Origin of the sequence: Actinophytocola sp., from assembly GCF_035634895.1 — a bacterium.
Taxonomy (GTDB): domain Bacteria; phylum Actinomycetota; class Actinomycetes; order Mycobacteriales; family Pseudonocardiaceae; genus Actinophytocola.
In genome coordinates, this window is sequence record NZ_DASQCC010000006.1 from 1 (window position 1) to 57671 (window position 57671).

Sequence of the window (57671 nt, forward strand, 5' to 3'; positions counted from 1 at the left end):
AGTCCGGGGAACACGGCCTTGTCGATGGCCTTCGCGTGCCGCTCGTCGCACATGAGCATCGCGCCGCGCGGGCCGCGGAGGGTCTTGTGCGTGGTGGTGGAGACGATCTGGGCGTGCCCGACGGGTGAGGGGTGCGCGCCACCGGCGATGAGCCCGGCGATGTGCGCGACGTCCGCGACGAGCACGGCGCCGACCTCCTTGGCGATCTCCGCGAACCCGGGGAAGTCGATCGTGCGCGGGATGGCCGTACCACCACAGAAGATCAGCTTCGGCTGCTCCTTGAGAGCCAGGTCACGGACCTCGTCGAGGTCGATGCGACCGGTGTCCTTGCGCACGCCGTACTGGACGGCGCGGAACAGCTTGCCGGTGGCGGACACGGACCAGCCGTGGGTGAGGTGACCGCCGGCCGGGAGGGCCATGCCCATGATGGTGTCGCCGGGCTGCGCGAGCGCCAGGTAGACGGCGAGGTTGGCCGGCGACCCGGAGTAGGTCTGGACGTTGACGTGGTCGACACCGAACAACGCCTTCGCCCGCTCGATGGCGAGGTTCTCGATCTGGTCGATGAACTGCTGGCCCTCGTAGTAGCGCTTGCCGGGGTACCCCTCGGAGTACTTGTTGGTCAGCACGGAGCCTGTCGCCTCGAGCACGGCCGTCGAGACGTAGTTCTCGGACGCGATGAGCCGCACCTTCTCGAACTGGCGCTGAGCCTCGCTCTCGACGAGCTGCGCGAGCTCGGGATCGGCGGCGGCAAGGTGGGGAATCGCCGGCTGGTGCATCGGGGTGGCCTCCATCGTCTTCGGTGCAGCCCCGACAGTATCGAGGGGGCGCGGCCCCATCGAGTCGCGGCCCTTGTCAAGTCCACCATGCGGGTGACTCGAACCCTGCCTTGCCGACTCACCTACTCACGGGTAACCCGCAAACGCGCGCTAACACCATCGCCCACGAAGCCCGTCGCCACACCCCTGACCTGCGAAAACGAAATTTCACCGAAATCGCCCCAGAATGGAGACCAGGCAGCCCCCACCCGATCCCGGGGGCACCCCGCTAGCCAGTCTACCGGTATCACCCGACGGATACCCTGAAGATGATCTTGCCTGTGGACAACTGGAGCGGTTGTGGACAACTCCGTTTCAGTCCATTATGGACACTCCCATCGACCGTGCCGTACCTGCGATTGTCCGGGCGGCCTTGTCCAGGTCCGAGGTGTTCAGGTCGGGGAGCTTCCGCTCGGCGATCTCCCTCAGCTGCAGGCGCGTCAGCGTGCCGGCGCTGATGTGCCCCGGACGCGCGGATCCCTTGCCGCCCAACGCCTTTCTGATGAGGAACGCCGTCGGCGGGGTCTTCAGGCGCAGCGTGAACGTGCGGTCATCGAAAACCGTCACCACCGCCGGCACCACCTCGCCGCGTTGGCCGGCCGTCGCGGCGTCGTAGGAACGCTTGACCTCGACCAGGTTCACGCCGGTCTGCCCGAGCATCTTGCCGAGGTCGACCATCGGCGCCTCGCCCGCCGGCAGTTCGAGCGTCACCTGGAACTTCTGTTTCTGTGCCATAACGACGAACGCTAGAAACTGACGTTACGTGAAACTCAAGTGCGTTTTTCCGACCACCCCGGCTACCGTCCCCGCATGGACGCCGACATCCGCGAGTACTACGACCGGGGCGGCGAGGAGACCCGGCTGACCGACTCACTAGAACTGTTACGCACCAAGGTTTTGCTACGCCGCTGCCTGCCGCCGGACGCCAGTGTCCTTGACGTGGGCGGCGCTTCCGGGGTCTACGCGACCTGGCTCGCCGGCGAAGGCCACCACGTGAAGCTCGTCGATCCGGTGCCGCGGCATGTGGACTCCGCGCGTGCCAAGGGAATCGAGGCCGTTCTCGGTGACGCGCGGGAGCTTCGCGAGTCCGACGGCAGCCGGGACGCCGTGCTGCTCCTCGGGCCGCTCTACCACCTGGTGGACCGCGCGGACCGGGTCCAGGCCCTCGCCGAAGCCCGGCGCGTCACGCGTGACCTCGTCGTCGCGGCCGTCATCAGCCGGTGGGCGTCGATGTACGACTGGATGCTGCGCGACCTGCTCGACGCCCCGGCCGTTCTCCCCATGCTCCGCGATGACCTGGCCACCGGCACCCGCCGCGGCACGCAGCACCTCCGCTACGGCTTCACGACCTGCTATTTCCACCGACCGTCCGAGATAGCGGCCGAGGTCGCCGATGCCGGGCTCACGCTCGTGGACCTGCTGGCGGTCGAAGGCATGGCCCAGTGGGTACCGGACCTCGCGGACCGCCTCGCCGAGGCGGACAGCCGCACCGTACTGCTCGAACTGATCGAACGCACCGAGCGGGAGCCGGACGTCCTCGGCGCCACCTCGCACCTGCTTGTCGTGGCACGTAAGTAACTCACTTGACACCGATGCTGCGATGGTGGGCATGGACCACGCAGCCACCCTCGCGGCGTTCGACCGCCAGCTCCGCAACGTCGTGCGGCCCACTCTGGACGGTGGCACGTTCGAGCGCGTCGGGCCGGTGATCCGCTGCGTCAGCCCGAACCCGGACGGCTGGTCCGGCATCGAGTGGTCCGATCTGAACGAGTCCGACGCGGACGAGGTGATCGCCGAGCAGCTGCGGTACTTCGCCGAGCGGAACCGTGCCGTCGAATGGAAGTACTACGCCTACGACGAGCCCGCCGACCTGCCGGACCGCCTGCGTGCCGCCGGTCTGGCGCCGGGCGAGGAGGAGGCGCTGATGGTCGCCGACGTCGATGACGTGCCGGATTTCCCGTCCCCAGAAGGAATTCGGATCGTCGATGTGTCCGATGAGGACGATCTGCTCAGGGTGAAGGCCGTGCACGACGCGGTGTTCGGCGGCGACCACACCCCGATGATCGACAGCATGCGACAGCGCCTGCACACCGGCGCGGTCGGTCCGGTGCTCGCGCTGGCGGGCGACGAGCCGGTGTGCGCGGCTCGGGTGGACTTCCACGTCGGCACGGACTTCGCGAGCCTCTGGGGTGGCGGCACGCTGCCGGAGTGGCGCGGCAAGGGCATCTACCGTGCCATGGTCAGCCACCGGGCCCGACTCGCGCGCGCCCGCGGCCACCGCTACCTGCGTACCGACGCGCTGCCGACCAGCCGGCCGATCCTCGAGAAGATGGGCTTCGTCCGCCTCACCACGACCGTGCCGTACACGCGTCCCTAGACAGGCTCGATGCCGTCCCGGTGCCGGCGCGCGAGTTGCTGGTAGATCTCCGGGTTGTGGTCGACCCACTTCTTCGCCTGGCCCGCGAGCGGCACGAACCTCTTGGCCGGCGATCCGAACGCGACGGTTTCCCCCGGCACCTCGGTCCCCGGCGTGACCACCGATCCGGCGGCGACCATCGCGCGCGGCCCGATCACGGCGCCGTCGAGCACGGTCGCGCCGTTGCCGATCAACGCCTCGGCGCCGATCGTGCAGTCGTGCACGACGCACAGGTGCCCGATCGTGGCGCCCGGCCCGACCTCGCACCTGCTCATCCCGACGTGGATGACCGAGTTGTCCTGCACGTTCGCGCCCTCGCGGATCACGATGGCACCGAAGTCCGCGCGGATGACCACGCCGTACCAGACCGAGGCGTTGGCCTCGACCGTCACGTCACCGATGAGCGTCGCGGTTGGCGCGATCCACGCGTCCGGGTGAACGTCGGGCGTCTTACCTTCGAAGGAGAACAGGGGCACCGGGCTACGGTAAGGCCCGCCGGGTGAGTTCGTCGATCAACTCGGCCACCTCGGCAGGGGTGAAATCCATCGCGTTCTCGCCGACCGTGAGCTCGAACCGGCACCGCCCGGGCACCGACTCGGGACTCGCGTGGCTGAACACCTGCACACCCCGCTCGGCGATCAGCTCGTCCCGCGCCCGGGTGGCGGCCGCCACGTCGACCGGCAGGAGCACGTGGAACATGGGCGTCTGCGGCGGCGCGGGCACGACGGTCACCCCGTTCGCGACGAGTGCTCCGGCGATCGCGACGGCGTGGTCACGAAACGCGGCCATCCGCGGCAGCACGTCCTCCAACCCGATCAGGGCGGCGACGGCCAGCGGCCACGCGTCCGGGATCTCACCGCCGAGGCGCTTCCGCCAGACCTCGGCGTGCCCGATGGTGTCGGCGTCCCCGACGAGGACCGCGCCACGCACGCCTTCGAGGCCTTTGTAGAGGGAGACGTAGACGGTGTCGAAGAGGGCGGCGATCTCGGCGTGCGGGCGGTCGTAGAAGGGCTGGGACTCCCAGAGCCGAGCGCCGTCGAGGTGCACGGCGGCACCGCGGTCCCGGGCCCACTGGACCTGGGCGTTGAGGTCGTCCCAACTGGGGAGGGGCCCGCCGATCTCCCGCTGCGGCAGCTCGATCAGCAGGGTCGAGACCGGCTCGGCGACCTGCCGGAGGTCGTCGAGGGTGAGCGGCCGCTCGGCGTCACCGGCGGGCTGGTAGCGCAGGCCGTGCACCGCCGCGTACCCACGCTGCTCCCACATGTCGAGGTGGTTGGTGGGATGCGCGGTGAAGGTGAGGCGCCCGGTCCGCTCGGCATGGATGCGGAGGGCGACCTGCTGAGCCATGGTCCCGGTCGGGAAGAAGAGGGCGCGTGGCTCGCCGAGCAACTCGGCCAGTCGTGTCTCGAGTTGGGTCATGGGCGCGTCGGCCCCGACGAGCGGTGTGTCGGGCGCGACCCGGTCGAGCATCCGTCGCAACATGATGTGCGGCCGTCGACGCAGGTGCGCGTGCGCCACCAACGACCGGCGAATGTCCTGTTCAGCCACCTGGTGATCGTAGGGCCAAGCGCCTGTTCGTACGTGCCGTCAGTCCGGGTTGACCCCGGTTGCCCAGATGGAGGACGCCCAGGGCACGCCTTCGGGAAGAACACCCGAGGCCAGATTCCACGCGCGGGTCACAAACCGGTAGGCGGTCCCTACCGGTCCCGGACGTGGCCTGGAATTCGGTATGACGGCGTAGCCGGACCGCCCCGAGACGACGTCGACGAAACCCGCCGCACGCGACGCCTCGCGGATGTTCTCGACGGACATGATGGCCAGGTTGTGTGTTGCGAGCGTTTCCGGACTGAACCTCCGCAGAAGCCGGACGATCAACGGATTCGCGTAGTTCGGCACGGTGACCGCCACCATCCCGCCCGGTTTCACGAAACGCCGGTGGTATCGCATCGCCGCGGCCGGGTCAGCGAAATGCTCCGCGAGACCGAACGAGACGACGAGATCCGCGCCGGGAAGGTCGGCGTCTCGCACGTCCCCTTCGAGTAGCTCGGCATCGATACCTGCCTCACGCAGCCGCGAACGGGCCACCCTCAGGCCCGCAGCACTGATGTCGAGGCCGCGATAACGGTGCTGCGGCCGGAGCGCGTGCAACTGCGTGATCATGGCACCCGGCGCGCACCCCAGTTCGAGCACGTCGAGGCTGCCGTTCGACTGCGGAGCGTCGAGCAGACTCTCGAGAAGACGGTTCCAAGCGCGCCCCGAGGCCAACCGCGTCCTGAGGCGAGGACTGTCGCTGCCGTCATGGACCGACCAGATCTGATCCCACAACTCGGCGGTGGTCAGGGCATCCTTCTCCTGCATGTCCAAGCCTCACGTCGTCGATAGCCGTGCCGGCGGTGTGGTCGAGCATCATCAAACCTGATCACGTACGCCTGGCAACACGGAAAAACCGGCTAACAGCCATCCGGGTGACACGACCTAAAGCCAACGGGTGATTCGCCGATGGTTCCGCGCGCGACTCGTGGCTCTCAACGGGTTCGCGCCGCCACTCATTGATATCAACAAAACCGACTCGCGCAGATGGTTGCCACAGCCACAGGAAGAGCGCATACTCCGAAAAGGACTAGTCCTTGCACGACTATTTCGGATCAAGGGCGCTCCTCGGAGAAAGTTCCCATATGCATTTTCCACGCTTTCGCGTTTTTTACCTGGATTATCCTCGTCATCAACGCGCTTTTCCTGATTTGGATTATCACTGGCATTGCCAGCAACAACTCCACGGCCGACTGCGGAAGCCTCGACCGCGCCGCATGCGAGGCAGCCGAGAACGTGGGCACGGCGATAGGCGTCGGGCTGGTTGTCGGGCTGTGGGTCGCCGCTGACGTCATCCTCGGCGTCCTCTGGCTGATCACGAGACGCAAGACCCGTGACTGTCCGGCATGCGGTCGCACCGTCAAGCGCGGGCAACTGCAGTGCAAGAGCTGTGGGTACGACTTCGGACAGGCAGCGCGGGCCGCGCAACAGCCACCGGTCAGCCCGGTCGCCTGATCGCACACGCACCCACTCGATTAGTCACCCAATTAGTCCCTCAGACGCAGGTCAGACCCCGTCCGACATGTTGTGGACGGGGCCTGACCTGCGCTTCGCCTGGAGCCGCCTAAGGGAATCGAACCCTTGACCTGCTCATTACGAGTGAGCCGCTCTGGCCGACTGAGCTAAGGCGGCGAGACGGGTCATAGTGTAGCTGGCGCGTTCGGCGTCACTTGCGGGGACTGGGGTCGTTAACAGAGGACGGGTGCTGTCGAGGAGGGAAGCATGCGCGGACGGTTGTTGGTCGCGACGGCGGTGGGGCTCGCGGGGCTGGTCGTGGGCTTCTCGGCGGTCCCGGCGAGTGCGCAGCCGCCGACTACGCCGATCCCAACTCCCACCAACCCGGCCTCGCCGGGGATGTCTTCGCCTACCGGGCCGGTGCCATCCGGGCATGCCGTCGGTGATGCCGGGACCGGGCTGGGGATCGTGCGGATCCTGCCCAACTCGGTGCCGACGAAGACCATCCAGCCGGGGCTCGAGGACAAGCTCCCCAGGCAGTCGGCCGCTGAGCTGGGGTTCGGGCTTGCTTCGGCGCAGGTCAACTCCGAGGCCTACCTCTCGTTCGAGCACTCGATCGCGCAGGCGGCGCCCGGTGGGATCGCCGTGCAGGGTGGCAGTCCGCAGGCGCCTGGGGCGCTGTCGCAGACCGCGTCGCCCGACAATCCGGAGCCGGTGCACGGTGGGTTGTCGTTGCCGGCTACTCCGCTTGACTCGCTGGTGCGGGCGACCGCTCTCCAGGGGCAGGTGCACGCCCGGTGGAGCGACACGGCCGGGCCGTGTGTCGGCACGATCAGTGACGCGACCACCGAGGTCGCGAGCCTTTCGCTGCTCAACGCGATTCCGACCCTGCCGTCGACGAACGACCTGACCGGGGTGTTCGACTCGCCGCTCGACCCGAACGCCGACCAGGCGATCGTCAACGGGTTGAAGAAGTTCGCCGGCCCGTTGAGCACGCTGGGCGGGGCACTGTCGGGCGGCGCGAAGCCGGCCGCGAACGGCACGGGGTCGCTGGTCAGCCTGCAGAACACGCTGTCCGCGCGGTCGGTGGTGCGGCTGGTGGACATCCCGGGCTCCGCGAACAAGGCGGTGCAGTCGACGTCGACCATGCAGGTCGCGAACCTGAAGCTGCTCGCGGGGACGCCGTTCGAGATCCAGATCAGGGTGGTCAGCCAGCCGACGCTGCAGGTGACGTCGACCGGCGACCAGGCGACGTCGTCCGTGCGGTACACGGCGCCGGTGCTGGCCGTCGAACAAGGCGGAAAGCCTCTGGGGCAGCTGGACGCGGCCAACCCGAAGATCGACATCCCGGTCGGGATCCCGCTCGCGACGGGTGCGCCGAACCTGCCGATCATCGGCGGACTGCTGGCGAACGGTCAGCCTGCCACGGCGGCCCTCCAACGGCTGGACCTCGGCGTGATCCGGCTGGGGGTGGCACAGCTCGACCAGCGCGGGGCACCGATGACGTCGCCGTTCAAGGGCTACCAGCTTGGCGCGACGGCGCGGATGCTGGACCTGCAGGTGCTGCCGACGCAGGCGCTGGGACTGCCGAACCTGCCGTCGGCGCTGGCACAGGTGGCGTTGGGCGAGCAGGTGGCGCGGGCGTACGCGCCGGCCGGCGGGGTGGTGTGCCGGACTTCGGAGCAGCCGGCCGCGCCGCCGACGCCTCAGCCGCAGGGCAAGGCACCGATCCAACTCGCGTACACGACGATGGCCTACAAGACGATCCCGCTGTTCTGGGCCGGGACGGCGATGCTGTTGATCGGTGTCGTGCTGGTGGCGGCAATGCCTGGACTGCGGACGTTGGCGCCGCTGGGTCCTGGCGATGTGGACGACGAGCCTGAGCCGGACTTGGACGAGCGCGCTGATGACGCGGCGGACGAACCTGGCGAAGTGCCTGCTGACGGTTCCAACTCCGAAGCCGAAGCGACCGATGCGCCGGCCGAGGAAGTGGCGCCGGCCGAGGCCCAGGAAACCGACATGCCGGAGCAGCCGGAGGCCGAGAAGGACGCGGCCGAGTCGAACGCGGAGACCGCTGACGACACGGAAAGCCCCGACACCGAGCGGAGCTAGGGACCTTCGCGAGGCCGGCGCACGCAGGACCTGTGGAGCATTCGTTCACGGTCACGCCGTCCGCGAGTCGGTTCCGCGCACCGCGCGAGGCCAGTTGACGAAGAACACGCACGAGTGTCCCTTTCGTTCGCACTCACCGGGTGAACGTTATCCACAGCCGCCGGCGACCAGGGGTTTCGTCAGTGCCAGCCGGTAGAATGGGCATCGGGGCCGCCCCCGGGTTCGGGTGGGGGCTGCCTACGCAACCATCTGTGTTGGCGTTGATCAAGAAAATGGGTCAGCCGTAGTGCAGGGTTGTCAGCATTGCTTCTATGGCGATTCTTGGCTTGACGTTCAGCTCCATGGCTTCTCGGCAGGCCAGGACTGCTTCCAGGCGGCGCAACGTCGAGTCCTGGGCCCACATGGTCGCCGCCTGCCGGGAGTCGCGTTCGCGGTCCGGGTGGGTCAGGGTCGCCGTGCTGCCGCTGGCGATGACCAGGACGTCTCGGTAGAAGCCGGCGAGGTCCACCAGTGCCAGGTCGATCGCGTCGCGTTGGGTTCTGGTGGCTCGGCTTTTCTGGCGGCGTTCCAGTTCCTTTATCGCCGCTGCGCTTCCTCTTGTCGCCGAGGCCGTGCCTTTTCCCGTTCCGCCATGGCCCATGGCGGTTTTCAGCGCTTCTTTTTCCGCCTCGTCGCGAGTGCCGCTTACTTCGTTCGCGTCCGCTTCCGCTGCTCTTACCAGATCGTCCGCGCAGTCGAAGACATCTGACAGGCGGCGTAGGTTCAGCGGGATTCTCAACACCTGCTCCCGGCGGGTCCTGGCTGCCTCGTCCGTTGCCAGGCGCCGGGCCCTCCCCACGTGACCACCGCATACCGACGCCGCCCACGTTGCCATTGACGGCTCTATGCCATCGCGTCCCCGCAGGACCTCGGCGATGGCCGGGGCCGCCGGAGTGCGTAGCCCCAGGTGCCGGCAGCGGGAGCGGATCGTCAGCGGGACGTCTTCCGGGTGGTCCGACGGGGCCGCCAGCAGGAACACCGTGCGGTCCGGGGGTTCCTCCACCGCTTTCAGGAGTGCGTTGGCCGCGCCCTCCGTCAGGCGGTCGGCGTCGGTGATGATGACCACCTGCCAGCGCGCGCCGGTCGGGCGGCGCGCGGAGATCTGCACCAGCGCGCGCATCTCCGCCACCGAGATCGACAGGCCCTCCGGGACGACCACATGCACGTCCGCATGTGTGCCCGCCATCGCGGTCCTGCAGCCCGCGCACGAACCGCACCCCGCACCCGTCTCACACTGCAACGACGCGGCGAATGCCCTCGCGGCCACCGAGCGGCCGGAGCCCGGCGGGCCGGTGAACAGCCACGCATGCGCGACGGCCGACGACGAGCCGCCCGCGAACGTGCCGTCGACCATCGACGCCGCCACCGCCGCCGAGGCCTTGAGCACCTCCACGGCCTCCGGCTGCCCGACGACCTGCGACCACACGGTGCTCAAACCAACTGCCTCCGAACCTAGGTCGCCCGGACCTCTACCGGTGCGAGGCTATCGCTCGGCAGCAGGCTGCTCTCCCTGCGGCCGGCCAACGCGGTCTGCACGGCTATCCGCACGCGCACCGCCACCTGTTCCGGCGTGCCGTCCGCGTCGACCACCACGTAGCGGTCCGGGTCGGCCGCGGCCAACTCCGCCAGCACCTTCTGCACGTGCCAGTGGTGCTCCGGTGGGCGGGACCGCTCGCTGTCCAGTGTGCTCGGGTCGCGGTCCAGCAGAATCGTCACGTCGGGGCGCAGGCGGGCGGTCGCCCAGTCCGCCAGGCCCTCCAGCTCCGCCGGGTCCAGGCCCGCCGCGGCGGACAGGTGGGCCAGGGGGCTGTCCACGAACCGCTCCATCACGACCAGCGCGCCACGCTCCAGCGCCGGCCTGATCTGCCGTTCCACGATGTCCGCCCGGACCGCCGCCGCGACCAGCGCGTGGGCCCGGGCGCCGGCGAGTTGGGCACCCGACAGCACGGACTGCAACCGCTCGTCGTCCAGGGTCGGGTCGGTCGCGAGCACGACCTCCTTCTGCCCCGGCCGCTTCAGCCAGTCGGTCAGCAGGCTTGCCTGTACGGACGTGTCCGCGACCGTGTCGCCCTCGACCGCGATCAGCAGGCCGGTCAGCCGGCGCGGCTTGCGGCGGATGGCGTTCAGCAGGTCGGCCAGGATCGGCTCGGTGCGGCGGTCGTCCATCTGCCGGTAGGCGACCACGCCGACGAGCGCGGCGATCAGCCCGGCCACCAGCAGGACCGGGCGGGTGCCGTCGATCGTCATCTCCCGGCCCCACACGGTGACCTTGTGTGCCTTCACCAGTCCGACCAGCACGGGCGTCAGCGCCATCGCACCGGCGAGGATGATCTTCAGCAGCGACTGGTAGATCGCGTTGATGCGCCCGCGGATGGCGTCCTCGACCTGCGTGCCGATGATCGTCACCCCGGTCAGGAACGCCGCGCCCGCGCACGCGCCGACCATCACCACGGTGATCAGCGACACGATCAGGTGGGGGGAAAGCGCCACGAGCACCAGAATTATGCCGGCCAGCACGATCGCGATGCCGAACATCCGGTTGTGCGGCAGCCGCTGTGCCAGCTTCGGCGAGCCGGCCATGCCGGTGGCCAGCCCGATGAACATGGCGACGAACAGCAGGCCGAACGTCGACTCGCCACCACGCAGGCTGTCCGCGTACATCCGCGCGGAGCCGATCAGCGCGCCGGCCGCCGCGAACGCGCCGACCATGCCGATCAGCAGCCCCCGGACGAGCGGCGTGGTCCGGACGAACCGGGCCGCGTCGCGGACCATCGCCACGAAGCCCTGCTTCTCGCCGGCGCTCTTCTTGGCCTCCTCGTCGGCCCTGCGTGCCTTGGCGAGTGGGGTGTTCCGCAGCGACAGCTCGGGGATCCTGGTCGCGACCAGGATCGCGCTGGTCAGGTACAGCAGGCCGTTGATGACCAGGATGATCTTGGCGATGCCGAGGCCGTCCGAGTCGGGCTGGATGTTCAGGTTCGTGGTGATGCCGGTGATCGCCGCGTACAGGCCGGCGCCGCTGATCACCGCGAGGCCGTAGGTCATCACCAGGCTGAGCTGGTTCGCGGTCTCGACCTGGTCCGCGCGGCGCAGCAGGTTCGGCACCGCCGCGTCCTTGGACGGGATCCACACCAGTGCGCAGCAGCCGACGAGGAAGTTGCCGATGAACAACCACAGCGGCGAGCCGACGATCGCGATCGAGACGAACAGCCCGCAGCGCAGCACGTCACAGATCACCATGATCTTGCGGCGGTCGAACCGGTCGGCGAGGATGCCGCCGATGGGGGCGAAGAGCAGGCCGGGAAGCAGCTGCGTGAGGACGACACCGGCGAAGGCGAAGCTCCGCAGCTGGTAGTCCTCGTTCATCAGCTTCGTGACGAGACCGGCCAACGCGAGCAGTGACAACCAGTCACCAACGCTACACAGATAGGTGACGCCCCAGAGCCGACGGAAGGCACGAATCGCCAGCACACTCCGCGCCCGGTGTGTGATGGAAGCGTTCGTCGCACCCCCGCTTATGCCCGCCACCCCGTCCTCCCCACGAATCCCCGCGCCCTCAGGGTAACCAGAACGCGCGGGTAACGTAGCGCGGCCAACCTGAGAGTGCTGAGGGTTCAGCTGAAGATTGACGAGATCGCGTCGATCAGGCTGGCCAGCATCACGATCACGAGCACGGCCATCACCAGCAGTAACGACCCGACCGCCACCAGACCAGGGGACCACCGCTTTCGGGGCGGCCGGGGAACACCGCGCTGCGCGGGGATCTCGAGCGGCGCGGATCCCGTGCGGGCCGCGCGCACCGGGATGCCGGCGGGCGGCGTCGGCGGCGGGGTCTTACCGGCCGGCGCGGGCACCGGCGCGGGCGCCGAGGCGGGAAGGCCGGGCAGGTTGACCCGCAGTTCGGAGTTCTCGTCGAGCATGGACTCCATGGCCGTGCGGACCGCCTCGATGTCCGGTTTGGCGGGCTCGACGACGCGGATGCGCACCGCCTCGCCGTCGTACCTGCCGCCGGTGACCAGGCCGGACAGCGGGTCGTTCATCAGCGGCGGCGGGCCCGGGTCCTGGGTACCGTCGTGGTTCCAGCTCGCCATCTCGACTCCCTGTGCGTCACTGTGTGCGTCTGATACCAGACTAGGAGGCATCGGGTCGCCGGGCGAGACAAACCTGCCGGGCCGCGAGACTCGTGCGAACGTCGACCAAGAGCGGACCGAGCATGAGCAACGTCACACCGACGTTGCTGGTGAGCAAGAGCCCACCCGACTCGGCCCTACCGGAGGACCCGGCTCCCCCGGTGACGTCACGACTTCGACTTGGCCGGAGCCTTCTTGGCCGGGGCCTTCTTCGGGGCCGCCGTGGTCTTGCGGGTCGTGGCGCGCTTCGGGGCCGGCCCCTTCGCGCGCTTCTCCGCCAGCAGCTCGGCCGCGCGCTCGTCCGTCAGCGCCTCGACGCTGTCGGACTTCCGCAGGGAGGCGTTGAACTCCCCGTCCGTCACGTACGGGCCGAACCGGCCGTCCTTGACCACCATCGGCTTGCCCGACACCGGGTCGTTCCCCAGTTCCTTCAGCGGCGGCGCCGACGCGGCGGCCTGCCGGCCACGGCGCTTCGGCTCCGCGTAGAGCTTCACCGCGTCGTCGATCGTCACCGTGAAGATGTCGTCCTCGTTCGCCAGTGACCGGGAGTCCGTGCCCTTCTTGAGGTACGGCCCGTAGCGACCGTTCTGGGCGGTGATCTCCTCGCCGCTCGTCGGGTCCTTGCCGACCAGGCGTGGCAGCGACAGCAGCTTGAGCGCGTCCTCCAGCGACACCGACTCGATCGACATCGACTTGAACAGCGAGCCCGTCCTCGGCTTGGCGGCCTTCTTCGCCTTGGCGTCCTCCGGTTCCGGCAGGACCTCGGTCACGTACGGCCCGAAGCGGCCTTCCTTCGCGACGATCTCGTGGCCGGTCGCCGGGTCGGTGCCCAGCGTGCGACCCTCGACCGGCGTCGAGAACAGCTTCTCCGCGATTTCGAGCGTCAGCTCGTCCGGCGGCAGGTCCTCCGGCAGGTTCGCCCGTTGCGGGTTCGCCGCGCCGTCCGGACCGTCGCCGTCGCGCTCCAGGTACGGGCCGTACCGGCCGACCCGCACCACGACGGGCCGCTGCTGCTCGTCGGGGAACAGCGGGATCGAGTTGATCTCCCGGGCGTCGATCGTGTCCACGCCCGAGCCGACCAGCTTCTTCAGCCCGCCGTCACGTCCGACCGAGCCCTCGGGGCCGATGTCGCCGCCGAAGTAGAAGCCGGACAGCCACGTCGTGCGCTGCTGCTCACCCGAGGCGATGCGGTCCAGCTCGTCTTCCATCGCCGCGGTGAAGTCGTAGTCCACTAGCCGGCCGAAGTGCCGCTCCAGCAGGCCGACCACCGAGAACGCGATCCAGGAGGGCACCAGCGCGGCACCCTTCTTCCACACGTACCCGCGGTCCTGGATGGTGTTGATGATCGAGGCGTAGGTCGACGGGCGGCCGATGCCGAGGTCCTCCAGGGCCTTGACCAGGCTCGGCTCCGTGTAGCGCGGCGGCGGCGAGGTCGTGTGGCCGTCCGGGTTCAGCTCGGTCGCGGTCAGCGGCTGGTCCTTGACCAGCTGAGGCAGCCGGCGCTCGGCGTCGTCCGCCTCGCCGCCCGCCTCGGTGTCCACGGTCTCGACGTAGGCCCGCAGGAAGCCGGGGAAGGTGATCGTGCGGCCGGACGCGGCGAACGTGCACTCCTCGCCGGACTGCGCGGTCCCGACGATGCGGACGCTCATGGTCGTGCCGCGTGCGTCGGCCATCTGGGAGGCGACCGTGCGCTGCCAGATCAGCTCGTAGAGGCGGAACTCGTCGGTCTCCAGCTCACCGGCGACCTGGCCCGGCGTGCGGAACACCTCGCCGGCGGGACGGATGGCCTCGTGCGCCTCCTGGGCGTTCTTGACCTTCCGCGTGTACTGCCTGGGCTGCGGCGAGACGTACGCGTCGCCGTACAGCTCACGGGCCTGCGCGCGGGCCGCCGCGATCGCCGTCTCGGACAGCGTCGTGGAGTCGGTACGCATGTAGGTGATGTAGCCGTTCTCGTACAGCCGCTGCGCCACCCGCATCGTGCGGTCCGAGCCGAAGCGCAGCTTGCGGCCGGCCTCCTGCTGCAGCGTGGAGGTCATGAACGGCGCGTACGGCCTGCGGGTGTACGGCTTCTCCTCGACCGACGCGACCCGCATGTCCTGGCCGGTCAGCGCGTCGGCGAGACGCCGCGCGTCGGCCTCGGCGAGGACCAGCGGCTGGCTCGAGGCCGCCTTGAGCCGGCCGTCCGGGCCGAAGTCGCGTCCGGTGGCGAGCTTGCCGCCGTCGATCTGGACGAGCCGGGCGCCGAAGGTGCGTGGCTCGGCCTCCGCGCCGGCGTCGAGCTTCGCGGAGATGTCCCAGTACGAGGCCGGCACGAACTTCATCCGCTCCCGCTCGCGGTCCACGACGATGCGTGTGGCCACGGACTGCACACGACCGGCGGACAGGCCGCGGGTGATCTTCTTCCACAGGACCGGGCTGACCTCGTAGCCGTACAGGCGGTCGAGGATGCGGCGGGTCTCCTGCGCGTCGACCAGGTCCTGGTCGAGCATGCGGGTGTTGTCCGCGGCGGCGAGGATGGCCGACTCGGTGATCTCGTGGAAGACCATCCGGCGGACCGGCACCTTCGGCTTGAGCGCCTCGAGCAGGTGCCAGGCGATGGCCTCGCCCTCGCGGTCGCCGTCTGTCGCGAGGTAGAGCTCGTCGACCGTCTTCAGGGCTTCCTTCAGCTCGGTGACGGTCGCCTTCTTGTCCGGCGTGACGATGTAGATGGGCTCGAAGCCGTTGTCGACGTTGACGCCGAGGTTGGACCAGGACTCACCCTTGTACTTCGCCGGCACCTCGGCCGCCTTGCGGGGCAGGTCGCGGATGTGGCCGCGGGAGGACTCCACGACGAAGTTCCGGCCGAGGTAGGAGGCGATCTTCTTCGCCTTCGCAGGCGACTCGACGATCACCAGCCGCCGCGGCTCGGCTCCCGCCGACCCGCTCCTTTTCGTCCCGTTAGACCCTGCCACGCCGTCCCGCTCTCCAGTCCGAGCCTGTTCTCAGCTCGCTAGTGTGCACGTTGCACACTGTGATACCTACCCCCAGGTGCCCCGCAGCACACCTCGCACAGCTCGCGAAGCGAACGTCAGACACTTGTCGCCACACAAGCTCGCTCTGTTACCTGGGTAGCACGGCTACGCGCTTCTCCGCACCCCGGATACCGCCGGCCAGTGTTCCTCCGCGTCTCCCGACGGGGGGCTACCGACCAGCTCAGCGAGCCTGCCCAGCCGTCGCCGACCGGAAATCCGCAGGCCCACACCATGCAGGGTAGCGGGCAGCCCGGCGTTGCCGAGCGCCCCTCTCACTGTGTCGTACGTGTCGGGCGCGGCCGGATCCAGGCCGAGTAGGTAGTTCGTACCCAGCCAGCTGCCGGCGGCGAGCACCCACAGTCGTAACGCTCCGCCATCGAGGGTCAGTCCGGACGGGGCGAACTTCTCGCCCTCCTTCGTCCAGTCGTCGGCCAGCGGGAGCAGGTCGGCGCGGAAGGCGGTGCGCACCCCGTGCGTGCCCTCTTCGTCGATCGTGGGGGTGGTCTCGATGCCACGCTCGGCCAGCGCCAGACGGACGGCCCGGACCCGCCAGCGGGTTTCCAGCGGCAGCGTCAGGCGCGCCGCGGTCCTGGCGAACTCGGCGAGCTGGCCCTGGCAGCACAGCAGACCGGCGAGGTCGCCGGCATGCGGCCGGTTGGCCTCGGCGGAGTAGAAGGAGAGCTGCGCCACCCGGCCAAGGATAGAACACCCGTTCGATCTGGGCCAGAGACGGGTGGTACCGAAATGACCATGGGCCCGGCGCGAGGCCGGGCCCATGGGGCCATACACGTGTCAACCAGGGCCTACGAGGTCGGCGACGAGACCGAGTCCTCGAGCTCCTGGCAGCTCTTCGCCTTGTTGTAGGCGGCGTCGAGCTCCTTGCTCTCCGAGAAGCTGGCCGTCGGGTCACCCATGCTGCTCAGGGCCTGCAGGTCCTGGGTGGCGGAGGCGGCCGCGGCCTGGAAAGCGGCGGGGTCGTTGACCGGCGCCGCCTCGATCTTGGACTTGGCGCTGGTCACCGAGTCCTTGGCGGTGGAGATCTGGTCGAGGAACTTGTTGACCGCCTCCTCGCCGCCGTCGACCGGCGGGGTGCCGGCGTCGGAAACCGCGCTGGCCATGCCGTCGAGCGACGTCTCCAGCTTGGCCAGGTAGGCGACGAGGCCGTCCTTGGCCGACTGCGGGTTGCTCTGGTCGATCTCGGGTGTGGTCGTCAGCGCCGAGATGTCGTCCTTGAGCCCTGTGCACACCTTGTCGGCCCAGGCGGTGGCGTCGCCGCCGTCCGAGCTGCTGCTGGAGTTGGTGTTGGAGGCGCCGGTGGACGAGCCACCGTCGTTCCCCTTGTCACCGCAACCCGCGGCGACGAGAGCCAGCAGTACCGCGGCGACCGTGGTCAGCCGTTTCATTGAATTCCTCTCGAGGTTGTCAGGCCGCGCCGTTGGCGACGGCCTCAGCCGGGTTCTCGGCGATCGCCGTGCCACGCCGCTTCGACACGAACACGGCGGCGACGATCAGGATCACCGCGACGATCGCGATGACCACTCGCACGGCGTCGTTCTCGCTGGAGCCCACGGACAGCGTAACGATGGCCGGGGCGATCAGCAGCGAGACCAGGTTCATCACCTTGATCAGCGGGTTGATCGCGGGGCCGGCGGTGTCCTTGAACGGGTCACCCACGGTGTCGCCGATGACGGTGGCCGCGTGGGCCTCGGAGCCCTTGCCGCCGTGGTGGCCGTCCTCGACCAGCTTCTTCGCGTTGTCCCACGCCCCACCGGAGTTGGCCAGGAACACGGCCATCAGCGTGCCGGTGGCGATGGCGCCGGCCAGGTAGCCGGCCAGCGGACCGGTGCCGAGCCCGAAGCCGACCGCGATCGGCGCGAGCACCGCGAGCAGGCCCGGAGTGGTGAGCTCGCGCAGCGAGTCACGGGTGACCATGTCCACCACGCGGCCGTACTCCGGCCGGACGGTGCCTTCCATGATCCCCGGGTTCTCGTGGAACTGCCGCCGCACCTCGTACACGACCGCACCCGCTGCGCGGGACACGGCGTTGACCGCGAGACCGGAGAACATGAACACGACCGCCGCGCCGATACCGACGCCGACGAGCACGTTCGGGCTGAACACCAGGCCGACGAACGCCTGGCCGTCCGGGTCGCTCGACGCGAACAGGTCCGCGTTCGTGACCTTCGCCAGCGCGTCGGCGGGCAGCTTGAGCGCCTCGCCGAACGCATCGCGGATCGCGTTGATGTACGAGCCGAACAGCGCGGTCGCGGCCAGCACGGCCGTCGCGATCGCGATGCCCTTGGTGATGGCCTTGGTGGTGTTGCCCACCGCGTCGAGCTCGGTCAGGATCGCCGCGCCCTCGCCCTCGACGTCACCGGACATCTCGGCGATGCCCTGCGCGTTGTCGGAGACCGGGCCGAAGGTGTCCATGGCCACGATGACGCCGACCGTGGTGAGCAGGCCGGTGCCAGCCAGCGCCACACAGAACAGCGCGACGAACAGCGAGCCGGACAGCAGGAACGCACCGTACACCGCCGCGCCGATGACCACCGCCGTGTAGACCGCGGACTCGAAGCCGACCGAGATGCCGGACAGGATCACGGTCGCGGCGCCGGTCAGCGAGGAGTTGCCGACGTCCTTGACCGGCTTGTAGTCGGTGCCGGTGAAGTAGCCGGTCAGCCACAGGATGATGCCGGCCAGCACGATGCCGATGATCACGGCCACGGTCGCGATGACCGCCGGGCTGCCGGCGATGTTGCCGTCGGCCGCGCCGTCCAGGTCGGAGAACGAGTTCGGCAGGAAGATGAACGCCGCGGCCGTGCACAGCACCGCCGACAGCAGCGCCGACATGTAGAACGCCTTGTTGATCGAGGTCAGGCCGCTCTCGCCGACCTTGGCGCGGGTCAGGTAGACGCCGACCACGGCCGTGACGGCGCCGAGCGCGGGGACGATCAGGGGGAACAGCAGGCCCTGCGCGCCGAACGCGGTGGAGCCCAGGATCAGGGCGGCGACCAGCGTCACGGCGTAGGACTCGAAGAGGTCCGCGGCCATGCCGGCACAGTCACCCACGTTGTCGCCGACGTTGTCGGCGATGGTGGCGGCGTTGCGCGGGTCGTCCTCGGGGATGCCCTGCTCGACCTTGCCGACCAGGTCCGCGCCGACGTCGGCGGCCTTGGTGAAGATGCCGCCGCCGACACGCATGAACATCGCGATCAGCGCGGCGCCGAAGCCGAAGCCCTCGAGCACCTTCGGTGCGTCACCCGCGTAGACCAGCACCACGATCGCCGCACCGAACAGGCCGAGGCCCACGGTGCACATGCCGACCACGCCACCGGTGCGGAACGCGACGCGCATGGCGGTCTCCCGGCCGCCCTGCTCGCGGGCTGCCGCGGCGACCCGCAGGTTCGCCTGCGTGGCGAGCCACATGCCGAGGTAGCCGATGGAGAACGAGAACACCGCCCCGACGATGAAGAACAGGGAGCGGCCGATCCGGTCACCCCATCCGTCCGCGGGGAGGAAGAACAGCACGACGAACACGATCGCGCCGAAGATCGTCAGCGTGTTGCGCTGCCGCTTCAGGTACGCGCCGGCGCCCTCCTGCACGGCCTTGGCGATGTCCTGCATCTTGGCGGTGCCCTGGCCAGCGGCCAGCACCTCCTTGAGCAGCACGTAACCAACGGCCAGGGCGGCGAGAGCGATCACGGCGACCACGACGACGATGCCGCGATCACCGCCGGTCAGCGTTGGACCGCCTTCCGCCGCTAGATACTGCCAGGACATCTGTCCTCCTGGGTCTGCCTGAACGTGGCGCGTTTTCCGCGATCGCCGAGGACCGCCGCATTCGCCCCACGAAGGGACGGTGCGCCACCAGGGGGTATTGATGGGACCGGCGGAGTCTATGGGTTGCACGTCGCCGCTCTGACGGCCGGCCCGCCAAGCTGCGGATTTCCGAGTTGCGGGATCGATCCAGAACATCGATCCAGAACCGCCCCGAACACGGCCCGCGATCGTTGTCGGTGACATGTGCGACCCTCGCTTCCGTGAGTCGCCACCTGCTCGACCGCGTGCTGGCCGGTGTGCCCCGCGGCGAGAACCCTCTGCGGCATGTGCGGGAGCTGCCATCGCGACCGGCCTCGGCGGTCGACTGGCCGTCGTGGGCGCCGTCCTCGCTGGTCACGGCCTTCGGCGCGACCGGGGTCGCCCGTCCCTGGACGCACCAGGTCGAGGCGGCGAACCACGCGTGGGAGGGCCGGCATGTGGTGATCGCCACTGGCACGGCGTCCGGGAAGTCGCTGGCCTACCAGCTACCGGTGCTGAGCGGACTGCTGGCGGACCGCCGCGCGACCGCGCTGTACCTGTCGCCGACGAAGGCGCTCGGCGCGGACCAGCTGCGCACGGTCTCGACGTTGGGGCTGGACGGCGTCCGCCCGGCCCCGTTCGACGGCGACACCCCCATGCCGGAGCGCGACTGGGCGAAAGCGCACGCGCGGTGGCTGTTCACGAACCCGGACATGCTGCACCGCGGGATCCTGCCGGCGCACGCCCGCTGGGCCTCCTTCTTCCGGCGTCTGGCCTACGTCGTGGTGGACGAGTGTCACGGGTACCGCGGGGTGTTCGGCTCGCACGTGGCGTTGCTGCTGCGCCGGTTGCGCCGGGTGGCGGCGAAGTACGGCACCGATCCGGTGTTCGTGCTGGCCTCGGCGACGGTGTCGGACCCGGCCACGTCGGCTTCTCGCCTGTCGGGCGTGCCCTGCGTGGCGGTGACGGAGGACACATCACCACAGGGCGCGCGGACGGTGGCGCTGTGGGAGCCGCCGCTGCTTCCCGAACTCTCCGGTGAGAACGGTGCGCCCGTCCGGCGGTCGGCCGGCGCCGAGACGGCCCGGATCATGACCGACCTGGTCGTGGAGGGCGCGCGGACGCTGGCCTTCGTCCGGTCCCGGCGGGGCGCGGAGCTGACGGCGCTCTCGGCGCGGCACGCACTGGCCGAAGTGGACGCGTCGCTGCCGGCGCGGGTGGCCGCGTACCGGGCGGGCTTCCTGCCGGAGGAGCGGCGCGCGCTGGAGAAGTCCCTGGCCGACGGGACCCTGCTGGGGGTCGCGAGCACCAACGCGCTCGAGCTGGGTGTGGACATCGCCGGGCTGGACGCGGTGGTGGTCGCCGGTTACCCGGGGACGCTGGCGTCGTTCTGGCAGCAGGCGGGGCGGGCCGGGCGGGCGGGTGACAGCGCGCTGGTGGTGTTCGTGGCGCAGGACAACCCGCTGGACACGTACCTGGTGCACAACCCGTCGGCGATGCTGGACAAGCCGGTCGAGGCGACGGTCATCGACCCGACCAACCCGTACGTGCTGGCGCCGCAGCTGGTCTGTGCGGCGATGGAGCTCCCGCTGACCGAGGCGTGCCTGCCGGCGTTCGGCGGCGCGGCGGCCCGCCGCGTGCTGGACGACCTCACGGCCGACGGCGTGCTGCGGCGGCGGGCGGCGGGCTGGTACTGGACCTCGCGGGAACGCCCGCACGCCTCGGTGGACATTCGCGGCTCGGGTGGCGACCAGGTGGCGGTCGTGGAGGCGGACTCGGGCCGTCTGCTCGGCACGGTCGACCCGGGGGCCGCGTTCACGAGCGTCCACCCGGGAGCGGTGTACCTGCACCAGGGCACGTCCTATGTGGTCGACGACCTGGACCTGTCCACCGGACTGGCGATGGTGCACCGCGAGGACCCCGAGTGGTCGACCTCCCCGCGCGAGCAGGTGGACATCACCGTGCTGTCGGTGGAGGAACAGGTCACGTTCGCCGGCGACGTCACGGTGAGCCTCGGTGAGGTGGCGGTGACGTCCCACGTGGTCGCGTACCTGCGGAAGCTGCCGTCCGGCCAGGTGCTCGACCAGATTCCGCTGGACCTGCCGGAACAGACGCTGAACACGCGGGCTGTCTGGTACTCGCTGCCGGACGAGCTGCTGGCCGAGGCGGAGCTGACCAGGCACGAGATCCCGGGCGCCCTGCACGCGGCGGAACACGCGGCGATCGGCCTCCTGCCGCTGTTCGCGACGTGCGACCGCTGGGACATCGGCGGCGTGTCCACGGCGCTGCACCCGGACACCGGTGAGGCGACGGTCTTCGTCCACGACGGACACCCCGGCGGCGCGGGCTTCGCGGACCGGGCCCACGCCGCCCTGGTCCCATGGCTGACGGCGACGCGGGACGCGATCGCGGCATGCGAATGTCCCTCGGGATGCCCGTCGTGTGTTCAGTCCCCCAAGTGCGGCAACGGAAACGAGCCGCTGGACAAACAGGGTGCGATAAGAGTCCTTACCACGGTGCTGGCCGCGGTGACGTCGGCGGCGGAAGGCCAGGCGTCCCGGGCGTCGTGAGTCACTCGGGCGCAGGACACCAGTCCTGGATGACGACCTCGGCGTCCGAGAACTCGTCCTGAAGCGCGCCCTTGAGGTCCTTGGCCATGCTTCCCTTACGCACCATCAGTTTCACCGAGGCCGGCAGTGCTTCCGGGCGCGCATTGTCCACCAGGTCGGGTTGGTCGGCGAACGTCTCCTTGAAGCGCTTGTAGGCCTGCTGCCGCGTTTCCTCACGCACGCTGTCGAACCGCTCGTCGTCGCGAAGCTGTGCGGCGGCCTCGCGCATCGCCGAGTCGGGGTCCGGCCCGCCGAAGGAGATGATCACACCGCGAACGCACCTGTCGTACTCCGCCGGACTCAGCGCGTGGAACCCCGGCGGGTACACGTTCTTGACCTGGCCGGCCCAGATCAACGCGCCAGCACCAACTCCCACACCGACGCCGACCACGACCAGCACGGCCACCAACCACCACGGCGGCCGCGGTCGAATCCTCGCGCTCATCGCCGGCCGTGCATCGCCGGCCCCCGGCATTCCGCCCGGCGACAACGAACCCGGCTCCGCCGACGTGCCTGACCACACCGAGCGTGGCTCCTCGCCCGTCGGGGTCGGCACGTTGCCGGCCTCCGGTGTGTGCGGCCCTGGCGTCGGTTCTTCTTCGGACTGGTAGTGGTTCACCGCGCCAGTCTGGCAGCGCCCGGTGTCCGGACCTCGGCCTTTTGCTTGGAGCGACAATGATTTGTCCAGTCCGCAAACGCCTCACCGGCCGCGGTCCATCGCTGGAAACGGTGCCCTGGAACACACAGAGCGCCGGGGCGGCTGTGGACCTGCCCCGGCGCTCTGAGTTCGCCGGACGCGCGAGGAACGATCTACGACCGCTCTCGGGTGTCGCGTTTCTGGGACCTCGGCTTGGTTTCCCCCGGTTTCGCGGAGGTATGGGAGGCAGACCCCTCCACGAAACTGGCGGTCACCGGCCAGTTTTCGCCGTCGGCGGCGTGGCCGCCTGGTCCCTGTCGGCCGCGACGCGGGAGACCTTCTCCTCAGCGAGCGTCCGGCATGCTGCCCGTCCCGGTAGGCCACTGATAGGTGCGGGAGCAGCGCCTGTTCCGGGACGGGTTGGTGCGGTGGTACCGCGGATCGCGGATGTTCACCGCCGAATTGCCGGATGGGTGCGGTTTCCGGCAAATGGTCTTTCGAGGGTTGGGACCTCGACCGCGGACCGTCAGTCCGCGGTGACCAGCCGACCGCCGCGAACGGAGGTCGACTCACTGGCGATGGCGTCCATCAGCGCGTCCTGCACGAGGTTCGGCGTCGGCATCTGCCAACCGCAGACCTCGGGACGGACACGCCAGTGCACGACACCGTGCTCGACGGGCGTCGGTGGGAGCGGCACCCAGCTACCTGCCTGATGCAGCACCACGTCGCCGTGCTCGACGAGTGGACTGGCGAGCTTCTGTCCGGACCGGACGAGGAACGTCCAGCGGTCGTCCGGCGTCGCGAGGATCGGCACCGGCAGTCCCACCGCGCGCAGAACGCGTGCGGCGCCACGGCCCAGGTGACCGGGAACCTCGATGGCGTCGAGCACCACGCCGGTGGCGAGCAGCAGGCTGTACGGCCGGCCGGTCCACCATGTGGCGACCTGCTCCGGCTTCGTGCCGATCCGCTCCTGCCAGTCAGCGTGCACCGGCACCGGGCCGGTGTCCTCAACGCCGTCGCGGCCCGCCCACTGCGGGCCCGCCGGATAGGTACCTGGAAGCACCGGCCACCCGCGCCAGGCAAGGCCGATGGCCTGTGCCCGAAGTTCGACGCGGAAGGCTCTGCGCCAGCTATCCGACGAATCCATGTCCAACATGTCGAGCTCTTGCCTCCTAGTTCTTCGGGCACCCTGTGCGGCGGGGGCCCTACGCATTAATTAACTGCAATGTGTCCACCTGCCGGAACTCGCAGTCGACAACTGGTCGTCCACGAACGGTGAAGAGAACGTCGGGTAACGGCGGACTGAACCCCCCGCCTGCGGTCAACGGCGGTCCAGACCATTGACGGTCCATCTGCCGTGCCATTCACCGTTCGTGGACAACCGCTGAACTTGGCTCAGCGGTCCAGTTCGACCGGTCCCGCACGGGCCCTCGCCCCCGCCGGGCGGAAGCCGGGCGGCACACCGGATGCCGTCGCGACCACCTCCACCAGGGCATCCCAGCCCGACAGCCGGCACGACCGCAGCTGGACGCCCATCCGTCCGGTCACCCACCGCGCCTCGTCGCAGGCACGCCGCTCACCAGCGACAGCCCTGCTCGCGGCCGCGAGCGCGGCGAGGTCGGCGGCGCTCTCCGCCCTGTGCCGGGCGACCACGGCCGAGCCGAACCAGAGCAGCCAGACCGACACGACGGTCATCGCCGCGACGGCGCCAGCCGCCCAGACGGTCACCAAGCCACGATCTGCAAACCGCTCATCGCAACTTAGTAACGGCGAGCGGTCGAACGGCCCCAACCCACCGCCGGTCCGGCGACCCGGCCAGGCGACGCCCCACGACCAGCGGCGGCCGACCACCCCCGAGCCCGCGAACGGCAGCCGGCCGCGGTTGGTCGCGCCGCTCACCGACGCCCACCAGCCGCTCGCCCGAATGAGTGACAGCCAACGCCAACCTTTCCGAGAACTCACGCGTCGGTATCGCTCACCACGAGCCCGGCTGCCTCGTCGGGCGCGGCCACCGTCGCGGCCACCTGGTTTCCGGTGGCGGCCCACGGTCCGGCTCATCCGCCCGGCTCCCGGACGGCGAAGGCCACGGCGTGCAACTCGACACCGGGGACCACGTCGCCGGGCGGGGACGCACGAACGTCGACCTGGATGTGCTCACCCTCGACGTCGACCTGGATCGACGCGCCGGCCGGCGCTATCCGCGACGCCGCGTCCTTGGCCTGGTCGATCTCGCCGCGAGCGGTCAGCCGTGCCGCCTCCCGCGCCGCGTCGACACAGCGGACCTGGTCCAGCACGGCCATCAGGCCGTACATCATCAGGCCGAGGACCACGACGAACGCCGACAACGCGATGGCCGTCTCCACCGTGACCGCGCCGCGGTCGCCCGGCGGCCGCCGTTTTCGGCGGTGATGGCTGGACATGCGACGTCACCCGCCGGAGTGGACCGCGCGTTGAACCAGTGCGGCAAGCGCTGCCTTGACCGGGTCACTCGTGACGACCATGAGGAACATGGCCGCGAACGACGCGAGCGCGACCATGATGATCCCGGCCTCGGTGGTCGAGCCCGTGTCGTCAAGGAAGACCTCGCGGGACAGGTTGAACATGGTTTCTTCCCTTCTCTTCGTTTCTTTGGAGCTCACAGGGCGATCTGCCGTGCCAGACCGGCGATGACCGGCACGAGACCGAGGCAGACGAACGCGGGCAGGAAGCACAGTCCGAGCGGTGCGGTGATCAGCACGCTCGCGCGCTGAGCCTTTGCCTCCGCCGCGTCGACGACGTTCGCCCGGACGTCCGCCGCCAACTCGGCGGCGAGCTCGGCCAGCGCCGTGCCCGACTGGGCCGCACGACGCGCACCTCTCGCGAGTGCCGCTGTGTCCGGGCAGCTGGTCGCCGGGGCCCACGCCGCGTCCGGTGCGGCGCCCAGCGCGAGCAGGTCCGCGGACTCCTTCAGCGCTCGGGACGCCTCGGCCGGCAGCTCACCGGCCACCGCCGTGACCGCCGTCGGCACTGGCAAGCCGGCACGCAGGCAGGCGGAGAGCAGGTCCCAGGCCGCGGCGACGGTCATGGGGTCGGCGCGGGGCGGTCGCCGCGCACGGCGGAGGAACCACCACACCGCCGCGGCGGCCATGGCTCCCGCGACCGCACCGCCCGGTCCACCGACCACCACGGCCGTGAGCACACCGGCCACGGCGGCGAACAGCCGTGCGGGTGGTGTGCCGCTCGGTCTTCGACCGGCGAGGCGACGCCGGAGACGCGTGCCGGGTGCTGGCCGGCCGTTCAGCCCGGCGAGACGGAGGCGTGGCGTCCCCGCCCCGGACCACAGCGGGACGGCCGCGGCCAGCAGCACGAGCGCGATGCTGAGGTTCATCCGGCCACCACCTGGTTCGTGATGCGAGCCGACCACGCGACGCCGACGCACAGCAGGCCCACGCCCAGCACCAGTAGGCACTGTCCGAGGACGGTGCCGGTGAGGACCGCCAACGGGTCCGCCCCGACGGACACGCCGAGGGCGATACCGACCAGCGGTAGCACCGACAGGGCCATCGCGCTCGATCTCGGTCCCGTCATCCTGGCGAGGACCTGACGTGTGAAACGGGCTCGTTGCTCCAGGTCGCGGCGTACGGCGTCGAGCACGTCGGCCAGCGGGAGGCCGTGGCGGTGTGCCAGCTGCCAGGCACGCACGACCCGTCGGAGCGTGGTGGCCAGTGCCGTGGTTCCAGCGGTGTCGACGACGGCCGTCATGTCCCCGTCCAGCCGAGCAGCCGCGGCGATGGCACGCATGGTGGCGGCCGTCTGTGGATGGACGTCCTCGGCGGCCAGCTCCGCGGCAGTGGCCGGATGCGCGCCGGCGCGCAGGCCGGCCACGAGTGCACGCACTGCCTCGGCGAGACCGTCGACCGCCGCCAGCGACTGCCTGCTCTCGGCGCGGGCACGGAGTTGCCGGCGGGCCGTTGCCGCCAGCAGCGCCGCCGCTGTCGCACCGCCTGGTCCGGCAACCAGCCAGCCGGTGACGACCGCGGCGAACATCGCCGTAACCGCACTCGGACGTGTTGTCCGCAAGCGCTTGCGGGCCTGGTGACCAGCGATGGTACGGAGTCGGGCCGTGGCACGGGTGTCTGGCCAGCAGAGTAGGCCGAGGCTGGTCAGGAGGAGGCTCACCATGGTGCCGTCACCCCGCGCTCGGCGAGGAGGGCCTTGAGACGGATGCGGTCGTGGACGACCTTGACGGTGTCGCCGTCCCGGTCGAACACACCGACGTCGGTCAGGCGACGGGAGCCGTCCCGCTCGCGGCGCATGTGGAGGACCACGTGGAACGCGGCGGACAGTTGGCTGTGCAGTGCCGCCCTGGGTAGGCCGCCGAGGGCGGCCAGTGCCTCCATGCGGGCCGGCACCTCGGCCGGCGAGTTGGCATGGACCGTGCCCGCACCGCCGTCGTGGCCGGTGTTGAGCGCGGTGAGGAGTTGGCAGACCTCGGCACCGCGGACCTCGCCGACGACGAGCCGGTCCGGCCGCATGCGCAGCCCTTCGCGGACGAGGTCGGCCAGGGTGACCTCACCGGCGCCCTCGACGTTCGGGGGGCGGGCTATGAGCCGGACGAACTGCGGGTGGTTCGGGGACAGTTCGGCCGCGTCCTCCACGCTCACGATGCGTTCGTCCGGGGAGACCTCGCCGAGAAGTGCGTTGAGGAGTGAGGTCTTGCCGGCGCCGGTGCCCCCGGTGACGACGAATGCCATGCGGGCCTTGACGATGGCGCGCAGGGTGTGGTGGACGGTGTCGTCGAACGTGCCGAGTGCGCGGAGTGAGTCGAGATCGTGGCCGGCCGGGCGGAGCACCCGCAGGGAGATGCAGGTGCCCGCCGCGGCGATGGGTGGGAGGACGGCGTGGAGCCGTACTCGGCCGGGAAGCCAGGCGTCGACGAACGGTTGGGCGTCGTCGAGACGGCGGCCGCAGGCCAGTGCGAGCCGCTGCGCGAGGCGGCGGACGGCGTCCTCGTTGGGAAACGTGACATCCGTGCGCCGGAGACCGCCGTCGCCGTCGCACCAGACCTGGTCCGGGGCGGTGACGAGGACGTCGGTGGTGCCGGGGGTGCGGAGCAGTGGCTCCAGCGGACCGGCACCGACGAACTCCTGCGTCATCCGGTCGGTGGCGATGAGGATGTCGTCATGGCCGGCGATACCGCTTTCTTCGCGAACGGCACGGGCCACCTCGGCGCGGGTGACAGCGGTCCCGCTCGTGGCGAGCCGGCTGCGCACGCGCTCGACAAGCTCAGGGGTGCTCACTTGTGCTCCTTTGTTTCTTGCTGCGCCGTGTTGTTGGTGGCCGGTGTTGTTGGTGGCCGGCGCCGTACTCCGTCGGGGGCTGGTTGAGGGATGCACGGCGCCGGCCGTCCCCACCGTGCGAGTGGTCGGTGGGGAGTTCTGGGGTTTTGGCCTGGGTCGGGGGGCGTGGCGTCCTGGTCCAGGCGGTGTCGCGAGTCGACGGGCGGGTTGGGACGGTTGCGGCGGGCGCGCTGCTGGGCGCGCCGGCAGATGCAACGAGGACGGGCCGGCGGGACTTGCTGCCCGGCACCGGACCGCGGACTGTGTGTACTCGGTCCGACGCCTGCCGCCCTGCCGCGGCGGGAGTGCTCTTGCGCTGCGGCACGGGACGTCTTGGTTGGTCGTCGGATCGAGTGGCTGGTTGGAATGCTCGATCCGACGACCGGGTGTCCTCGGCGCGCGGGAGAGGGTGCGGGCGCGAGGACGATTGGGGAAGTCGCGCGAGTGGCGCGTGCTCCTCGAAACGAGGTTCGCGGTCGCCTGACGGGTTTGTTTGGCTGAGAGCAAGAGCCAGGGTGTTGAGGAACAGGGATCTGTTCGCCGCGCTGGTCGTGGTCGCGGCAGAGCATTCGGCCCGGACGTCCTGGGGGCTGCGGCTGCTCGTGAATGGTTGCCGTCGGAGCGCCGAACCGTGGAGTTGGGCGAGAGGAATCGATCCGGGGCGATGGTGGTCATGAGGCTGTCCTCAGCGTGTGGCCTCGGTGGGTCCTCGAGGAGACCGTCGCCAGCTCGTTCAGGGTTGTCTTTGCGGCGTGGGTCAGTGGGCCCCTCGGCCTTGGGTGGAACATGCCGCGTTCCAAGGACTGGGCCAGTTGGGGTTCTGGGCGCATCGTTGCCAGCAGCGGGATGCCGGCCGAGGCCGCGATCTCGTCAGCGCGTAGGCCGCCCGGGGACGGGCCTCGTACTACGAGTTGGGGACTGGCGCCTCGGTCCGACAGTTCTCTCGCGAGTTGTTTGGCCGTCACCGCCGCTCGGACCTCTGCCGGGGTCACGATCACCGCCAGATCCGCGCGGTCTATCGCTGACCATGCCGCCGCTTCCAGTTGTCTTGGCAGGTCGCAGATCACCACCTCACCGGCGCGGCGGCCCGCTTCGATGACGGCCGCCACCGCGTCCGGGGCGGGGCCTTCGCCCTTTCGTGCGCCGGACAACAGGGTCAGCTGGGCGTCGCCGCTTCTTCTTGCTGGTAGTGACATGTGTAGGGACGACGCGGCCACCCTGCCCGCGCTCAGCTGCATGTCGGGCCAGCGCATGCCCTTCTCTTCCTCCGCGCCCAGCACCAGGTCCAGGCCGCCGCCCTTCGGGTCGCAGTCGATCAGGAGGGTGTTGTCGCCTGCCTTCAGGGCGGTCAGGCCTACTGCCACGGCGAACACCGACGCGCCCGCGCCGCCTCTCGCGCCCAGCACTGTCAGGACCTTGCCCGCGTTGCTTGCCGGTCCCTCCATCGCGTCGGCCAGTGCGTTCACCAGCCAGGGCTCGGCGCCGGGCAGGGTCACCACCCGTTCGGCGCCGATCTCCATGGACTGTTTCCACAGCTCCGGCGGTTCTGGATCGGTTGCCACCACGACGATCGCGCCTCTGGGCGGCATGGACTCGGCCATGCACTCGGCCACGCCCTTCTGGTCCAGCAGGACCAACGGGGCCGTGGACCAGCGTTGTCGTGCGGCGGTGACGTCAGGGACGCGTTCCAGCTCGCAGGCCGCGGCTACGGCGAGCTTCAGCAGGTCGTCCAGCAGCGACTCGTCCGCCACGAAGGCCATCGGCCGGTTCGCGTTCACCACATGCCCCCTGGGGTCCAGCGCCGGGCGGGGTGCCTGGCGTCTGGTCACACCATCGACCGGGCGCGGCGAGTGGACAACGCGTCAAGATCCACATGTGGACAAGTGGTGCGGTTGTGGATAACTCCGGACGGCGCGGCGGAAAGGCGGCGCGGAGACGAGAGAAAAAAGGGACGACCCCCGCCAGGGGGGAGGGACGGGGGTCGTCAGAGGTTCAGCCCCGGGGGGTCGGACTGAACCGGTCCGGCTTGACGCCGGATGGCACCACTGTATCCCGTTACGTCCTACTCTTGGTTGCAAGTTGCTCGAAGTGACGCAACAAGGCGACCCCAACGCGCCCTACCTGCGCGAAATCCCCGACAAGGAGTTCGTCACTCCTATGCTGGGCCGGGTGAGCGACCGCAACGGCCTCCGCGCCGCCGCCTTCTTCGATCTGGACAAAACGGTCATCGCCAAGTCCAGCACACTGGCCTTCAGCCGGCCGTTCTTCCGCAATGGTCTGATCAACCGGCGGGCCGTGCTCAAGGGCGCCTACGCCCAGTTCGTGTTCGCCGCCTCCGGCGCCGACGCCGACCAGGTCGAGCGGATCCGCGCCCACCTCACCGCACTGTGCACGGGCTGGGACGTCCAGCAGGTTCGGGCCATCGTCGACGAGACGCTGCACGACATCGTCGACCCGCTCGTCTACGCCGAGGCCGCCGAACTGGTGGCGGAGCACGACAAGGAGAACCGGGACGTCATCATCGTCTCGGCGTCCGGGGCGGAGATCGTCAAGCCCATCTCCGACATGATCGGCGCGACGCACAGCCTCGGCACGCGCATGGTCGAGGCGAACGGCAAGTACACCGGAGAGATCGAGTTCTACTGCTACGGCGACAACAAGGCCACCGCGATGAAGGAGCTCGCCGCGGCCAACGGCTACGACCTCGCCGCCAGCTATGCCTACTCCGACTCCATCACGGATCTGCCGATGCTGGAGGCCGTCGGCCACCCGACCGTCGTCAATCCGGACCGGGGACTGCGGACGTTGGCGGCCGAGCGCGGATGGCCGGTCCTCGAGTTCACCAAGCCGGTGTCGCTGCGCTCCCGCTTCCAGCCGTCCGGCACGGCCGTCGCCGTAACCGCCATCGGTCTCGGGGCCATTGCCACCGCCGGAGCCACCTGGTACGGCATCCAACGGTTACGGAAACGTTGAAACATTTCAAGGAATTGTCGGTCGGACAATTCGTATACCGAGCAGATCACAGTACGCTCACGATGGGTTGCCATCAACCACCGATGGAGTCTGTAACGGTGCACCCATCTGTGGTCTTGAAGTGACCTTGACCACTGGGTACAAAGGAGATGCGGACTTCCAGCCGGCCAGGGGCCAGTCGAAGAGAAGCCTGGTCCACCCCGATGGAGCTCCGTGCACGAGCACCGGGCACCCACGCGCAGCAAGCCGCGGGAGGCATGTCGTCAAGGACTGCGTACCGGGACGCCGGACGCCGAGGCCAGGTAGGTACGACACCGTTGCACGCTTGGTAACCCGAAGTGCTCGTGCGGCCGATTGGGCGGCCCCAACTCGCTGTAACAGGCGAGCAGGGGCCGCCCAGTTCCATTCTGGGGGCAGTTCCTACTGGCAAAGTCACGGTTCGCGCCTCTGTCGGTGCGGCGGGTTAGGTTAGTCCGAACACCTGCTTGTCCACGAGGCGATCTCGTGGGTAACTTACGAGTGCTGCTAGCTCTCGGTTAAGAGGTTACGGATTGTCCCGCTTGGCCGGCCAAGGAGGCCGCTGTGTCTCTGTCCAGATCGTCCGCCCGTCGTTCCCTGTCCGCCGCGGTCGCGGTGGTCGCGACCGCCGCCGTGGTTAGCGGCGTCCATCCGGCTACGGCGGTGGCCGGCACGGCGACCCCCAAGGTCAACCCCGACACGGCGTACGAGGCCCTCGCGAAGACCGAGATGCGCGGCATGTCGCTCGACCAGAAGATCGCCCAGCTGTTCGTGGTCTCCGTGTGGGGCAAGAGCGCCAACGAGGTCAACCCCACCAACCAGACGAACTACGGCGTCGACACCCCCGCCCAGGTGGTCCAGAAGTACGGCGTCGGCGGGGTCATCTACTTCAACAACAGCGGCACCGACAACGTGGACAACCCGGCCCAGGTGGGGGCGCTGTCCAACGGCCTGCAGCGAGCCGCGACCGGCTCGAACACGCGCATCCCGCTGATAATCGCCATCGACCAGGAGGGTGGCAACGTCACCCGGCTGGAGTCGCCGGCCACCGAGTTCCCGGCGAACATGGCCATCGGCGCGGGTCGCAGCTCGCAGGACGCCAGGACCCTGGCCACGATCAACGGCAACGAGCTGCGGGCCATGGGCATCAACCAGAACTTCGCGCCGGTCGCGGACGTCAACTCCAACCCGGACAACCCGGTCATCGGCGCGCGCTCGTTCTCCTCGCACCCCGACCTCACCGGCCAGCTCGTCAGGGCCGAGATCCAGGGTTACCAGAAGGGCGGCCGTCCGAACGAGACGGTCTCCTCGTCGGCCAAGCACTTCCCCGGCCACGGCGACGCGGCGACCGACAGCCACACCTCGCTGCCGATCATCAACCGCTCCGAGGCCGAGTGGCGGACCACCGACCTCCCGCCGTTCAAGGCCGCGATCGCCGCCGGCATCGACTCGATCATGACCGCGCACATCGAGATGCCCAGCCTCGACTCGTCCGGGGTGCCGGCCACGCTGTCCAGGCACATCATGACCGACCTGCTGCGCAACGAGCTGAAGTTCCGGGGCGTGATCGTCACGGACTCGCTCGGCATGGGCGGCGCCAACGTCTTCCCGGAGGCGGAGATCCCGGTGATGGCGCTGGAGGCGGGCGTCGACCAGCTCCTCATGCCGCCGCACCTGCAGGTCGCGCTCGACTCCGTCAAGTCGGCCGTGCACAGCGGGCGGCTGACCGAGCGGCGCATCGACCAGAGCGTGATACGAATCCTCGCGCTCAAGATCAAGCGCGCCATCATCGTCGCGCCGTTCTGCGACGAGGGCAGGCTTTCCCAGCGGGTCGGCACGCCGAACCACCTCGCGACCGTCCAGCAGGTCAGCGACCGCACCACGACGGTGCTGCGCAACAACGCCGGACTCCTGCCGTTCCGCGGCAACCCGGGCAAGGTGCTGGTCACGGGCGTCGGCGACACGGTGGTCACGGCCCGCAGCCCGCAGTGGCTCGCGGACAGCCTCAACCGGCGCGGCGCGACGGCCACCGCGTTGCCCACCGGCACGAACCCCAGCGCGGCGACGATCAGCGGCGCGGTCGCGGCGGCCAACACGTCCGACGTGGTCGTCGTGCTGACAAACAACCTCAAGGACCGGGTCAACCAGCGGAACCTGGTGAACTCACTGCTCGCCACGGGCAAGCCGGTCATCGCGGTCGCCTCGCAGATCCCGTACGACGCCGGCTACGTCGACGCGCCGACCTGGCTCGCCACGTACAGCTGGCGCGCGGTGTCCATGGAGTCACTGGCCAAGGTCCTGTTCGGCGAGGTCTCGCCGGCCGGCCGGCTGCCGGTGGACGTCCCGGTCGGCGGCACGTCGACCATCCTGTATCCCTTCGACACGGGGTTGACCTGGTGAGCGACGACCGCCGCGGCATGGACCGCCGCAACTTCCTGATGGCCTCGGCGATGGCCGCCCCGTTCGTCACGGCGGGCGCCGCCGCCGCGGAGACACGCGGCGGGGACGGTCACCACGGGGGCGGCACGACCCCGGGCGCCGACCAGCTGGCCGCGGCCGGGTGGGCCAGGTTCAAGGGCCGCAAGGTCGGCGTCCTGACCAACCCGACCGGCGTGCTGCGCGACCAGACGCACATCGTCGACTCGATGGTGGCGGCCGGAGTGAAGCCGACCGCGGTGTTCGGGCCCGAGCACGGGTTCCGCGGCACGGCGCAGGCGGGCGGCTCCGAGGGCAACTACCTCGACCCCCGCTCGCAGGTGCCGGTGTACGACACCTACACCCTGACCGCGGCGCGGATCGCCGACCAGTTCACCAAGGCAGGCATCGACCTGCTGGTGTTCGACATCGCGGACGCCGGCGCGCGCTTCTACACCTACATCTGGTCGCTGTACAACGCCATGCACGCCGCGGTGCTGACCGGCATCGACGTCGCGGTGCTCGACCGGCCCAACCCGGTCGGCGGCAAGCCGTACGGGCCCGTGCTGGACCCGGCCTTCTCCTCCGGGGTGGGGCGCAAGCCGATCGCGCAGCAGCACGGCATGACCATGGGCGAGCTGGCCAGGCTGTACAACGGCGAGTACCTGCCGGCGGAAGCCGGCGGGAAGGTGCGGAACCTCGAGGTGGTCAAGGTCAGGGGCTGGCGCCGCGACGACCTGTTCTCCGACACCGGGCTCGAGTGGGTCATGCCGAGCCCGAACGTGCCGACCCCGCAGACCGCGCTCGTCTACCCGGGTCTGTGCCTGTTCGAGGGGACGGTCCTGTCCGAGGGCCGCGGCACCACCCGGCCGTTCGAGATCATCGGTGCACCAGGGATGGACTGGCGCTGGGCCGAGGCGCTCAACCAGGCGAAACTCCCCGGCGTGCGGTTCCGCGAGGCGTACTTCGTGCCGACGTTCAACAAGTGGGTCAACCAGACGTGCGGCGGCGTGCAGGTGCACATCACCGACGAGCGCCGGTTCCAGCCGATACGCACCGCGGTCACGATGCTCGTCACCGCCAAGCAAGTTCACCCGGACGTGTTCGCCTGGCGGTCGGACAACTACATCGACAAGCTCTCCGGCTCGGCCCGGTTACGCACGATGGTGGACGCCGGCGCGAGCGTCGACGAGGTGACCGGCGCGTGGCGGGCCGAGTTGGGCGCCTTCGCGAAGCTGCGGGAGAAGTACCTGATCTACCGGTGAAGAGGGGGCCATGTCCAGAGTCGTGCGGGTCGCGGTGTTGGCGTCGGTGCTGGTCATGACCGCCGGGGCGAGTTTGAGCGCGGCCGAGCCGCACGGCTCGGACCGCGGCCGGTTCGACCAGCCACAGACCGGGTACATGCGAGCCGTCCTGCGGGACGGCTCGCCGGAGTCCGCCGGTCTCGACCGGGCGCCCATCGACGCGGCGCTCGGCAAGATCGACGGGTGGACCACCCAGAACTACAACCCGGCGCTGAACGTGCCGCTGTACTCGGGCGCGGTGACGCTGCTCGCGCATGACGGCGTCGTGGTCAGCCGGCACACGGCCGGGTTCGCCGTCCGGTACGCCGACGCCGCCGGCACGGAGCTGCCCGAGGACCAGAAGGTCCCGATGCGGAACGACACGATCTTCGACATGGCTTCGGTGTCGAAGCTGTTCACCTCGATCACGGTGATGCAGCTGGTCGAGGAGGGCAAGGTCGACACGAGCAAGCCGGTGGCGACGTACCTGCCCGAGTTCGGGGTGAACGGCAAGGAGTCGATCACCGTCGCGCAGCTGCTCACGCACACCTCGGGGCTGGTGTCGTGGATCCCGCTGTGGTCGGCGTACCCGGACGTCCCGTCGCGGATCAAGGCCGTGATGGATCTCGCGCCGCACAACCCGCCCGGCACGGTCTACGAGTACTCCGACCTGAACCTGATCACGCTCGGCGTGCTCGTCGAACACCTGACCGGCAAGACGCTCGACAAGGTGGTCGCCGAGCGCATCACCAGGCCCCTCGGCATGGTCGACACGGGCTACAACCCGCCGGCGTCGAAGCTGGGCCGGATCGCGGCCACCGAGTACGAGGCGGCGCCGCCACGCGGGATGGTCCGCGGCTCGGTGCACGACGAGAACGCCTGGTCGCTCGGCGGGGTCGCGGGGCACGCCGGCGTGTTCTCGACCGCCGGCGACATGGCCATCCTCGCCCAGACGGTCCTGAACGGCGGCACCTACCGGGGACACCGCATCCTGCGGCCGGAGACGGTCACCGCGATGCTGACCAACCACAACGCGAGCTTCCCCGGCCAGGACCACGGGTTCGGGTTCGAGCTGAACCAGCTGTGGTACATGGGCGGCCTGGCCGGGCCGCGCACGGCCGGGCACACCGGCTTCACGGGCACGGACGTCGTCATCGACCCGGCGTCCCGGTCGTTCGCGATCCTGCTGACCAACCGCGTGCACCCGACCCGGAACCGGGGATCGATCAACATCGCTCGCGAGACGCTGTCCAGCGGGCTGGCCAAGGCACTCGCGGTCAGACCAGTGCGTGGCAGGGACTCGTGGTACTCAGGGATCGGCGACGCCTCCTCAGCGTCGCTGACGTCCGTTCAGGTTCACCCATCCGGACCCGTTCGGGTGAACTTCAGCGTCTTTGTGGACACAGAGCGCACCGATCGGCTGGTATTCGAGGTAACCACCGACGGAGTGAGTTGGGCGGAAGTGCCGCTGTCGGTCCGGGGCCGCGACGCACCGGACGAAGCGGTCAATTCGCTCGCCGGCAACGGACACCGGGCATGGTGGCGAGTCGAGGCTCGGCTACCTTATGCAGCGGAGATCACGCTGCGCTGGCGGTTCGTTACCGACGCCCGCTACACCGGGCGTGGAGTGAACCTGGACGAGATAGTGGTCACGGAACGTGGTCGGACGCTCCTCAACGGTGAGAAAGAACCTTACAAACTGCATCCAGAAGGCTGGCAGCGTAGATCACGATGAGGGTGAAGTTCGGACAGGAGCGCTAACAAGGTGTGGTACATCGTCGATTCCGATGTTGCACCCAACATAACCGCATCCTGAAGTTTTGCCCGGACTTGGGTAGCGTTGTCCACAGATGACGCCTGCCACCTTGTCGTTTTATATGCCTGTTAGTAAGTTTCCCACGTGAGCGCGAGTGCCATGACCACACAACACACTGAGTCAAGTCCGCTGGTCCGAATCCGGTCTTTGCTGCCCGGTCTGGCCCGCGCCGAACAGCGAGTCGCGAAGGTTGTCCTCGACAGCCCGTCGACCGTCGCGCGCCGCAGCATCACCGAGGTGGCCGAGGCGGCGGGTACCAGCGAGACGACCGTCACCCGGTTCTGCAAGGCCATCGGCGTCGGCGGTTACCCCGAGCTGCGCATCGCCCTGGCCGCGGACACCGCCCGATCAGAGGCACGCGCCGAGCGTGACCTCGGCGGCGAGATCTCCCCTGACGACGACATCGCGACCGTCGTCGGCAAGGTGACCTTCGCCGACGCGCGTGCGGTCGAGGAGACCGCCGCGCAGCTCGACACCGAGGTGCTGGAGAAGGTCGTCGAGGCGCTGGCGTCGGCCGGCCGGGTCGACGTCTACGGCGTCGGGGCCAGCGCGTTCGTCGCCGCCGACCTGCAGCAGAAGCTGCACCGCATCGGCCGGGTGTGCTTCGCGTGGAGCGACACCCACATCATGCTGACCTCCGCCGCCGTGCTCGGCCGCGGCGACGTGGCGGTCGGCATCTCCCACACGGGCGCGACGGCCGACACCGTCGAGGCCCTGCGTGAGGCGAGGAGGGCCGGGGCCACCACGGTCGCCCTGACCAACTTCCCCACCGCCCCCATCAGCGAGGTCTCCGACCTCGTGCTGACCACGGCGGCACGGGAGACGACGTTCCGGTCCGGCGCCACGGCAAGCCGGATCGCGCAGCTGACCGTCGTCGACTGCCTGTTCATCGGGATCGCCCAGCGCCATCTGGCCGACACGATGAAGGCCCTCGACGACACCAGGGACGCGGTGGGCTCGCACCGTCTCGAGACCCGCCACGACGGTCGCCGCAAGGCGCGGGAGACCGGTAAATGATGGTTGGGGGAGGCCGCTGATGACTGTGCCGCGCCAGGCCGTACACGTCGACTCGCCGACAGAACGGCGTAATCCGCGCACGACGGACCTGGACCAGCTGTCGACGCTCGACCTCCTGCGAGCCATCAACGCCGAGGACCGCCTCGTGCCGGACGCGGTGGCCGCCGCGCTGCCGTCGATCGCCGCGGCGGTCGACTTCGCCGTCGAGGCGCTGCGGGGCGGGGGCCGCGTGCACTACGTGGGCGCCGGCACGTCCGGCCGCCTGGCCACCGTGGACAGGGCCGAGCTGGCGCCGACGTACAACGCGCCGGCCGAGTGGTTCGTCGTGCACCACGCGGGCGGCTCCCTCGCGCTGCAGAGCGCGGTCGAGGACGCCGAGGACAACGACGAGGCAGGCGCCGCGGAGCTCGCGGCGTCCGCCTCGCCCGGTGACTTCGTGCTGGGCCTGACCGCGTCGGGGCGGACGCCGTACGTGCTCGGCGCACTGCGCGCCGCGCGGGAGCGGGGGGCGCGGACGGGGCTCGCGTTCTCCAACCCGCATGCCACTGGCCTGCTTGACATCGATGTCCTGATCGAGGTCGACACAGGACCGGAGGTCGTGGCCGGCTCGACCCGCATGAAGGCGGGGACGGCGCAGAAGCTGGTGCTGACCGCGTTCTCGACCGCGGTGATGGTGAAGCTAGGCCGGACCTACTCGAACCTGATGGTCAGCATGCGGGCGACGAACGCGAAGCTTCGCGGGCGGACGCTGCGCATCCTCCGCGAGGCGACGGGACTGTCGCAGCAGGAGTGCGCGCACGCGCTGGACGACGCGCACGGAGATCTGAAGGTGGCGCTCGTGCACCTGCTGTCGGGTGCGGACGCTCCGACGGCCGCCGCGGCCCTCGCCGCCAACGATGGGCATGTCCGCCAGGCGCTCACCACGTTGGCCGCCGCCGCCATGTGACCCGGTTCGTCCCGCCGATCTCCGCCTTTGCCATGGGCAAAGAAAAAGGTGGGCCGAGACGCTAGGGTTTCTCGGCCCACCCGGGGAGGGGGATCCCGTTCGGCGAGGAAGGGGGGAACTCGCCGGTCTCCAGGGTGGGCGACGCCGCCAGTGGCGTGCTGGACTCCGGCTGGAGCCTCAGGCGGGAAGGGCCGCCTCGGCGATGCTCGTCGCCTCACTGGCGCCCGCCTCGATGGCCTCGCAGCTGAACAGCAGCCACTCGGCCATCCCGTCCGGGCCGCCCTTCTTGAACGCCGCCAGCGCCTCTCGGTAGCGCTCTGACCTGCGCAGGTAGAACACCTCGGGCACGCTGAGGCCCTTCGGGTCCAGGCCCGTCGAGATCATCGTGATGCGGGCCGCCGCGCGGGCGACCACGCCGTTCGCCGACACGAACGGCGACAGCGCCAGCAACTCGCCGTGCACTATCGCCATCAGGACCGGGCCCGGCGCCGACGTCCCGCCCGCGACTATGTCGGCCAGGATGTCCAGGCGGCGGGACACCGCGCGTACGCCACGTGGTCTGCCCAGGGAGTCGTCGTCGGCCAGGTCCGCCGCCGCGAGCACATGGAGTCTGGCCAGCGCCTGCATCGGGGCGCGCTGCCAGACCGGCAGCAGCGGGCCGATCGACTCGCCTATCCGCAGTGCGCCCGCCAGGTGCGGCTCGGCCACCTCGCCGGTCGCGGGGATCTCGGCGTCGCCGCCGTCCAGTGCGGCCGACGCGCGGGCGGCCCGGACCGATGCCTCGGCCGCGGTCGCCGGCCAGCCGCGCCGGTTCGCCGGATGGCCGTGGACGGCGTCGACCGCCTCGCGTGCGGCGGCCACCGCCTCTTCGACGCCGGGGAGCTCGAGCAGTGGCGCCAGGGGGTCTGTCACGAAAGCGGACCATACCGGGTGACATCCGTCCGTGAAGCGCCAGTCATTGGTCCAGACCTCTGTACTTGCTGTCCCCGGGCGTGATAGAGCACTACGGTCATGGCAGAAGACGCCCGTACTGGGTCGAGGAGGATCCGCATCATGACCGAGCAGTCCGGCCAGGGCCAGACGCTGGACAACCTGCTCACCGAGAGCAGGACGTTCCCACCGAGCGACGAGTTCGCGCGGCAGGCCAACGCGAAGGCCGAACTGTACGAGCAGGCTGATGCCGACCGCGAGGCGTTCTGGGCGGAGCAGGCCGGCCAGCTGAGCTGGGACACCCCGTGGGACCAGATCCTCGACTGGACCAACCCGCCGTTCGCGAAGTGGTTCGTCGGCGGGAAGCTCAACGTCGCCTACAACTGTGTCGACCGTCACGTCGAGGCCGGCAACGGCGACCGGGTCGCGATCCACTGGGAGGGCGAGCCGGGCGACGGCCGCACGATCACCTACGCCGAGCTGCAGCGCGAGGTCTCCAAGACCGCGAACGCCCTGCTCTCGCTTGGCCTCAAGACCGGCGACCGGGTCGCGATCTACCTGCCGATGCTGCCCGAGGCGATCTTCTCGATGCTCGCGTGCGCACGTCTCGGCCTGACCCACAGCGTCGTGTTCGGCGGGTTCTCCGCCGAGGCCCTGCGCTCCCGGATCGACGACGCGCAGGCCAAGCTCGTGATCACCTCGGACGGCCAGTACCGGCGCGGCAAGCCCGCGCCACTGAAGGCCGCCGTGGACGAGGCCGTCGCGCAGACGCCGTCGATCGAGCACGTGCTGGTCGTCAGGCGCACGGACACCGACGTCGAGTGGACCGACGGCCGCGACCTGTGGTGGCACGACGTCGTGGACGACCAGTCCGACCGGCACACCCCGGAGGCCTTCGACGCCGAGCACCCGCTCTACATCCTGTACACCTCGGGCACCACGGGTAAGCCGAAGGGCATCCTGCACACCTCCGGCGGCTACCTGACCCAGGCCGCGTACACGCACCGGAACGTCTTCGACGTGAAGCCGGAGAGTGACGTCTACTGGTGCACCGCCGACATCGGCTGGGTGACCGGCCACAGCTACATCGTCTACGGACCGTTGGCGAACGGCGTGACCGAGGTGGTCTACGAGGGCACGCCCAACACCCCGCACGAGGGCCGGCACTGGGAGATCGTCCAGAAGTACGGCGTGACCGTGTACTACACGGCGCCGACGCTGATCCGGACGTTCATGAAGTGGGGCGCGGACATCCCGGCCAAGTTCGACCTGTCGTCGCTGCGGGTGCTCGGCTCGGTCGGCGAGCCGATCAACCCCGAGGCCTGGATCTGGTACCGCGAGACCATCGGCGGCAGCAGCACGCCGGTGGTCGACACGTGGTGGCAGACGGAGACCGGCGCGATCATGATCTCCCCGCTGCCCGGCGTGACGGCCGCGAAGCCGGGCTCCGCGCAGCGTGCGCTCCCGGGCATCTCGGCGAAGGTCGTCGACGACCAGGGCAACGAGGTCGCCGCGCTCGGTGGCGGGTACCTGGTCCTCGACAAGCCGTGGCCGTCGATGCTGCGCGGCATCTGGGGCGACGAGGAGCGGTACAAGGAGACGTACTGGTCGCGCTTCGCCGACCAGGGCTTCTACTTCGCCGGCGATGGCGCGAAGTACGACAAGGACGGCGACATCTGGCTGCTCGGCCGGGTCGACGACGTGATGAACGTGTCCGGCCACCGCATCTCGACCACCGAGGTCGAGTCGGCGCTGGTGTCGCACCCGACGGTCGCGGAGGCGGCGGTCGTCGGCGCGACGGACGAGACCACCGGCCAGGGCATCGTCGCGTTCGTGATCCTGCGTGGCGGCGTGGCCGAGGACGAGGCCAGGGGCGAGGCGGCCATCAAGGCCCTGCGTGACCACGTCGCGAAGGAGATCGGCCCGATCGCCAAGCCGCGGCAGATCATGGTCGTGCCGGAGCTGCCGAAGACCCGGTCCGGCAAGATCATGCGCCGCCTGCTGCGTGACGTGGCGGAGAACCGCGAGATCGGCGACGTGACCACGCTGGCCGACTCGTCGGTGATGGACCTGATCTCCTCCGGCCTGAAGGGCTCCGGCTCAGAGGAGTAACGCCCGGTACCGCTCGACGAGGCGCCGCACGGGGACCGTCAGGTCCCCCGTCAGTGCCTCGTCGAGCGTCAGCCACCGCGGGTTGACGCCCTCCTCGTTCAGCCGTACCCGGGCCGCCGGGTCGAAGTCGGTCAGGTAGGCGTGCCAGCGGTGGGCGTCGGAGCCGCGCCGGCACGAGTCGCCGGGGACGTCCTCGGTCACGATGTGCCGGACGCCGGGCGCCCGCCAGCCGGCCTCCTCGTTCAGCTCACGCAGCGCGGCCCGCTCGGGTGGCTCCCCCGCGTCGACGTGGCCCGCCGGCACGGTCAGCGCGGCAACCGGGAACATCGTCCGCTCGAAGAACAGGAACCGGTCGCCGTCGCGCACGAACACGCCCGCGGTCTCGTGCCAGTACTCGCCGTCGTCCGCGACCCACCAGGTCACCGCCGGGTCGATGATGATCCGCCGCTCGTGGCGGCGGCCGCAGGTGCGGCAGTCGAAGTACTCCCTGCCGTTCGCCGCCACCTTCTCGACCGTCTCGGCCTGGCAGCCGGCGCAGTACTCGTGCCAACCGTCGGGCAGCGGGAAGCGCAGCTTCATGGGGACGAACACTAAGGGCTGCTGGCTGCTGGCAGACGCGGTTCAATACGCGGGTGTCTGTATCCCACCCTGGTGAGCCCCACCAAGCGAGTCTCGGGCAGCGGTTGAACTGGTTGCGTGCCGGCGTGCTCGGCGCGAACGACGGCATCGTCTCCGTCGCGGGTGTGGCGGTGGGCGTGGCAGGCGCCACCCCCGACCGGGCCGCGATCGTCGTCGCCGGGGTCGCGGCGCTGGTCGCCGGGGCGCTGTCCATGGCCGGGGGCGAGTACGTCTCCGTCTCCACACAGCGGGACACCGAGCAGGCCGCCCTCCGGCTGGAGAAGTACGAGCTGGAGACGATGCCGGAGGCGGAGGAGAAGGAACTCGCCGGGATCTACGAGGAGAAGGGCCTCTCCCCCGGGCTGGCGGCCGAGGTCGCGCACGAGCTGACCCAGAACGACGCGCTCGAGGCACACGCCGAGGCGGAGCTGGGCATCGACCCGGACCAGCTCACCAGTCCGTGGCACGCGGCATGGGCCTCGCTCGCCGCGTTCGTCGTCGGCGCGCTGCTGCCGCTGCTGGCCATCGCCCTGCCGGGGGTCAGCGTGCGCGTCTGGTCGTGCGCGGCGGCCGTCCTGGTCGGACTGGTGCTCACCGGGGTGGTCAGCGCGCGGCTCGGCAACGCGGACGTCCGCCGGGCGGTCACCCGCAACGTGGGGGTCGGCGCGCTGACGATGCTGGTCACGTACCTCGTCGGCGTGCTGTTCGGGGTCACCACCGGTTAGGATTCCGTGCGGTGTGCCGGGAAGTCTGGTCGGCGGAGAGGAGATCCGTTGACCGACTTCGGCCGCTACCTCCGGATGGAGACCGTCGGTGGGTCGATCCTGCTCGCGGCCACCGCGGTGGCCCTGCTCGCCGCGAACGGCCCGTGGGCGGAGGCCTACCAGACACTGCGGGACACCCGGCTCGCCCCGCACGTCCTGCACCTCGATCTCACGGTCGGTGACTGGGCCAAGGACGGGCTCCTCGCCCTGTTCTTCTTCGTCGCGGGGCTGGAGCTCAAGCGCGAGCTGGTCGTCGGCGAGCTGTCCAGCCTCAGGAGCGCCCTGCTCCCGGTGATCGCGGCACTCGGCGGCATGGTCGTGCCCGCCCTGCTCGCGACGGCCGTCGGCTGGGGCGACCCGCGCATGGCACAGGCGTGGGCGGTCCCGGTGGCCACGGACATCGCGTTCGCGCTCGGGGTGCTCGCGCTGGTCGCGTCCGGGCTGCCGGGCGGCGCCCGGGTGTTCCTGCTGAGCCTCGCGGTCGTGGACGACCTCGGCGCGATCCTGCTGATCGCGATCCTCTTCACCGGCTCGTTCAACCTGCTCGCGGCGGCCACCGCGGTCGCGCTGCTCGGGCTGTACGCCCTGCTCCAGGACCGGCGCGTCCGCACGCCCTGGCTGTACGTGCCCGTCGCCGTGGCCACCTGGGTGGCCGTGCACGCGTCGGGGGTGCACGCCACGGTCGCGGGCGTCGCGCTCGCCCTGCTGACCCGCGTGCGGGCCGACCCCGGCGAGGGTGAGTCGCCGTGCGTGCGCCTGGAGCACCGGCTGCAGCCGTGGTCCGCCGGGCTCGCCGTGCCGGTGTTCGCGCTGTTCGCGGCCGGCATCCCGATCAACGCGGGCGTGTTCGGCGACCTGTTCACCGACCGGCTCGCGCTGGCGATCATGGTCGGGCTGGTGGTCGGCAAGCTCGTCGGCATCACGGGGTCCGCGCTGCTCGCGGTCCGGATCGGCGCGGCCCGCCTGCCGGCCGACGTCACGCCGAAGGACCTGGTCGCGGTCGCGATGCTCGGCGGGGTGGGGTTCACGGTGAGCCTGCTGATCGCCGACCTCTCGCTCGACGGGCCGGACATGGCGCTCGCGAAGGGGGCGGTGCTCGTCTCGTCACTGGTCGCCTCGCTGCTCGCCGCCGTGCTCCTGGTGCGCCGGTCGAAGGCCCGTCCGGCGGGTTGACCCCGCCCGGCCAGCTTCTTTGACACGCACATGGCACGATGTCGCGGTGACCAGTGCGCGCGAGAACAGCCACGGAAACGGCGCGGAACTGCCGAGGGTTCCGTCGATCCCGCTCTCGGACGACGCGAGCGCGGCGGCCGACCAGTCGATCGGCGGGCTGGTCAGGGACGCGACCACGCACCTGTCGACCCTGGTCAGGGGCGAGCTGGAGCTGGCCAGGACCGAGATCGCGGGCGAGGTCAAGAAGGGCCTCACCGGCAGCGTCTCCCTGATCGTCGCGCTCGTCGTGTTCCTGCTGGCACTGCCGTTCGCGTTCGTCGCGCTCGCGCTGGGCCTCAACGACACGTTCGACTGGGAGAACCACCCCTGGGTGGGCTTCCTCATCACCTTCGGGCTGTTCATCCTCGTGGTCGGGCTGCTCGTGTGGCGCGGCATCCGCAAGTTGAAGCGGATCCGCGCGCCGCAACGCACGATCGACTCGGCCAAGAGCACCGTTGCCGCGCTCCGCCACCGGGGCGACGACGAGCCCGGCCGGCTCGAACGCCCCTGAACGGCACGACCCTGACCACCATCGTGCGCCCCGACCCGTCGACCGTCCGGCTCGACGGCCCCTGGGTGCACCGTGACGTCCACGCGAACGGCATCCGCCTGCACGTCGCCGAGTCCGGTGAGGGTCCGCTGGTCCTGCTCCTGCACGGCTTCACCGGCTTCTGGTGGACGTGGCGCCACCAGCTCGGCGCGCTGGCCGACGCCGGCTACCGCACGGTCGCCGTCGACCTGCGCGGCTACGGCGACTCCGACAAGCCACCCCGCGGCTACGACGCCTGGACCCTCGCCGGCGACATCGGCGGGCTCATCAAGGCGCTCGGCGAGTCCCGCGCGCACCTGGTCGGCCACGGGCGGGGCGGCATGCTGGCGTGGACCGTCGCCGCGTTCCACCCGCGACTGGTCAGCTCGGTGACCAGCATCGGCGGCGCGCACCCGATGGCACTGCGCCGGGAGATCTTCCGGACCGCCTTGCGCGGCAAGGCGAACAACCAGGCCCGCGCGCTCGGGTACGTCTTCCGCGCGCAGGCGCCCGTCGCGCCGGAACGCTGGCTCACCCGCGACGGCGCGGCGACGGTCGAGACGTTCATGCGACACCGCTCCGGTCCGGAGTGGACGGAGACGGCGGACTTCGTCAACGCCGTCGCCCGGCACCGCTCCGCCATGATGGTGCGCGGCGTCGCGCACAGCGCGCTGGAGTACTACCGCTGGGTGGGCCGCGCCCAGCTTCGTGGCGAGGGCCGCCGGTTCAGCGAGGCCATGCAGCGGCGGATCACCGTGCCGGTGCTGCAGATCGCCGGGACGCTCGACCCGTGCGTGCTTCCCCGCACCCGCAAGGCGGCCGAGCGGTGGGTCACCGGGCCGGTGCGCACCCGCACGCTCGATGGCGTCGGCCACTTCCCGCAGCAGGAGGCGCCGGTCGCGACCAACCGCCTCCTCACGGAGTTCTTCGCCCGGTAGGGGACATCTCAGGGTCTTCCCCGAGTCGGCGATGTCGATCAGGCGGACATACTCGAGGCCTGGGGAAGTCCACTGGGGAAGGCTCATTCATGAAACGTGGCTCAGTGCTGCTCGCCGCCTTGTTGATCAGCGGTTTCGCGACCGCCACCACCACCGCCGCGGCCGCACCGGCTGTCGGCTGGACGCCGTGTGCGCCGGAGTCGCCGGTCGACTGCGCGACGATCACCGTGCCGATCGACTACGCACACCCGGCGACCGGCACGATCGACCTCGCCATCGCCCGCATCAGGGCGACCGGCGAGAAGGAGGGCACGCTCGTCTACATGCCCGGTGGGCCTGGCGACTCCGGCGTGAACCGGCTGCTGCGGGGGAACGTCGTGCCACCGGCCGTCGCGGCGCGGTTCGACGTCGTCAGCTACGACCCGCGCGGCACCAACCGCAGCAACCCGGTCGTCTGCGACGCGACGCTGGTCGAGAACATGCCGGAGTTCACGCCCGAGGCCGGCACGCGGCTCGCGGACGTCCAGGAGTACGCCCGCGACCTGGGCAACAGCTGCCGCCAGCACACCGGCCCGCTGGTCGACCACGTCGACAACGTCAGCGTCGCAAGGGACATCGACTCCGTCCGCGCCGCGCTCGGCGAGCGGAAGATCACCCTGTACGGCCGGTCCTACGGCACGCTCGCCGGGCAGATGTACGTCGAGAACTTCCCGCAGCGGGTTCGTGGGCTGGTGCTGGACAGCGTGTTCGACCACAGCCTCGACCCGACGCGGTTCGCCGTCACCGAGGCCAGGACCGGCGAGGACGCGTTCGGCGAGTTCGCGAAGTGGTGTGCCACCGACGCGTCCTGTGTGCTGCACGGTCAGGATGTCGGTCAGGTGTACGGGGACCTGTTCGACCGCGCGGTCCGCGGGGAGCTGCCGGTCCCGGCCTTCGGGCTGGTCCAGGGCGTGCTGAACACTCTCTACGGTCCGCGCTGGGCCGACACGGCGACCCTGCTGCAGGGCCTGTCCACCCAGGCCATGCGGGCGGCCGCGGAGCCGGAGCCGTTCCCGCTGGCCTCGTTCTGCACCGACCACCGGGTGCGCATCTCATCGCAGGGGCAGTGGGAGGCGATGTGGCGCAAGCAGAGCGCGGTCGCGCCGACCATGCGGACGCACTTCGCGTTCGCCGCGCTGACGCTGTGCTCGGCGTGGCCGGCGGAGACGCCGAACCCGCAGCACCGGACGCACGTCGACCGGTCCGCACCGCCGGTGCTGATCCTGAACTCGCTGCACGACCCGGCGACCGGCTACGAGTGGGCGTTGAGCGTCAACCGGCAGCTCGACCGCAGCGTGCTGCTGACCTACGACGGCTGGGGCCACGGCGTCACGGACCGCACCGACTGCACGAGGGCCGTCTTCACCGACTACGTGCAGAACGGCAGGACCCCGCGGCCGGGCACGCACTGCGCAGCGGCCTGAGAGCGGCCGGCGGCCGGGCACCCGGCCGCCGGCCTCAGGCGGCGCAGTTGCCGGTCGACACCTCGCGGGACAGGCCCGGCGCGGCCTTGACCTCGTCGGAGACCTCGGCGGCGGTGAGGGCGAAGCCGGTCTCGGACCGGTCCGTCGCGGCACCGAAGATCACGCCGATCACATGGCCCTGGGTGTCGACCAGCGGACCGCCCGAGTTGCCGCTCTGCACCAGCGCGCGCAGCGTGAACACCTCGCGCTCCACCTGGTTCGTGTCGTAGATGTCCGGGCCGCGGAGGTTGATCTGGTCCCGGACCCGCGCCGCCGCGGCCCGGTACGGCCCGTCAAGCGGGTAGCCCAGCACGATCCCGTCCTGGCCGGACACCGCCGCCTGGCCCGCGAACCGCAGCACCGGCGCGGACAGGCCCGGCACGGCCAGGACGGCGACGTCGGTCTCCGGGTCGTACAGGACGACCCGCGCCTCCAGTTCGCCCTGGTCGGTCTCCACCGCGGCCTCGTTGGTGCCGGCCACGACGTGGGCGTTGGTCATCACCCGCTCGGGCGCGATGACGAACCCCGAGCCCTCCAGTGCCCGCGAGCACGACGGCGCCCGAGCGTGGATCTTCAGCACGCTCTGCCGCACGTTCTGCACGACCGCGCTGTTCTGCAGTGCCGGGTCCGGCGGCGCGACCTCGCGGTTGGGCGTGTGGTCGAACGGGTCGACGACCTCGGGGAAGCCGGACACGTCCAGCAGCCTGCGCAGCTCGTCCGGCAGGTCCTGCGCGGCCTGCGGCATGACCTTGTCGACGCCGCCGAGGATGGTCGAGTTGCGGATGGCCGACGCGAGGTCGGGCAGGTTGCCCACGGTGACCAGCGGCAACGCGATCAGCCACGCCACCACGAACACCACGGCGCCCTGCACGATCGCGCCGAGCGCCTTGTCCACGCTGACGAGCTTCGGCGACTTGATCCGCTGGCGGAGGCTGCGGCCGAGCCACACCCCGAGCGTCTCCCCCAGCGCCACCAGCAGCACGAAGATCGCCACGGCGAACGCGACCCTGGTCGGCGTCGACTCGATGTACTTGACCACGAGCGGCGCGATCTTGATGCCCGCGATGGCGCCGAGCAGCACCCCGATGAACGCGGGCAGCGCGGTGATCACGCCCTGCTGCGCCCCCGAGATCGCGGCGAGGATCGCGAGCAGCACCACGACCAGGTCGACCCAGTTCACCCGTTCATACCTTCCCGACGCCGTTAGCCAACTGAACGCCACGCGGCGTCAAGGTCCCGTACGACCGACCCGTCCCAGGGCCGTTCCCACCCGCCGAGCCTCAGCAACAGCGTCAGCAGGGCCGCGGTGAATCCCCACACAAGCATGCCCGGCAGCGCGAACGCGGGTCCCAGGAACCCCGACGGATGCCTACAGGTGAAACGGTTCGCCGGGTCGGCCAGTTCAGTCAGGGGCACCCGCGCCACTGCCGCGCTCTCCGCCGGGTCGACCGCCCACACGCGACTCGGCACCTCCCAGTGCGCGATCACGGGCGTGACGTGGAAGCCGGACACGGGGATGCCCAGCGCGGGCAGCACCGCCAGCGGGCGCACGCCGGCCGGGTCGAGGCCGGTCTCCTCGACGGCCTCCCGCAGCGCGGTCGCGACCGGGCCGTCGTCATCCGGCTCGCTGGACCCGCCGGGGAACGCGACCTGGCCGGAGTGCGCGCCGCCGCTGTTCGCACGCAGCTGCAACAGCACGTCCGGGCCGTGGTTCTCGTGCTCGCCGAACAGGATCAGCACGGCCGCGTCGCGCGGGTTCACCGACGGCCCGGACACGCGGCGGAAGATCTCCGGGTCCAGGTCACGGGTGGCCTCGACGACCGGCCGCAGCCAGCCGGGCACGGTCGCGGGGTCGACGAGTGGTCCCTGCTCAGCCACGCGCCACTGCCTGCCGGACCTCGTCGACCGAGCGGAACACCGGCGGGTTCCTGATCAGCGTGAGGCTGCCGTCGGCCGCGACCAGGTAGGACGACGGCAGGGCGGCCGGGTGCAGCTTCCGCTTGACCTTCCCGGACTCGTCCAGCAGGCCCGGCAGCCGCACCTTCAGCGCGGTGAACAGCTCCAGCGCGTCGGCCGGCCGCGACTCGACCCCGAGCGTGACGACCCGCATGGCGCCCGGCTCCCGCGCGTACTGGGACAGGACCGGCAGCTCGGTCCGGCACGGCTCGCACCAGGTGGCCCACACGTTGACCAGCACGGGTCCGTTCAGCGCGGCCGCCACGTCGACCGGATCCCCGTCCGCGAGGCACTCCGCGGTGATCCCGCTCAGGTCGGCGGGCCCATCGGACCCCCGCTCGCAGGACGGCAGCCCGGCCTCGGCACGGGCCTGACGCAGGTCCTGGCCGCTCTGCGCGGCCTCCACCGGCGTGGGGGCGGGATCGGAGCGCGGCCAGATGGCCACCACGCCGGCGATCATCAGGATCACCACCGCGACGGCCCAACGCACTCCGTTCACGCCGACTCCTCGCCCGCCGCGCGGCACCGGAAAGCTCCGCTCACCTCGCGTGCCCCGCCTTGTACCCGCCGCGCACCTTCTCGGCCAGCTCGAGCAGGTGCGGCGCCTCCGGTCCCTTCACGAGCTTCTCGGCGACCTCGAACTCGGTCGGGCCGGTGCCGAAGGACGGGCAGTCCTTGGCGAGCACGCACGCGCCGCAGGCCGGCTTGCGGGCGTGGCACACCCGGCGGCCGTGGAAGATCACCCAGTGGGACAGCATCGTCCAGTCCTTCTTGGGGATCAGCGCACCGATCTCGTGCTCGACCTTCACGGGATCGTCCTGCTCGGTCCACTCCCAGCGCCGGACCAGGCGGCCGAAGTGCGTGTCGACCGTGATGCCCGGGACGCCGAAGGCGTTGCCCAGGATGACGTTCGCGGTCTTGCGGCCCACGCCGGGCAGTGTGACGAGGTCGTCCAGCCTGTTCGGCACCTCGCCGCCGAAGCGTTCGACGAGCGCGGTGCCGAGGCCGATCAGCGAGGAGGTCTTGTTGCGGTAGAAGCCGGTCGGCCGGATCAGCTCCTCCATCTCCGTGCGGTCCGCGCCCGCGTAGTCGGCGGCCGTCCTGTACCGCCTGAACAGCGCGGGTGTGGTCAGGTTGACCCGCGCGTCGGTGCTCTGCGCGGACAGGATCGTGGCGACCGTCAGCTCGAGCGGGTTGGTGAAGTCCAGCTCGCAGTGCGCGTCCGGGAACGCCTCGGCCAGCACCCGGGTCATTCGGCGAGCCCGTCGAACGAGCGCGGTCGGCGGCGTTTTGACAGACTCAGCTCGGGGTAGCTGTCGGGTAGCAGGCGGCACCCCGCTAGCCTACGGGCCGCCGTACAACCTCATCGCCACCCTGGACGTCTACCCATCGAGGACCCGTTCGTCCCGCTGACCTGAGCGAGGATCACACAGATGACTACAGCAGGTGTCTGGTTGGTTTTCGTCGTTCCCGTCCTGGTGATGTTCTTCGCCCTGTTCATGGAGCGGGTGGAGGCCCGGCTCCGGCCAGGCTCCGTCCGTGAGGACGAGGTCGAGGCGTTCCTGGACAACCCGAGCCCCGACGAGGTGCGGGCGCTGTACGGGCACGGGATCGGCCGGGCGCTGGAGCTGTTCCGGGTCCGCAGGCGCCGTGGCCGGGCCCGGGCACGCAAGGTCATGAACGCGCAGACCGTCGTGATCCCGGTGCCGCCCTCACTCAAGCGGCAGCAGCCTCGCTGAGCCCGGCATGACGGGCCGAACGCGCCGGGTCGACATACCGGGAGTACGCCCTGCGAGGTGATCCACCGCACACGCTCTACACTCCCAGGAGTGATCAGGGCGCCGTTGCCGCTGGTCGCTGCTCATTCTGATTGGGAGGGACGCAGGTGGACGAGACCCTTGCCAGGGCCGGCATCTTCCAGGGTGTCGAACCGGCCGCCGCTGAAGCGCTCGCTCAGACGCTGGAAACCGTGGAGTTCCCGCGTGGGCACGTGATCTTCGCGGAAGGCGAACCTGGCGACCGTCTGTACATCATCCAGTCGGGCAAGGTGAAGTTAGGCCGCAAGTCTCCTGACGGCCGGGAGAACCTGCTCGGGATCTTCGGGCCGGCGGACATGTTCGGCGAGCTGTCCATCTTCGATCCGGGGCCGAGGACCTCCACCGCCACGACCGTCACGGAGGTCGTCGCCAGGACGATGGACCGGCCGGCGTTGCGGCAGTGGATAGCCACTCGCCCGGAGATCGCCGAACAGCTGCTGCGGGTCATCGCCCGCCGGCTGCGGCGGACGAACGGCATGCTCGCGGACCTGATCTTCACCGACGTGCCCGGGCGGGTGGCGAAGGCGCTGCTGCAGTTCGCCCAGCGGTTCGGCAGCCAGGAGGCCGGCCTGCTGCGGGTGATGCACGACCTCACGCAGGAGGAGATCGCGCAGTACGTCGGCGCCTCGCGGGAGACGGTCAACAAGGCACTGGCCGACTTCGCACACCGCGGCTGGCTGCGGCTCGAGGGCAAGAGCGTGCTGATCCTCGACCCCGAGCGCCTGGCGCGCCGCGCCCGGTAGTCGACTGTCCAGAAAGGCCCGCGAGCCGTCGGCTCGCGGGCCTTCTTCGTTGGTGTCACCGTCCTTGATGTCACCGAGCTGCATCCACTTGTGGACAACCTGTGGACAACTCCGCGAGCTGTGGACGGACCTCCTCGGATCGACTTTCAGGTCTGTGTAAAGCAAAGGAACCGGACGCCGCCCCCGACGCGGCGCTCCGGCTCCTCGCTTGCGTGAGCCATCCCCCGACGGCTCACGCTCCCCGCCCTCCGAACCATTAGGCCCCGACCCATGTCTGCCGGAGGGAGCTTGTTGTGTTGAACGTCCCGCTGCCGCGGTTCGTTACCCGGCAGCTGAACTTTTCTTGTCATGAGGACTCGACCGAGTACCCGGTCGTTGTGCGGTTCCAACCGGTCGTTACCAAAACGTGACCAGAGTTATTTTAATTGGTACTTGCGTACCAAAATCTGCCACACTGGCCCGCGTGTCCGACTCCGCCGGCATCGCCGACTTCCGCGCCGCGCTGACCACGCCCGGCGCGCGCACCCCCGTCCTCATGTCCCTGCTGGCACGGATGCCGATCGCCATGGTCGGTCTCGCCGTGCTGCTGTACGTGCAGCGGAGGACCGGCTCGTTCACGATCGCGGGGTTCGTCTCGGCGGGCACGCTCATCGGCGTCGCGATCGGCGCGGTCGCACAGGGCCGGATCATGGACCGCAACGGCCCCACCAGGCCGCTCCTGGTCATGACCGCCCTGTTCGCCGCGGCCGTCGTCGCCGAGATCACGGCGATCGAGACCGACCGGCCGGGCCCGGTCCTGGTCGGGCTCGGGTGGCTCATCGGCGTGACCCAGCCCATGATCGGCTCGGCCTCGCGGGCGCTGTGGACACACCTGCTGCCACCCGGCCCGATCCGCCACGCGGCGTTCGCGTACGAGGCGATCAGCCTGGAGGTGTTCTTCATCCTGGGCCCGGCGCTGGCCGGCGTCATGGTCGCGGCGCCGTGGGCGGGGACCGCGCTCGTGTTCAGCTCGGCATGCATGGCCGTTGGCGCGGTCGGGTTCGCGCTGACCAGCGTCGTGCGTGCGGTCCGCCCGGCGCCGTCGGCCGGCGGCTCGCTGCTCGGCGCCCTGTCGACCCCGGGCATGCGCACGGTGGCACTGGCGGCGCTCGGCTTCGGCGTGACGGTCGGGTTCGTCGAGGTGGCGGTGCCGGCCGCGGCCACGAAGGCCGGGCACGCGCCGCTGGGCGGCGTGATGCTGGCCGCGTGGTCGCTGACCTCGGTGATCTTCGGCGTGTGGTACGCCGCGCACCCGTGGCCCCGGCGGATGAGCATGCGGCTGCCGTTCCTGCTCGGCGTGTTCGCGCTGCTGATCGCCCCGCTGGCCATCCCGTCGAGCCTGTGGGGGCTGGCGCTGCTGTCGCTGGTGGCGGGCATGTGGATCACTCCGCAGTCGACGACCCACTCGACGTCGATCGACCTGGTCGCGCCGGCGGGCTCCGCGACGGAGGCGTTCGGCTGGGTCGTCACGTCGGTGACGATCGGGCTGGCCGCGGGGCAGTCGACCAGCGGGTACCTCGTCGAGCACGTCGGCGTGTGGTCGTCCTTCGTGGTGTCGAGCGTGGCGGGGCTGCTGATCGCGCTGGCGGTGTTCGCGCGCCGCCGGACGCTCGCCGAACAGCCCTCGCCACGCGACGAGATCGAGATTGTCGGTGCCCGGGTCTAGCTTGTTCGCCATGGACGTCACCGTCACCACAACAGAGCTGGCCGGCGCCGCATCGGCGCTGGTCAAGCTGGTACCGGGCAAGCTCATCGACCCGGTGCTCGCCGGTTTGCTGCTCACCGCGTCGGCCACCGACGTGGCGCTGGCCGCCAACGACCGCGAGCGCGCGGCGCGAGTCACGCGGGACGCGGTCGTGCACACGGAGGGGCGGGTGCTCGTGCCGGCCAAGCCGCTGGCGGACACGTTACGTGCGCTGGAGCAGGAGCAGGTCCGGCTGGTGGTGGAGGGCACGAAGCTGGCGATCCGCGCGCCGGGCGCGCGCTACGCGCTACCGATGCTGGACGCCGACGTCCACCCGGGTGTGGGTGCGGCCCCGCCGGTGGCGGGCACGGTGGACGGCGGCCAGTTCGCCTCGGCGCTGGCGACGACGGTGCTGGCGGCGTCGCGGGACGACGCGTTACCCATGTTCACCGGCGTCCGCATCCGTTCGGAGGCGGACCGGCTGATCATGGTCGCGACGGACCGGTACCAGATGGCGCTGGCGTCCCTGCCGTGGTCGGGTTCGTCTGTGGACGCACTGGTGCCGGCAAGCCTGCTGAGCGAGCTGGCGAAGCAGCTCCCGCCGGGCGAGGTGACGGTGTACGCGGAACGCGACCGCTTCGGCCTCGGCTGGGGCGCCACCCTGGCGACGACGGCCGTCCTGGACGGCTCGTTCCTGCACGAGTCCAAGATCCACCTGTCCGACGTGGACACGGTGCTGACGCTGGACGCCGACGCGCTGGCCGGCGCGGTCCGGCGGGTGGGCCTGTACACCGATGCCCGCGGCGTGCTCCTGATCGAGGTCGGCGACGGTGAGCTCCGCGTCCGGGCGGCGGACCAGCGAGCCGGCGAGGCGGAGGAGTCGGTCAAGGCGACCGCGGACGGCGGGCGGACCGGCCAGGCGTACCAGTCGCGCTTCCTGACCGACGCACTCCGCTGCTTCACCGGCCAACAGGTCCGAATGGAGATCCAACCAGGAATGCGCGCGACGGTCTTCTCGGCGGTGGAGAAGACCGAACCGGCCGTCCGCTACGTGGTGATGCCCATGCTCCCGCCGAAATAACCAAAAACGGCACTACGGCCCACCAAGGCACGACGGCCCATGCTGGGGCCGCGGGCGTGCCGCGAGCCGGACGGGAGCGTTCGTCGCGGTCCAGGGCTGGCGGCGCGGCGGTGGACGGGGCACGGCTTGCCTTGCGTTGCGTGTCTTGCCTTTGCGTTGCGTGTCTTGCCTTTGCTTCGCGTGCCTTGCCTTGCCTTACCTTGGCGGGAGTGTGGCCGCCCGCGCTAGCTGGCCTCGCCTGTGGTGCGGAGGTAGTCGAGCTGTGCGCGGACCGACCACTCGGCCGGTGCCCAGAGTGACTGGTCCACGTCTCGGTAGACGACCTCCACCACCTGGCGCGGGGTGGCGCCGGGGCCGAGTTCGCGCAGTGCCGCGCGTACCTGGTTCAGCCGCTCCTCGCGGTGGGCGAGGTACTCGCGGGCCGTCGCGGCGACGTCCGGCAGTTCCGGGCCGTGGCCGGGCAGTGCGGGCGTGCCCGGCGGTACCGACGTGAGCCTGCGCAGCGAGCCGAGGTAGGCGCCGAGGTCCGAGATCACGGTCGTGCCGCGGCCGAGCATCGAGTCGCCGGTCAGCACGGCGCCGTCCGCCGCCAGGCAGACGGAGTCCTCGGTGTGCCCGGGCGTGTGCAGGACCTCGATCGACAGGCCGGCCGCGACGACGACCTCGCCGTCGGTCAGTGGTGGCGCGTCCACGCACAGGGCCGGGTCGAAGGTGCGGACCGGCGCGTCCACCCGCGCCGCGAGCCACGGCGCGCCCTGCACGTGGTCCGGGTGCTGGTGGGTGACGAGGATCAGCTCGACCTCCCCCGCCGCCTCGGCGACCCGGGTCAAATGCGGCACGTCCTCGTAGCCGGGGTCGACGATCACGCACGTCGTGGCGCCGGGGGCACGCAGGAGCCACGTGTTGGTGCCCTCGAGCGTCATCGCGCCGGGGTTGTCCTCCAGGACCACGCCCGCGGACGGGGTGACCTGCCGCAGCTCGCCGTAGGCCGGGTGGGCGGTCACAGCTTGTCGTCCGGTCGGGCGTCGAGGTGGTTCGGCGCGTCGTCGTACAGGGGGTCGCCGGGCAGGACGATGCGCAGGGTGTCCCCCTCGCGGGCCACTCGGGGCATGAGCTTGGTGATCACGCGTTCCCGTGCCATCGCGTCGGCCACCGTCGGGCACTCCTCCAGCTCGGCGAGGGTCGTCCAGGTCGGAGGCAGCAGCCCGCTGCGGCCGGCCTTCCAGTCGTCGAGCGCGTCGCCGGGGCGCTGCCACCGGGCGTCCTGTGCCTCGGAGGTGGCGCCGTCGGCACGTTGGCCCTCGGGCAGCCGCGCCAGGAAGAACTTGGCGTCGAAGCGGCGGCTCTCCTCGACCGGCGTCACCCAGTCCGCCCACGGCCGCAGCAGGTCGGCGCGCAGCACCAACCCGGCCTCGGCGAGGAACCCGGCCAGCGAGAGGTCCCGGTTCACGAGCTGGGCACGCGCCTCGGCGTAGGGCCGCACATCGGCGACCACGCTGGTCTCGTCGGGCCCGGCGAGCAGCACCCCGGACTCCTCGAACGTCTCGCGCACGGCGGCGCACACCAGTGCGCGCGCCAGCGCGAGGTCACAGGAGAACCTCGAGCCCCACCAGGCAGGCGAGGGCCCGTGCCAGGCGACGGAGGTGTCCGCGTCACGCCGGTCGACGCCACCACCAGGAAAGACGGTCATCCCACCGGCGAACGCCATGCCCATGACCCGCCGCTGGAGGAACACCTCCAGGCCGTCCGGGGAGTCCCGCACGAGCATGACGGTGGCCGCGTCCTTGGGGGTCACGGGTGGGTCCGGCGGGGCGGGCGGCACCATCCCGGAGGGCAGGGTCAACTCCTTCGGCAGCTCACGCACGCTAGGAGCCTACTTCGGCGCGGAGCTCCCGGATGGCCGAGTAAGCCACCTGACACGGTGTGCCGCGATCCGGCGTGGGCTACCAGGCCACCGGAAGCCCGTACACGCCGTCGATGTTGATCGAGGAGCGCATCGGGACCTCCTCCGGTGGGACGGCCAGGCGGAGGGTCGGGAAACGGGTCACCAGGGCCGGGAAGGCCACGCGCATCTCGACGCGGGCCAGTTGCTGGCCCAGACACTGGTGGATGCCGTGGCCGAACGACAGGTGACCGGTCGCGTGCCGGCGCACGTCGAGGCTGTCGGGGTCGGCGAACCGCGCCGGGTCGCGGTTCGCGGCCTGGACCGAGACCACCACGTTCTCCCCGGCCCTGACCACCTCGCCGCCCAGCTCGATGTCCACCAGCGCCACCCGCAGGCCGGTGTGCGCGATCGACAGGTACCGCATCAGCTCCTCGACGGCTCCCTCCGCGATGCCGGGGTCGGCACGCAGGGCCTCGAACTGAGCGGGGTTCCGCAGCAGGGCGAACGTCCCCAGCGCCAGCATGTTCGCGGTCGTTTCCAGGCCGGCGCCCAGCAGGAACGTCCCCAGGCCGGCAAGCTCGGCCTCGGTCAGGTCGGTCGTGGTCAGGTCGCTGAGCAGGTCGTCCGTGGGGTTGGCGCGCTTGGCCACCACGAGCTTGTGCACGTACTCCCCGATCGCGCTGAACGCGGCGATCTGCTCCTCCGCCGTCGCACCGGGCGCGTTCGACGCCGCCACGTGCCGGTTGAAGAACTCCCGGTCGCTGTACGGCACGCCGAGCAGCTCGCAGATCGTCATCGCGGGCACGGGATGCGCGAACGCCTCCATCAGATCCACCGGCGGGCCCTGCTCCGCCATCGCGTCCAGGTGCTCGGCGGTGATCCGCTCAACGCGTTCGGTCAGCAGCCGCATCCGGCGGACGGTGAACTTGCCAGTCAGCAGCTTCCGGTAGCGGGTGTGCCCCGGCGGGTCGATCCCGGTGAGGTCGCCGGGCGCGGCCGGCGACAGCTCGGTCATGCCCACGCCGGGGTAGGGCAGGTGCATCAGCTCGTACCGGGAGCTGAACCGGGTGTCGGCCGCCACGGCACGGGCCAGCGCGTAGCCGGTCACGAGCCAGCCGACATGCCCGTCCGGGAAGGCCAGCCGGTGCAGGCCACCCTGCTCGCGCAGGCGACCCAGCTCCTCGGGCGGGTCGAAGGGACAGCCCGCCGGACGGGTCATCGGCAGAGCGGAGACGGTGTCTGAGGTCATGGCGACAAAGCTGCGGCCACCCGGTTTCGCCGCGCCTTCACAGCGGTTTCAGAGGGCAGGATGAGTCCATGAACGTGCTGCGGATGGGACTGGTCGGGGCGGGACCGTGGGCGAGCAGGCTGCATGCGCCGGGTATCGCCGCTCATCCGCGGACGAGCCTCGCCGCGGTCTGGGCCCGGCGCGCCGGGGCGGCGGCCGAGGTGGCCGAACCACACGG

At 70.4% G+C, this 57671-nt stretch carries 52 protein-coding genes and 1 tRNA gene (1 of these 53 running past the window's edge); 22 read left to right on the forward strand and 31 right to left on the reverse strand.

What is annotated here, in order from left to right; all coding sequences use genetic code 11:
* The coding region (gene glyA / locus VET29_RS01270; protein WP_324913437.1) for a serine hydroxymethyltransferase at positions 1–776 on the reverse strand (776 nt) is incomplete at its 3' end.
* 354 nt (positions 777–1130) lie between these two features.
* A complete protein-coding gene (locus VET29_RS01275) occupies positions 1131–1550 on the reverse strand; it encodes a 50S ribosomal protein L11 (RefSeq protein ID WP_324913440.1) in 420 nt (139 codons plus the stop codon).
* 75 nt (positions 1551–1625) lie between these two features.
* Here VET29_RS01275 and VET29_RS01280 point away from each other — a divergent pair, with 75 nt between their 5' ends.
* Together VET29_RS01280 and VET29_RS01285 are read left to right on the forward strand one after the other, a co-directional pair.
* A complete protein-coding gene (locus VET29_RS01280) occupies positions 1626–2393 on the forward strand; it encodes a class I SAM-dependent methyltransferase (RefSeq protein ID WP_324913442.1) in 768 nt (255 codons plus the stop codon).
* Between the two features lie 31 nt (positions 2394–2424).
* A complete protein-coding gene (locus VET29_RS01285; protein WP_324913444.1) occupies positions 2425–3192 on the forward strand; it encodes a GNAT family N-acetyltransferase in 768 nt (255 codons plus the stop codon).
* Here VET29_RS01285 and VET29_RS01290 read toward each other — a convergent pair.
* Genes VET29_RS01290 through VET29_RS01300 form a run of 3 tightly spaced genes read right to left on the reverse strand, consistent with a single transcriptional unit; the run spans position 3189 to position 5589 of the window.
* The gene (locus VET29_RS01290; protein WP_324913446.1) at positions 3189–3707 is read right to left on the reverse strand and encodes a gamma carbonic anhydrase family protein; all 519 of its coding nucleotides are present in this window, start codon (positions 3705–3707) and stop codon (positions 3189–3191) included. The two genes, VET29_RS01285 and VET29_RS01290, sit on opposite strands and share 4 nt — an antisense overlap.
* A 4-nt stretch (positions 3708–3711) precedes the next feature.
* Entirely contained in the window at positions 3712–4779 is a 1068-nt protein-coding gene (locus VET29_RS01295) for a threonine aldolase family protein (protein ID WP_324913448.1), read from the reverse strand.
* Between the two features lie 39 nt (positions 4780–4818).
* On the reverse strand, positions 4819–5589 hold the full coding sequence (locus tag VET29_RS01300) for a class I SAM-dependent methyltransferase (RefSeq protein ID WP_324913451.1): 771 nt from the start codon (positions 5587–5589) through the stop codon (positions 4819–4821).
* A 468-nt stretch (positions 5590–6057) separates the two neighbouring features.
* Here VET29_RS01300 and VET29_RS01305 point away from each other — a divergent pair, with 468 nt between their 5' ends.
* Entirely contained in the window at positions 6058–6276 is a 219-nt protein-coding gene (locus VET29_RS01305; protein ID WP_324913453.1) for a hypothetical protein, read from the forward strand.
* A 100-nt stretch (positions 6277–6376) separates the two neighbouring features.
* Here the strand turns inward: VET29_RS01305 and VET29_RS01310 are convergent.
* Positions 6377–6453, reverse strand: a tRNA-Thr gene (locus tag VET29_RS01310).
* A 90-nt stretch (positions 6454–6543) separates the two neighbouring features.
* Here VET29_RS01310 and VET29_RS01315 point away from each other — a divergent pair.
* Positions 6544–8388 carry a hypothetical protein gene (locus VET29_RS01315; RefSeq protein WP_324913455.1) on the forward strand — a complete coding sequence of 615 codons (1845 nt, stop codon included), beginning with the start codon at positions 6544–6546 and terminating at the stop codon, positions 8386–8388.
* Positions 8389–8665: 277 nt separating this feature from the next.
* Here the strand turns inward: VET29_RS01315 and VET29_RS01320 are convergent, their stop codons facing one another.
* The 7 genes from VET29_RS01320 to VET29_RS01350 all read right to left on the reverse strand — a co-directional run bounded on the left by VET29_RS01320 (position 8666) and on the right by VET29_RS01350 (position 19345).
* Positions 8666–9862 carry a DNA polymerase III subunit delta' gene (locus tag VET29_RS01320; RefSeq protein WP_324913457.1) on the reverse strand — a complete coding sequence of 399 codons (1197 nt, stop codon included), beginning with the start codon at positions 9860–9862 and terminating at the stop codon, positions 8666–8668.
* A 17-nt stretch (positions 9863–9879) separates the two neighbouring features.
* Positions 9880–11952 carry a dTMP kinase gene (locus tag VET29_RS01325; RefSeq protein ID WP_324913459.1) on the reverse strand — a complete coding sequence of 691 codons (2073 nt, stop codon included), beginning with the start codon at positions 11950–11952 and terminating at the stop codon, positions 9880–9882.
* A gap of 86 nt (positions 11953–12038) precedes the next feature.
* Positions 12039–12515 carry a hypothetical protein gene (locus VET29_RS01330; protein WP_324913461.1) on the reverse strand — a complete coding sequence of 159 codons (477 nt, stop codon included), beginning with the start codon at positions 12513–12515 and terminating at the stop codon, positions 12039–12041.
* A gap of 206 nt (positions 12516–12721) precedes the next feature.
* On the reverse strand, positions 12722–15505 hold the full coding sequence (gene topA / locus VET29_RS01335; RefSeq protein ID WP_324913463.1) for a type I DNA topoisomerase: 2784 nt from the start codon (positions 15503–15505) through the stop codon (positions 12722–12724).
* A gap of 165 nt (positions 15506–15670) precedes the next feature.
* Positions 15671–16255: a hypothetical protein gene (locus tag VET29_RS01340; protein WP_324913465.1), complete on the reverse strand. Its 585-nt coding sequence runs from the start codon at positions 16253–16255 to the stop codon at positions 15671–15673.
* 113 nt (positions 16256–16368) lie between these two features.
* Positions 16369–16968, reverse strand: a complete 600-nt coding sequence (locus VET29_RS01345; RefSeq protein WP_324913466.1) for a hypothetical protein — start codon at positions 16966–16968, stop codon at positions 16369–16371.
* Positions 16969–16987: 19 nt separating this feature from the next.
* Positions 16988–19345: a sodium-translocating pyrophosphatase gene (locus tag VET29_RS01350; RefSeq protein WP_324913468.1), complete on the reverse strand. Its 2358-nt coding sequence runs from the start codon at positions 19343–19345 to the stop codon at positions 16988–16990.
* A 260-nt stretch (positions 19346–19605) separates the two neighbouring features.
* Between VET29_RS01350 and VET29_RS01355 the strand changes: the two genes are divergently transcribed.
* Positions 19606–21933: a DEAD/DEAH box helicase gene (locus VET29_RS01355; RefSeq protein WP_324913470.1), complete on the forward strand. Its 2328-nt coding sequence runs from the start codon at positions 19606–19608 to the stop codon at positions 21931–21933.
* A gap of 1 nt (position 21934) precedes the next feature.
* Here the strand turns inward: VET29_RS01355 and VET29_RS01360 are convergent, their stop codons facing one another.
* From VET29_RS01360 to ssd, 9 genes are all read right to left on the reverse strand, one after another.
* Complete coding sequence (locus VET29_RS01360) at positions 21935–22591, reverse strand: permease-like cell division protein FtsX (protein WP_324913473.1); 657 nt, start codon at positions 22589–22591, stop codon at positions 21935–21937.
* 544 nt (positions 22592–23135) lie between these two features.
* Positions 23136–23765 (reverse strand): bifunctional DNA primase/polymerase, encoded by a 630-nt coding sequence (locus tag VET29_RS01365; protein WP_324913476.1) that lies wholly within the window; start codon positions 23763–23765, stop codon positions 23136–23138.
* 239 nt (positions 23766–24004) lie between these two features.
* On the reverse strand, positions 24005–24337 hold the full coding sequence (locus VET29_RS01370) for an Rv3654c family TadE-like protein (protein ID WP_324913478.1): 333 nt from the start codon (positions 24335–24337) through the stop codon (positions 24005–24007).
* 326 nt (positions 24338–24663) lie between these two features.
* Complete coding sequence (locus VET29_RS01375; RefSeq protein WP_324913480.1) at positions 24664–25029, reverse strand: TadE family type IV pilus minor pilin; 366 nt, start codon at positions 25027–25029, stop codon at positions 24664–24666.
* Positions 25030–25035: 6 nt separating this feature from the next.
* Complete coding sequence (locus tag VET29_RS01380; protein WP_324913482.1) at positions 25036–25212, reverse strand: DUF4244 domain-containing protein; 177 nt, start codon at positions 25210–25212, stop codon at positions 25036–25038.
* 32 nt (positions 25213–25244) lie between these two features.
* Positions 25245–25976, reverse strand: a complete 732-nt coding sequence (locus VET29_RS01385; RefSeq protein WP_324913484.1) for a type II secretion system F family protein — start codon at positions 25974–25976, stop codon at positions 25245–25247.
* On the reverse strand, positions 25973–26635 hold the full coding sequence (locus VET29_RS01390) for a type II secretion system F family protein (protein WP_324913487.1): 663 nt from the start codon (positions 26633–26635) through the stop codon (positions 25973–25975). Before VET29_RS01390 ends, VET29_RS01385 begins: the two co-directional genes overlap by 4 nt.
* A gap of 128 nt (positions 26636–26763) precedes the next feature.
* The gene (locus VET29_RS01395) at positions 26764–27888 is read right to left on the reverse strand and encodes a TadA family conjugal transfer-associated ATPase (RefSeq protein WP_324913489.1); all 1125 of its coding nucleotides are present in this window, start codon (positions 27886–27888) and stop codon (positions 26764–26766) included.
* A 710-nt stretch (positions 27889–28598) separates the two neighbouring features.
* A complete protein-coding gene (ssd, locus tag VET29_RS01400; protein ID WP_324913492.1) occupies positions 28599–29756 on the reverse strand; it encodes a septum site-determining protein Ssd in 1158 nt (385 codons plus the stop codon).
* Between the two features lie 328 nt (positions 29757–30084).
* Here ssd and VET29_RS01405 point away from each other — a divergent pair, with 328 nt between their 5' ends.
* The 6 genes from VET29_RS01405 to VET29_RS01430 all read left to right on the forward strand — a co-directional run bounded on the left by VET29_RS01405 (position 30085) and on the right by VET29_RS01430 (position 38395).
* Entirely contained in the window at positions 30085–30900 is an 816-nt protein-coding gene (locus VET29_RS01405) for an HAD-IB family hydrolase (protein ID WP_324913532.1), read from the forward strand.
* A 588-nt stretch (positions 30901–31488) separates the two neighbouring features.
* A complete protein-coding gene (locus VET29_RS01410) occupies positions 31489–33318 on the forward strand; it encodes a glycoside hydrolase family 3 protein (RefSeq protein ID WP_324913534.1) in 1830 nt (609 codons plus the stop codon).
* Positions 33319–33335: 17 nt separating this feature from the next.
* Complete coding sequence (locus VET29_RS01415) at positions 33336–34598, forward strand: DUF1343 domain-containing protein (RefSeq protein WP_324913536.1); 1263 nt, start codon at positions 33336–33338, stop codon at positions 34596–34598.
* A 10-nt stretch (positions 34599–34608) separates the two neighbouring features.
* A complete protein-coding gene (locus tag VET29_RS01420; protein ID WP_324913494.1) occupies positions 34609–36351 on the forward strand; it encodes a serine hydrolase domain-containing protein in 1743 nt (580 codons plus the stop codon).
* 180 nt (positions 36352–36531) lie between these two features.
* Positions 36532–37449, forward strand: coding sequence for a MurR/RpiR family transcriptional regulator (locus tag VET29_RS01425; RefSeq protein ID WP_324913496.1), 918 nt, complete (start codon positions 36532–36534; stop codon positions 37447–37449).
* Between the two features lie 16 nt (positions 37450–37465).
* Positions 37466–38395 (forward strand): N-acetylmuramic acid 6-phosphate etherase, encoded by a 930-nt coding sequence (locus VET29_RS01430; protein ID WP_324913538.1) that lies wholly within the window; start codon positions 37466–37468, stop codon positions 38393–38395.
* Positions 38396–38572: 177 nt separating this feature from the next.
* Here the strand turns inward: VET29_RS01430 and VET29_RS01435 are convergent, their stop codons facing one another.
* Positions 38573–39307, reverse strand: a complete 735-nt coding sequence (locus tag VET29_RS01435) for an oxidoreductase (RefSeq protein ID WP_324913498.1) — start codon at positions 39305–39307, stop codon at positions 38573–38575.
* A 141-nt stretch (positions 39308–39448) separates the two neighbouring features.
* On the opposite strand from VET29_RS01435, the gene acs reads away from it, so the two are divergent.
* A complete protein-coding gene (gene acs, locus VET29_RS01440; protein ID WP_324913500.1) occupies positions 39449–41437 on the forward strand; it encodes an acetate--CoA ligase in 1989 nt (662 codons plus the stop codon).
* On the opposite strand, the gene VET29_RS01445 is transcribed toward acs, so the two are convergent.
* Positions 41426–42016 (reverse strand): NUDIX hydrolase, encoded by a 591-nt coding sequence (locus tag VET29_RS01445; protein ID WP_324913502.1) that lies wholly within the window; start codon positions 42014–42016, stop codon positions 41426–41428. The genes acs and VET29_RS01445 overlap by 12 nt on opposite strands.
* Positions 42017–42069: 53 nt before the next feature.
* Here VET29_RS01445 and VET29_RS01450 point away from each other — a divergent pair, with 53 nt between their 5' ends.
* From VET29_RS01450 to VET29_RS01470, 5 genes are all read left to right on the forward strand, one after another.
* A complete protein-coding gene (locus VET29_RS01450) occupies positions 42070–42780 on the forward strand; it encodes a VIT family protein (RefSeq protein ID WP_324913505.1) in 711 nt (236 codons plus the stop codon).
* Positions 42781–42855: 75 nt separating this feature from the next.
* A complete protein-coding gene (gene nhaA, locus VET29_RS01455; protein ID WP_324913540.1) occupies positions 42856–43992 on the forward strand; it encodes a Na+/H+ antiporter NhaA in 1137 nt (378 codons plus the stop codon).
* A 46-nt stretch (positions 43993–44038) separates the two neighbouring features.
* Complete coding sequence (locus VET29_RS01460) at positions 44039–44542, forward strand: phage holin family protein (protein ID WP_324913507.1); 504 nt, start codon at positions 44039–44041, stop codon at positions 44540–44542.
* A 20-nt stretch (positions 44543–44562) separates the two neighbouring features.
* The gene (locus tag VET29_RS01465; RefSeq protein WP_324913542.1) at positions 44563–45498 is read left to right on the forward strand and encodes an alpha/beta hydrolase; all 936 of its coding nucleotides are present in this window, start codon (positions 44563–44565) and stop codon (positions 45496–45498) included.
* Positions 45499–45587: 89 nt separating this feature from the next.
* Positions 45588–46961, forward strand: coding sequence for an alpha/beta hydrolase (locus VET29_RS01470; protein ID WP_324913508.1), 1374 nt, complete (start codon positions 45588–45590; stop codon positions 46959–46961).
* Positions 46962–46995: 34 nt separating this feature from the next.
* On the opposite strand, the gene VET29_RS01475 is transcribed toward VET29_RS01470, so the two are convergent.
* The 4 genes from VET29_RS01475 to nth are packed head-to-tail and all read right to left on the reverse strand — an operon-like array spanning position 46996 to position 50209.
* Positions 46996–48180, reverse strand: coding sequence for a MarP family serine protease (locus VET29_RS01475; RefSeq protein WP_324913510.1), 1185 nt, complete (start codon positions 48178–48180; stop codon positions 46996–46998).
* A 23-nt stretch (positions 48181–48203) separates the two neighbouring features.
* Positions 48204–48878 carry a CoA pyrophosphatase gene (locus tag VET29_RS01480; RefSeq protein ID WP_324913512.1) on the reverse strand — a complete coding sequence of 225 codons (675 nt, stop codon included), beginning with the start codon at positions 48876–48878 and terminating at the stop codon, positions 48204–48206.
* The gene (locus tag VET29_RS01485; protein ID WP_324913514.1) at positions 48871–49455 is read right to left on the reverse strand and encodes a TlpA disulfide reductase family protein; all 585 of its coding nucleotides are present in this window, start codon (positions 49453–49455) and stop codon (positions 48871–48873) included. Before VET29_RS01485 ends, VET29_RS01480 begins: the two co-directional genes overlap by 8 nt.
* Before the next feature lie 40 nt (positions 49456–49495).
* Positions 49496–50209 (reverse strand): endonuclease III, encoded by a 714-nt coding sequence (gene nth, locus VET29_RS01490; RefSeq protein ID WP_324913516.1) that lies wholly within the window; start codon positions 50207–50209, stop codon positions 49496–49498.
* A 180-nt stretch (positions 50210–50389) separates the two neighbouring features.
* On the opposite strand from nth, the gene VET29_RS01495 reads away from it, so the two are divergent.
* From VET29_RS01495 to dnaN, 4 genes are all read left to right on the forward strand, one after another.
* A complete protein-coding gene (locus tag VET29_RS01495) occupies positions 50390–50695 on the forward strand; it encodes a hypothetical protein (protein WP_324913518.1) in 306 nt (101 codons plus the stop codon).
* 146 nt (positions 50696–50841) lie between these two features.
* Complete coding sequence (locus tag VET29_RS01500; RefSeq protein ID WP_133908086.1) at positions 50842–51516, forward strand: Crp/Fnr family transcriptional regulator; 675 nt, start codon at positions 50842–50844, stop codon at positions 51514–51516.
* Between the two features lie 463 nt (positions 51517–51979).
* Entirely contained in the window at positions 51980–53221 is a 1242-nt protein-coding gene (locus VET29_RS01505) for an MFS transporter (protein ID WP_324913522.1), read from the forward strand.
* A gap of 10 nt (positions 53222–53231) precedes the next feature.
* Entirely contained in the window at positions 53232–54320 is a 1089-nt protein-coding gene (gene dnaN / locus VET29_RS01510) for a DNA polymerase III subunit beta (RefSeq protein ID WP_324913524.1), read from the forward strand.
* Between the two features lie 224 nt (positions 54321–54544).
* Here dnaN and VET29_RS01515 read toward each other — a convergent pair whose 3' ends face one another.
* The 3 genes from VET29_RS01515 to VET29_RS01525 form a co-directional block, all read right to left on the reverse strand.
* The gene (locus tag VET29_RS01515; RefSeq protein ID WP_324913526.1) at positions 54545–55324 is read right to left on the reverse strand and encodes an MBL fold metallo-hydrolase; all 780 of its coding nucleotides are present in this window, start codon (positions 55322–55324) and stop codon (positions 54545–54547) included.
* Positions 55321–56145, reverse strand: coding sequence for an NUDIX hydrolase (locus tag VET29_RS01520; protein ID WP_324913544.1), 825 nt, complete (start codon positions 56143–56145; stop codon positions 55321–55323). Before VET29_RS01520 ends, VET29_RS01515 begins: the two co-directional genes overlap by 4 nt.
* 118 nt (positions 56146–56263) lie before the next feature.
* Positions 56264–57454, reverse strand: a complete 1191-nt coding sequence (locus VET29_RS01525) for a cytochrome P450 (RefSeq protein ID WP_324913528.1) — start codon at positions 57452–57454, stop codon at positions 56264–56266.
* A 68-nt stretch (positions 57455–57522) separates the two neighbouring features.
* Between VET29_RS01525 and VET29_RS01530 the strand changes: the two genes are divergently transcribed.
* Positions 57523–57671, forward strand: the 5' portion of a protein-coding gene (locus tag VET29_RS01530) for a Gfo/Idh/MocA family oxidoreductase (protein ID WP_324913530.1). The gene runs 736 nt beyond the window's last position; only the first 149 of its 885 coding nucleotides appear in the window; the start codon lies at positions 57523–57525; its stop codon lies beyond the right edge, outside the window.

Coding starts and splice junctions, on each gene's coding strand:
- VET29_RS01275 (WP_324913440.1), bottom strand. CDS start 1,550: ATGGCACAGAAACAGAAGTTCCAGGTGACGCTCGAACTGCCGGCGGGC.
- VET29_RS01280 (WP_324913442.1), top strand. CDS start 1,626: ATGGACGCCGACATCCGCGAGTACTACGACCGGGGCGGCGAGGAGACC.
- VET29_RS01285 (WP_324913444.1), top strand. CDS start 2,425: ATGGACCACGCAGCCACCCTCGCGGCGTTCGACCGCCAGCTCCGCAAC.
- VET29_RS01300 (WP_324913451.1), bottom strand. CDS start 5,589: ATGCAGGAGAAGGATGCCCTGACCACCGCCGAGTTGTGGGATCAGATC.
- VET29_RS01315 (WP_324913455.1), top strand. CDS start 6,544: ATGCGCGGACGGTTGTTGGTCGCGACGGCGGTGGGGCTCGCGGGGCTG.
- VET29_RS01330 (WP_324913461.1), bottom strand. CDS start 12,515: ATGGCGAGCTGGAACCACGACGGTACCCAGGACCCGGGCCCGCCGCCG.
- VET29_RS01345 (WP_324913466.1), bottom strand. CDS start 16,968: ATGAAACGGCTGACCACGGTCGCCGCGGTACTGCTGGCTCTCGTCGCC.
- VET29_RS01350 (WP_324913468.1), bottom strand. CDS start 19,345: ATGTCCTGGCAGTATCTAGCGGCGGAAGGCGGTCCAACGCTGACCGGC.
- VET29_RS01365 (WP_324913476.1), bottom strand. CDS start 23,765: ATGTTGGACATGGATTCGTCGGATAGCTGGCGCAGAGCCTTCCGCGTC.
- VET29_RS01375 (WP_324913480.1), bottom strand. CDS start 25,029: ATGTCCAGCCATCACCGCCGAAAACGGCGGCCGCCGGGCGACCGCGGC.
- VET29_RS01380 (WP_324913482.1), bottom strand. CDS start 25,212: ATGTTCAACCTGTCCCGCGAGGTCTTCCTTGACGACACGGGCTCGACC.
- VET29_RS01385 (WP_324913484.1), bottom strand. CDS start 25,976: ATGAACCTCAGCATCGCGCTCGTGCTGCTGGCCGCGGCCGTCCCGCTG.
- VET29_RS01390 (WP_324913487.1), bottom strand. CDS start 26,635: ATGTTCGCCGCGGTCGTCACCGGCTGGCTGGTTGCCGGACCAGGCGGT.
- VET29_RS01405 (WP_324913532.1), top strand. CDS start 30,085: ATGCTGGGCCGGGTGAGCGACCGCAACGGCCTCCGCGCCGCCGCCTTC.
- VET29_RS01415 (WP_324913536.1), top strand. CDS start 33,336: ATGGACCGCCGCAACTTCCTGATGGCCTCGGCGATGGCCGCCCCGTTC.
- VET29_RS01420 (WP_324913494.1), top strand. CDS start 34,609: ATGTCCAGAGTCGTGCGGGTCGCGGTGTTGGCGTCGGTGCTGGTCATG.
- VET29_RS01425 (WP_324913496.1), top strand. CDS start 36,532: ATGACCACACAACACACTGAGTCAAGTCCGCTGGTCCGAATCCGGTCT.
- acs (WP_324913500.1), top strand. CDS start 39,449: ATGACCGAGCAGTCCGGCCAGGGCCAGACGCTGGACAACCTGCTCACC.
- VET29_RS01445 (WP_324913502.1), bottom strand. CDS start 42,016: ATGAAGCTGCGCTTCCCGCTGCCCGACGGTTGGCACGAGTACTGCGCC.
- nhaA (WP_324913540.1), top strand. CDS start 42,856: ATGGAGACCGTCGGTGGGTCGATCCTGCTCGCGGCCACCGCGGTGGCC.
- VET29_RS01470 (WP_324913508.1), top strand. CDS start 45,588: ATGAAACGTGGCTCAGTGCTGCTCGCCGCCTTGTTGATCAGCGGTTTC.
- nth (WP_324913516.1), bottom strand. CDS start 50,209: ATGACCCGGGTGCTGGCCGAGGCGTTCCCGGACGCGCACTGCGAGCTG.
- VET29_RS01495 (WP_324913518.1), top strand. CDS start 50,390: ATGACTACAGCAGGTGTCTGGTTGGTTTTCGTCGTTCCCGTCCTGGTG.
- dnaN (WP_324913524.1), top strand. CDS start 53,232: ATGGACGTCACCGTCACCACAACAGAGCTGGCCGGCGCCGCATCGGCG.
- VET29_RS01520 (WP_324913544.1), bottom strand. CDS start 56,145: ATGGTGCCGCCCGCCCCGCCGGACCCACCCGTGACCCCCAAGGACGCG.
- VET29_RS01525 (WP_324913528.1), bottom strand. CDS start 57,454: ATGACCTCAGACACCGTCTCCGCTCTGCCGATGACCCGTCCGGCGGGC.